General features: G+C 40.9%; 67 protein-coding genes, 1 tRNA gene and 1 pseudogene (2 of these 69 only partly in view). 25 read left to right on the top strand and 44 right to left on the bottom strand.

The window, feature by feature from the left end:
• The 13 genes and pseudogenes from E0H80_RS10765 to E0H80_RS10705 form a co-directional block, all read left to right on the top strand.
• Positions 1-80, top strand: the 3' portion of a protein-coding gene (locus E0H80_RS10765) for a glycosyltransferase family 2 protein (protein WP_131365679.1). 655 nt of this gene lie to the left of the window's left edge; the window shows 80 of its 735 coding nt (coding positions 656-735); its start codon lies beyond the left edge, outside the window; the stop codon is at positions 78-80.
• Positions 81-135: 55 nt separating this feature from the next.
• Positions 136-1,014, top strand: coding sequence for an acyltransferase (locus E0H80_RS10760; RefSeq protein WP_131365768.1), 879 nt, complete (start codon positions 136-138; stop codon positions 1,012-1,014).
• Positions 1,014-2,546 carry an HAL/PAL/TAL family ammonia-lyase gene (locus E0H80_RS10755; RefSeq protein ID WP_131365677.1) on the top strand — a complete coding sequence of 511 codons (1,533 nt, stop codon included), beginning with the start codon at positions 1,014-1,016 and terminating at the stop codon, positions 2,544-2,546. Before E0H80_RS10760 ends, E0H80_RS10755 begins: the two co-directional genes overlap by 1 nt.
• Positions 2,547-2,565: 19 nt before the next feature.
• Positions 2,566-2,985, top strand: coding sequence for an acyl-CoA thioesterase (locus E0H80_RS10750; protein WP_131365675.1), 420 nt, complete (start codon positions 2,566-2,568; stop codon positions 2,983-2,985).
• 53 nt (positions 2,986-3,038) lie between these two features.
• On the top strand, positions 3,039-3,638 hold the full coding sequence (locus E0H80_RS10745) for a LolA family protein (RefSeq protein WP_131365766.1): 600 nt from the start codon (positions 3,039-3,041) through the stop codon (positions 3,636-3,638).
• A complete protein-coding gene (locus E0H80_RS10740; protein ID WP_131365673.1) occupies positions 3,613-5,937 on the top strand; it encodes an MMPL family transporter in 2,325 nt (774 codons plus the stop codon). Before E0H80_RS10745 ends, E0H80_RS10740 begins: the two co-directional genes overlap by 26 nt.
• A 19-nt stretch (positions 5,938-5,956) precedes the next feature.
• Positions 5,957-7,255 carry an NAD(P)/FAD-dependent oxidoreductase gene (locus E0H80_RS10735; RefSeq protein ID WP_131365671.1) on the top strand — a complete coding sequence of 433 codons (1,299 nt, stop codon included), beginning with the start codon at positions 5,957-5,959 and terminating at the stop codon, positions 7,253-7,255.
• A gap of 1 nt (position 7,256) precedes the next feature.
• A complete protein-coding gene (locus E0H80_RS10730) occupies positions 7,257-7,808 on the top strand; it encodes a DUF3261 domain-containing protein (RefSeq protein WP_416224587.1) in 552 nt (183 codons plus the stop codon).
• Between the two features lie 11 nt (positions 7,809-7,819).
• Positions 7,820-9,019: a beta-ketoacyl-[acyl-carrier-protein] synthase family protein gene (locus E0H80_RS10725; RefSeq protein WP_131365669.1), complete on the top strand. Its 1,200-nt coding sequence runs from the start codon at positions 7,820-7,822 to the stop codon at positions 9,017-9,019.
• Positions 9,016-9,453 (top strand): 3-hydroxylacyl-ACP dehydratase, encoded by a 438-nt coding sequence (locus E0H80_RS10720; protein WP_131365667.1) that lies wholly within the window; start codon positions 9,016-9,018, stop codon positions 9,451-9,453. Before E0H80_RS10725 ends, E0H80_RS10720 begins: the two co-directional genes overlap by 4 nt.
• Positions 9,450-10,175, top strand: coding sequence for a 3-ketoacyl-ACP reductase FabG2 (locus tag E0H80_RS10715; protein ID WP_131365665.1), 726 nt, complete (start codon positions 9,450-9,452; stop codon positions 10,173-10,175). Before E0H80_RS10720 ends, E0H80_RS10715 begins: the two co-directional genes overlap by 4 nt.
• Positions 10,175-11,395 (top strand): beta-ketoacyl-ACP synthase, encoded by a 1,221-nt coding sequence (locus E0H80_RS10710; protein WP_131365663.1) that lies wholly within the window; start codon positions 10,175-10,177, stop codon positions 11,393-11,395. Before E0H80_RS10715 ends, E0H80_RS10710 begins: the two co-directional genes overlap by 1 nt.
• 52 nt (positions 11,396-11,447) lie before the next feature.
• A pseudogene (locus E0H80_RS10705) lies at positions 11,448-11,564 on the top strand (excinuclease); the annotation flags it as partial.
• Between the two features lie 96 nt (positions 11,565-11,660).
• Here E0H80_RS10705 and secF read toward each other — a convergent pair.
• The 7 genes from secF to queA all read right to left on the bottom strand — a co-directional run bounded on the left by secF (position 11,661) and on the right by queA (position 19,247).
• Positions 11,661-12,635 carry a protein translocase subunit SecF gene (gene secF, locus E0H80_RS10700; protein ID WP_131365661.1) on the bottom strand — a complete coding sequence of 325 codons (975 nt, stop codon included), beginning with the start codon at positions 12,633-12,635 and terminating at the stop codon, positions 11,661-11,663.
• 8 nt (positions 12,636-12,643) lie between these two features.
• Positions 12,644-14,545: a protein translocase subunit SecD gene (secD, locus tag E0H80_RS10695; RefSeq protein ID WP_131365659.1), complete on the bottom strand. Its 1,902-nt coding sequence runs from the start codon at positions 14,543-14,545 to the stop codon at positions 12,644-12,646.
• Positions 14,546-14,596: 51 nt separating this feature from the next.
• Complete coding sequence (yajC, locus tag E0H80_RS10690; protein WP_067870533.1) at positions 14,597-14,926, bottom strand: preprotein translocase subunit YajC; 330 nt, start codon at positions 14,924-14,926, stop codon at positions 14,597-14,599.
• Positions 14,927-15,034: 108 nt separating this feature from the next.
• Entirely contained in the window at positions 15,035-16,165 is a 1,131-nt protein-coding gene (gene tgt / locus E0H80_RS10685; RefSeq protein ID WP_131365656.1) for a tRNA guanosine(34) transglycosylase Tgt, read from the bottom strand.
• A gap of 395 nt (positions 16,166-16,560) precedes the next feature.
• Positions 16,561-17,127 (bottom strand): LemA family protein, encoded by a 567-nt coding sequence (locus E0H80_RS10680; protein ID WP_067870537.1) that lies wholly within the window; start codon positions 17,125-17,127, stop codon positions 16,561-16,563.
• Positions 17,128-17,155: 28 nt separating this feature from the next.
• Positions 17,156-18,184: a hypothetical protein gene (locus tag E0H80_RS10675; RefSeq protein ID WP_131365654.1), complete on the bottom strand. Its 1,029-nt coding sequence runs from the start codon at positions 18,182-18,184 to the stop codon at positions 17,156-17,158.
• Positions 18,185-18,209: 25 nt separating this feature from the next.
• On the bottom strand, positions 18,210-19,247 hold the full coding sequence (gene queA, locus E0H80_RS10670) for a tRNA preQ1(34) S-adenosylmethionine ribosyltransferase-isomerase QueA (protein WP_131365651.1): 1,038 nt from the start codon (positions 19,245-19,247) through the stop codon (positions 18,210-18,212).
• A gap of 194 nt (positions 19,248-19,441) precedes the next feature.
• On the opposite strand from queA, the gene E0H80_RS10665 reads away from it, so the two are divergent.
• Together E0H80_RS10665 and E0H80_RS10660 are read left to right on the top strand one after the other, a co-directional pair.
• Positions 19,442-19,528: transfer RNA gene (locus E0H80_RS10665), tRNA-Leu, on the top strand.
• Between the two features lie 154 nt (positions 19,529-19,682).
• Complete coding sequence (locus E0H80_RS10660; protein ID WP_131365649.1) at positions 19,683-20,747, top strand: tyrosine-type recombinase/integrase; 1,065 nt, start codon at positions 19,683-19,685, stop codon at positions 20,745-20,747.
• A 27-nt stretch (positions 20,748-20,774) separates the two neighbouring features.
• On the opposite strand, the gene E0H80_RS10655 is transcribed toward E0H80_RS10660, so the two are convergent.
• The 8 genes from E0H80_RS10655 to E0H80_RS10620 all read right to left on the bottom strand — a co-directional run bounded on the left by E0H80_RS10655 (position 20,775) and on the right by E0H80_RS10620 (position 26,382).
• Entirely contained in the window at positions 20,775-21,062 is a 288-nt protein-coding gene (locus E0H80_RS10655) for a hypothetical protein (RefSeq protein ID WP_131365646.1), read from the bottom strand.
• On the bottom strand, positions 21,059-21,253 hold the full coding sequence (locus E0H80_RS10650) for a hypothetical protein (RefSeq protein ID WP_131365643.1): 195 nt from the start codon (positions 21,251-21,253) through the stop codon (positions 21,059-21,061). The genes E0H80_RS10655 and E0H80_RS10650 overlap by 4 nt, the downstream gene beginning before the upstream one ends.
• Positions 21,243-21,575, bottom strand: coding sequence for a hypothetical protein (locus E0H80_RS10645; RefSeq protein ID WP_131365640.1), 333 nt, complete (start codon positions 21,573-21,575; stop codon positions 21,243-21,245). The genes E0H80_RS10650 and E0H80_RS10645 overlap by 11 nt, the downstream gene beginning before the upstream one ends.
• Positions 21,575-22,084, bottom strand: a complete 510-nt coding sequence (locus tag E0H80_RS10640; protein ID WP_131365638.1) for a hypothetical protein — start codon at positions 22,082-22,084, stop codon at positions 21,575-21,577. The genes E0H80_RS10645 and E0H80_RS10640 overlap by 1 nt, the downstream gene beginning before the upstream one ends.
• Before the next feature lie 3 nt (positions 22,085-22,087).
• Positions 22,088-22,531, bottom strand: coding sequence for a hypothetical protein (locus E0H80_RS10635; protein ID WP_228259989.1), 444 nt, complete (start codon positions 22,529-22,531; stop codon positions 22,088-22,090).
• A 279-nt stretch (positions 22,532-22,810) separates the two neighbouring features.
• Positions 22,811-25,531: a toprim domain-containing protein gene (locus E0H80_RS10630; RefSeq protein ID WP_131365634.1), complete on the bottom strand. Its 2,721-nt coding sequence runs from the start codon at positions 25,529-25,531 to the stop codon at positions 22,811-22,813.
• An 8-nt stretch (positions 25,532-25,539) separates the two neighbouring features.
• Positions 25,540-25,935, bottom strand: a complete 396-nt coding sequence (locus tag E0H80_RS10625) for an ogr/Delta-like zinc finger family protein (protein WP_131365632.1) — start codon at positions 25,933-25,935, stop codon at positions 25,540-25,542.
• A 252-nt stretch (positions 25,936-26,187) separates the two neighbouring features.
• Positions 26,188-26,382, bottom strand: coding sequence for a hypothetical protein (locus E0H80_RS10620; RefSeq protein WP_131365630.1), 195 nt, complete (start codon positions 26,380-26,382; stop codon positions 26,188-26,190).
• Between the two features lie 105 nt (positions 26,383-26,487).
• Between E0H80_RS10620 and E0H80_RS10615 the strand changes: the two genes are divergently transcribed.
• The gene (locus E0H80_RS10615; protein ID WP_131365628.1) at positions 26,488-26,817 is read left to right on the top strand and encodes a helix-turn-helix domain-containing protein; all 330 of its coding nucleotides are present in this window, start codon (positions 26,488-26,490) and stop codon (positions 26,815-26,817) included.
• A gap of 195 nt (positions 26,818-27,012) precedes the next feature.
• Here the strand turns inward: E0H80_RS10615 and E0H80_RS10610 are convergent, their stop codons facing one another.
• From E0H80_RS10610 to E0H80_RS10590, 4 genes are all read right to left on the bottom strand, one after another.
• The gene (locus E0H80_RS10610) at positions 27,013-27,327 is read right to left on the bottom strand and encodes a hypothetical protein (RefSeq protein ID WP_131365626.1); all 315 of its coding nucleotides are present in this window, start codon (positions 27,325-27,327) and stop codon (positions 27,013-27,015) included.
• 14 nt (positions 27,328-27,341) lie between these two features.
• The gene (locus E0H80_RS10605; protein ID WP_131365623.1) at positions 27,342-28,025 is read right to left on the bottom strand and encodes a hypothetical protein; all 684 of its coding nucleotides are present in this window, start codon (positions 28,023-28,025) and stop codon (positions 27,342-27,344) included.
• Positions 28,026-28,203: 178 nt separating this feature from the next.
• Positions 28,204-28,497 (bottom strand): hypothetical protein, encoded by a 294-nt coding sequence (locus E0H80_RS10595; RefSeq protein WP_131365620.1) that lies wholly within the window; start codon positions 28,495-28,497, stop codon positions 28,204-28,206.
• Positions 28,494-28,691 (bottom strand): hypothetical protein, encoded by a 198-nt coding sequence (locus tag E0H80_RS10590; protein WP_131365617.1) that lies wholly within the window; start codon positions 28,689-28,691, stop codon positions 28,494-28,496. Before E0H80_RS10590 ends, E0H80_RS10595 begins: the two co-directional genes overlap by 4 nt.
• Before the next feature lie 592 nt (positions 28,692-29,283).
• On the opposite strand from E0H80_RS10590, the gene E0H80_RS10585 reads away from it, so the two are divergent.
• From E0H80_RS10585 to E0H80_RS10570, 5 genes are all read left to right on the top strand, one after another.
• On the top strand, positions 29,284-30,117 hold the full coding sequence (locus tag E0H80_RS10585) for a hypothetical protein (protein ID WP_131365615.1): 834 nt from the start codon (positions 29,284-29,286) through the stop codon (positions 30,115-30,117).
• Positions 30,118-30,129: 12 nt separating this feature from the next.
• On the top strand, positions 30,130-30,306 hold the full coding sequence (locus E0H80_RS16640; RefSeq protein ID WP_165494305.1) for a hypothetical protein: 177 nt from the start codon (positions 30,130-30,132) through the stop codon (positions 30,304-30,306).
• Positions 30,307-30,415: 109 nt separating this feature from the next.
• Entirely contained in the window at positions 30,416-30,856 is a 441-nt protein-coding gene (locus E0H80_RS10580; protein ID WP_131365613.1) for a hypothetical protein, read from the top strand.
• A 188-nt stretch (positions 30,857-31,044) separates the two neighbouring features.
• Complete coding sequence (locus E0H80_RS10575) at positions 31,045-31,224, top strand: type II toxin-antitoxin system HicA family toxin (protein ID WP_131365611.1); 180 nt, start codon at positions 31,045-31,047, stop codon at positions 31,222-31,224.
• Between the two features lie 68 nt (positions 31,225-31,292).
• On the top strand, positions 31,293-31,709 hold the full coding sequence (locus E0H80_RS10570) for a type II toxin-antitoxin system HicB family antitoxin (RefSeq protein WP_131365607.1): 417 nt from the start codon (positions 31,293-31,295) through the stop codon (positions 31,707-31,709).
• 161 nt (positions 31,710-31,870) lie between these two features.
• Here the strand turns inward: E0H80_RS10570 and E0H80_RS10565 are convergent, their stop codons facing one another.
• From E0H80_RS10565 to E0H80_RS10445, 25 genes are all read right to left on the bottom strand, one after another.
• Positions 31,871-32,857 (bottom strand): contractile injection system protein, VgrG/Pvc8 family, encoded by a 987-nt coding sequence (locus E0H80_RS10565; RefSeq protein ID WP_131365605.1) that lies wholly within the window; start codon positions 32,855-32,857, stop codon positions 31,871-31,873.
• Positions 32,854-33,282 carry a phage tail protein gene (locus tag E0H80_RS10560; protein ID WP_131365604.1) on the bottom strand — a complete coding sequence of 143 codons (429 nt, stop codon included), beginning with the start codon at positions 33,280-33,282 and terminating at the stop codon, positions 32,854-32,856. Before E0H80_RS10560 ends, E0H80_RS10565 begins: the two co-directional genes overlap by 4 nt.
• An 11-nt stretch (positions 33,283-33,293) precedes the next feature.
• Positions 33,294-35,876: a phage tail tape measure protein gene (locus E0H80_RS10555; RefSeq protein WP_131365602.1), complete on the bottom strand. Its 2,583-nt coding sequence runs from the start codon at positions 35,874-35,876 to the stop codon at positions 33,294-33,296.
• Positions 35,873-35,983, bottom strand: a complete 111-nt coding sequence (locus tag E0H80_RS10550) for a GpE family phage tail protein (protein WP_265937228.1) — start codon at positions 35,981-35,983, stop codon at positions 35,873-35,875. Before E0H80_RS10550 ends, E0H80_RS10555 begins: the two co-directional genes overlap by 4 nt.
• A gap of 23 nt (positions 35,984-36,006) precedes the next feature.
• Positions 36,007-36,333, bottom strand: coding sequence for a phage tail assembly protein (locus E0H80_RS10545; RefSeq protein WP_131365600.1), 327 nt, complete (start codon positions 36,331-36,333; stop codon positions 36,007-36,009).
• Between the two features lie 43 nt (positions 36,334-36,376).
• Positions 36,377-36,883: a phage major tail tube protein gene (locus E0H80_RS10540; protein WP_131365598.1), complete on the bottom strand. Its 507-nt coding sequence runs from the start codon at positions 36,881-36,883 to the stop codon at positions 36,377-36,379.
• Between the two features lie 3 nt (positions 36,884-36,886).
• On the bottom strand, positions 36,887-37,510 hold the full coding sequence (locus tag E0H80_RS10535) for a phage tail sheath subtilisin-like domain-containing protein (protein ID WP_131365596.1): 624 nt from the start codon (positions 37,508-37,510) through the stop codon (positions 36,887-36,889).
• Between the two features lie 5 nt (positions 37,511-37,515).
• Positions 37,516-38,547, bottom strand: a complete 1,032-nt coding sequence (locus E0H80_RS10530; protein ID WP_131365594.1) for a hypothetical protein — start codon at positions 38,545-38,547, stop codon at positions 37,516-37,518.
• Positions 38,548-38,689: 142 nt separating this feature from the next.
• Entirely contained in the window at positions 38,690-39,415 is a 726-nt protein-coding gene (locus tag E0H80_RS10525; protein ID WP_131365592.1) for a phage tail protein, read from the bottom strand.
• An 11-nt stretch (positions 39,416-39,426) separates the two neighbouring features.
• Positions 39,427-39,951 (bottom strand): phage tail protein I, encoded by a 525-nt coding sequence (locus E0H80_RS10520; RefSeq protein WP_131365590.1) that lies wholly within the window; start codon positions 39,949-39,951, stop codon positions 39,427-39,429.
• Positions 39,944-40,843, bottom strand: coding sequence for a baseplate assembly protein (locus E0H80_RS10515; protein ID WP_131365589.1), 900 nt, complete (start codon positions 40,841-40,843; stop codon positions 39,944-39,946). The genes E0H80_RS10520 and E0H80_RS10515 overlap by 8 nt, the downstream gene beginning before the upstream one ends.
• Positions 40,840-41,196 carry a GPW/gp25 family protein gene (locus E0H80_RS10510; RefSeq protein ID WP_228259986.1) on the bottom strand — a complete coding sequence of 119 codons (357 nt, stop codon included), beginning with the start codon at positions 41,194-41,196 and terminating at the stop codon, positions 40,840-40,842. Before E0H80_RS10510 ends, E0H80_RS10515 begins: the two co-directional genes overlap by 4 nt.
• A gap of 4 nt (positions 41,197-41,200) precedes the next feature.
• The gene (locus E0H80_RS10505; protein ID WP_228259985.1) at positions 41,201-41,740 is read right to left on the bottom strand and encodes a phage baseplate assembly protein V; all 540 of its coding nucleotides are present in this window, start codon (positions 41,738-41,740) and stop codon (positions 41,201-41,203) included.
• An 83-nt stretch (positions 41,741-41,823) separates the two neighbouring features.
• On the bottom strand, positions 41,824-42,660 hold the full coding sequence (locus E0H80_RS10500) for a DNA adenine methylase (RefSeq protein ID WP_131365584.1): 837 nt from the start codon (positions 42,658-42,660) through the stop codon (positions 41,824-41,826).
• Positions 42,661-42,703: 43 nt separating this feature from the next.
• A complete protein-coding gene (locus E0H80_RS17145) occupies positions 42,704-42,817 on the bottom strand; it encodes a Com family DNA-binding transcriptional regulator (protein ID WP_081399729.1) in 114 nt (37 codons plus the stop codon).
• Between the two features lie 180 nt (positions 42,818-42,997).
• Positions 42,998-43,768 carry a hypothetical protein gene (locus E0H80_RS10490; protein WP_131365581.1) on the bottom strand — a complete coding sequence of 257 codons (771 nt, stop codon included), beginning with the start codon at positions 43,766-43,768 and terminating at the stop codon, positions 42,998-43,000.
• A 266-nt stretch (positions 43,769-44,034) separates the two neighbouring features.
• The gene (locus E0H80_RS10485) at positions 44,035-44,481 is read right to left on the bottom strand and encodes a phage virion morphogenesis protein (protein WP_131365579.1); all 447 of its coding nucleotides are present in this window, start codon (positions 44,479-44,481) and stop codon (positions 44,035-44,037) included.
• Positions 44,481-44,876, bottom strand: coding sequence for a phage tail protein (locus E0H80_RS10480; RefSeq protein WP_131365577.1), 396 nt, complete (start codon positions 44,874-44,876; stop codon positions 44,481-44,483). Before E0H80_RS10480 ends, E0H80_RS10485 begins: the two co-directional genes overlap by 1 nt.
• Before the next feature lie 3 nt (positions 44,877-44,879).
• Positions 44,880-45,470 (bottom strand): N-acetylmuramidase family protein, encoded by a 591-nt coding sequence (locus E0H80_RS10475; RefSeq protein WP_131365575.1) that lies wholly within the window; start codon positions 45,468-45,470, stop codon positions 44,880-44,882.
• 10 nt (positions 45,471-45,480) lie between these two features.
• Positions 45,481-45,852: a hypothetical protein gene (locus E0H80_RS10470; protein ID WP_131365572.1), complete on the bottom strand. Its 372-nt coding sequence runs from the start codon at positions 45,850-45,852 to the stop codon at positions 45,481-45,483.
• 11 nt (positions 45,853-45,863) lie between these two features.
• Positions 45,864-46,067 carry a tail protein X gene (locus E0H80_RS10465; protein WP_131218311.1) on the bottom strand — a complete coding sequence of 68 codons (204 nt, stop codon included), beginning with the start codon at positions 46,065-46,067 and terminating at the stop codon, positions 45,864-45,866.
• Complete coding sequence (locus E0H80_RS10460; RefSeq protein WP_131365570.1) at positions 46,064-46,462, bottom strand: head completion/stabilization protein; 399 nt, start codon at positions 46,460-46,462, stop codon at positions 46,064-46,066. The genes E0H80_RS10465 and E0H80_RS10460 overlap by 4 nt, the downstream gene beginning before the upstream one ends.
• 5 nt (positions 46,463-46,467) lie before the next feature.
• A complete protein-coding gene (gene gpM, locus E0H80_RS10455; protein ID WP_131365569.1) occupies positions 46,468-47,319 on the bottom strand; it encodes a phage terminase small subunit in 852 nt (283 codons plus the stop codon).
• A complete protein-coding gene (locus E0H80_RS10450) occupies positions 47,319-48,347 on the bottom strand; it encodes a phage major capsid protein, P2 family (RefSeq protein ID WP_131365567.1) in 1,029 nt (342 codons plus the stop codon). Before E0H80_RS10450 ends, gpM begins: the two co-directional genes overlap by 1 nt.
• 52 nt (positions 48,348-48,399) lie before the next feature.
• Entirely contained in the window at positions 48,400-49,281 is an 882-nt protein-coding gene (locus E0H80_RS10445; protein WP_131365565.1) for a GPO family capsid scaffolding protein, read from the bottom strand.
• 138 nt (positions 49,282-49,419) lie between these two features.
• On the opposite strand from E0H80_RS10445, the gene E0H80_RS10440 reads away from it, so the two are divergent.
• The 4 genes from E0H80_RS10440 to glnE all read left to right on the top strand — a co-directional run.
• Positions 49,420-51,201: a terminase large subunit domain-containing protein gene (locus E0H80_RS10440; protein WP_131365562.1), complete on the top strand. Its 1,782-nt coding sequence runs from the start codon at positions 49,420-49,422 to the stop codon at positions 51,199-51,201.
• 71 nt (positions 51,202-51,272) lie between these two features.
• Complete coding sequence (locus E0H80_RS10435; RefSeq protein ID WP_416224589.1) at positions 51,273-52,271, top strand: phage portal protein; 999 nt, start codon at positions 51,273-51,275, stop codon at positions 52,269-52,271.
• Between the two features lie 1,110 nt (positions 52,272-53,381).
• Complete coding sequence (locus E0H80_RS10430) at positions 53,382-54,656, top strand: sensor histidine kinase (protein WP_131365558.1); 1,275 nt, start codon at positions 53,382-53,384, stop codon at positions 54,654-54,656.
• A 73-nt stretch (positions 54,657-54,729) separates the two neighbouring features.
• Positions 54,730-55,771, top strand: partial view of a bifunctional [glutamate--ammonia ligase]-adenylyl-L-tyrosine phosphorylase/[glutamate--ammonia-ligase] adenylyltransferase gene (gene glnE / locus E0H80_RS10425; protein ID WP_131365555.1) — the 5' end (the start) only. 1,703 nt of this gene lie beyond the right edge of the window; the window shows 1,042 of its 2,745 coding nt (coding positions 1-1,042); its start codon is at positions 54,730-54,732; the stop codon falls past the right edge of the window.

Here is a 55,771-nt window from a genome sequence, read left to right as displayed (position 1 = left end):
TAAGCCAGGCACATTTGCACTTGTTTGGCGGCATGCTGCTGCGTTTGCCTAAATTGCTGTCACAGAAAATAAAAGGTTAATCCAGTGGCTGAGCTGAACACAACGCAATGGAATGACATTAAAGAACGGGGTGGAATGTTTTCACTGAATTTGGTGTTGGCTTTCTATCGTTTAGGTGGTCGCTGGCTGTGCCGTATCTTGATGTATTTTATTATTATGTGGTTCTGGATTTTTTCAGTCACTGCTCGTCAGGCCTCACAGCTCTATTTAACCAAGTTGCATCATTTTGCAGGACCGAATTCACCCTTTAAAAGCACACCTGGTTTGGGCCATAGCTATCTGCATTTAATGCAGTTTGGCGAATGTATTCTGGATAAAATTGAAGGTTGGCTCGGAAAAATATCGGAGCAACAACTGGTTTTACACGGACATGAGTATCTCCGCGCGCATTATCAAAAAGGTGCGGTGATTGTGGTGTCGCATTTTGGCAATATTGAATTGCTGCGGGCAATCAAATCGGATCATCCACAAAAAATTAATGTCTTGGTCTATCAAAAACATGCGACCAAATTTAACCGGTTTCTCAAAAAACTGAATGATCATGCCGATGTCAATCTGATTTCGGTAGATGAACTGGGTATGGAAACTGCGCTGATTTTGCAAGAAAAACTTGATCAGGGGGAGTGGATTATTGTTGCGGCGGATCGCGTTCCGGTGCAATCGGATCGGGTACAGCCAGTTTCATTTTTAGGTGAAGAGGCCAACTGGCCGCAAGGGGCATGGATTTTAGCCAGTTTGCTAAAAGTGCCTGTACTGGCTGTGTTTTGTTATCGCATTGAAAACTGCTTTGAAGTGCATATTCATTCGATTGCAGAGCAACTGGATTTTCCGCGTAAAAACCGCATGCAAGCGATGCAAAATACTACACGCCAATATGTCAGCTTACTTGAACAGCACTGTATTCGTGCGCCATATCAATGGTTTAATTTCTATAATTTCTGGAACAAAGATTAATGCAAGTGTTAATAGTTGGGGAAACACCACTTTCGATTGAAGATGTGGTGGCTGTTGCACGTCAGGAAAAATCAGTGGCTTTGCCTGCCAGTGCTGAATGGCGTGAATTGATTCAGCGCGGTGCCGATTTTCTGGATCAGCTGTTGCAGGATGAAGGCGTGATTTATGGTGTCACCACCGGCTATGGCGATTCCTGTCTGGTGGAAATTCCCGCGCATCAGGTCAATGAACTGCCTTTGCATTTATCGCGTTTTCATGGCTGTGGTCTCGGTCAGAATCTGGATTTAATCACGGCGCGAGCTGTAGTGGTGACACGTTTATGTTCGCTGGCACGTGGCTATTCCGGTGTTTCGCATGCCTTGCTGCAACGTCTGGTATGGATGCTGAATGAAAATGTGATTCCGGTGATTCCGTCAGAAGGTTCAGTTGGTGCCAGTGGCGATTTAACACCATTGTCCTATATTGCAGGGGCTTTGGTCGGTGAGCGTGATGTTTACCATCAGGGGCAGATTGTTCCGATCAGTCACGTCTATGCAGAAAAAAACATGCAGCCCTTGGTGTTACGTCCTAAAGAAGGACTGGCGCTGATGAATGGTACTGCTGTCATGACTGCAATCGCCTGTTTAAACTATAAAAAAGCTGAACAGATTAGTTTGGCCAGTACCTGCATTACCGCACTGAATGTTTTGGCTTTGGAAGGCAATCCGAGTCATTTCGATGAAGTACTGTTTGCACAAAAACCGCATCCGGGCCAGCAACATATTGCCGAACAATTGCGCAATTGGTTAAACAGTGAAGTACAAACCGAACATCAGAGTTCACGTTTGCAAGACCGATATTCCTTGCGCTGCGCACCGCATATTATTGGGGTATTTGAAGATTCTAAACCCTGGTTACGCCAGTTTATTGAAAATGAACTGAATTCCAGTAATGATAATCCATTAATTGATCCGGTAAATTTACGCGTGTTGCATGGCGGTCATTTCTATGGCGGACATATTGCCCAAGCCATGGACAGCCTGAAAATCATGATCGCCAATATTGCCGATTTAATGGACCGTCAATTTGCGCAACTGGTGGACTATAAAATGAATAATGGTTTGCCGCGTAATTTGACCGGCGCCACCGCAGTACGTTTACCGCTGAATCACGGTTTTAAAGCCGTACAGATTGGCGTGTCGGCATGGACAGCGGAAGCCTTGAAACAAACGCTTTCAGCATCCATTTTCTCTCGTTCGACCGAATGTCATAACCAGGACAAGGTCAGTATGGGCACCATTGCCGCACGCGATGCCAGCCGGGTGATAGTGTTGACCGAACAGGTGATTGCCGCGCTGTGCTGTGCCAGTGTTCAAGCCATTCACTTAAAAGGTTTGGATGGCAAGCTGGCCGAAGTCTTGGCTGCATTTAGGGCCTGGGTGTTGCAGAGCTTTGACTACGTGGTGGAAGACCGGCCATTGCAACACGAGTTGCAGCAACTGGTGGATCGTTTGGAAAATTTAGAATTATTAAGCAGTGAACTTGTTCGCTAAAGCTGATGGGATACAGACTATGCATGCCGATGTAATCATTGAAGTACCCTTTCATGATGTAGATGCCATGAACGTGGTCTGGCATGGACATTATTTAAAGTATTTTGAAATTGCGCGTTGTAAATTGCTCGATAAGTTTGATTACAACTATATCCAGATGCGTGACTCCGGTTATGCATGGCCTGTGATAGAAAGTCATGTGCGTTATGCGTATGGCATCCTGTTTCAACAGAAAATTCGGGTACGTGCAATTTTAAAAGAATGGGAAAACCGTCTGAAAATTGAATATCAGATTTTTGATGCGGAAACTGGAAAAAGACTGACCAAAGGCTATACCACCCAAGTGGCGGTGCAGATTGAAAACCGTGAAATGTGTTTCCAGTCACCGCAAATTTTATTGCAGCGCTTAAACGCCTGGTCTGAGTTTAAAGCGGAGTAAAGCAGATGACATTGATCAATCTACCACGTGCAGCATGGCGGTTATTCGCAGCCATGCTAGCTCTTATCATGTTGCTGTGGCAACCGGTGCATGCACAAAATCCGCAGCTCAAACAAATCTTTGCACAGCTTGCCGCGACGCCTACCGTGCGTGCCAATTTTGAACAGCAAAAAAAATTGACTTCAATGAATAAAACCTTTGTTTCCAAAGGCACGGTACTATTTTCCAAATCAGAAGGGGTGATCTGGAAAATTCAAACCCCAGTCAAAGCCGACCTGATTGTGACCCCGCGTAAACTGGTGCAAAAAACCCAGCGCACCTATAGTCAGATTGAAATTGATAAATCACCTTATGGCTCGGTTGCGACCATGTTCTTGCAGCTGATGTCGGGCAATGAAATGGCTTTAGCCAAGAACTTCAATATTGTTTCGGCCAGTTATACCCCGGCGCAGTGGAGTGTGACTTTAACCCCGAAAAGCAGTTTATTTAAAAAATTATTTGTCCGTGTCGATGCCCAAGGACAGCGTTATGTCGATCGTATTGTGCTGCAGGAAAAAGGCAATAACAGCAGCACCATTCGCTTTAGCCAGCAAACGACTCAACCCCAAATTTTAACGGCTGAGGAAAATGCACTTTTCCAACTGGCAAAATAAATTTACGGCGTTATGGCTGATTGTGCTCAGCGTGATCGCCATCGCGCTGGGTACGGCTTGGCTGAAAAAAGAGATTCACATTCAAACCAATATCTTTGCCTTATTGCCGGAAGCCCACCAGGATCCGCGGCTGGAACGGGCGCAGCAATATGTCAGTCAGCAGCTTAATGACAAGGTGTTTGTGGTGCTCAATGCCAAGGATGATGCAGCTCTAACAAAAGCTACCCGTACCTTTAAACAAAGCGTGGCAACAACGGATTTATGGCAACCGCTACATGCACAGCTGGACAGTGAAAAGTTTGCCCAAGTGTTATATCAACATCGTGCCGGCTTGCTGACTCCCGATGATCAAAAGCTGCTTGAAGAAAAAAATTATGCCTCTTTGACCGACCAAGGCTTATTGCAGATCATGAGTCCGGGCATGCCTGTGACTACAGAGCTGTTACAACAAGACCCGCTGTTATTGTTTCCGCGTTATGCCATGGGCTTATCCAGTTTACAGGCGAATCCAGATATAACGCTGGAAGATGGTTTTGCCACGATTCGAGATGAGCAAGGTATTTCCCGTTTATTGGTGTTAGAGCTAAAAAATAGTCCTTACAATATTGATTATCAGGAAAAAACATCCGCATGGATTGAGCAGCTCAATGCAAAGCTAAAACAGATGCAGGTTGAACCGCATTGGACCGGTACTTTGCTGTTTGCCCAATTCGGTACCACCTCGGCGGAAAAAGAAATTTCTACTATTGGGGTCGGTTCTACCCTCGGTATTTTTCTTTTGGTACTGTTTGGCTTCCGCTCGGTTCGTCCGATGCTGACTGAAATGATTGCTGTAGGAACCGGATGTCTGGTGGCATTTGCCCTTACCCATTGGGTGTTTGGTGAAATTCACCTGATGACTCTGGTCTTTGGTGCCAGTCTGGTCGGGGTATGTGTCGATTTTTCTTTTTACTTTATGGCCATGCAATCGCAGCATCGACATATCAACGGTTTTGCAGTATTAAAGCCGTTATTACCCAGCCTGTTTATGGGGTTGATGACCACTCTGGTCGCATATATTTTCCTCAGTTTTACCCCATTTCCGGGCTTTAAACAGATTGCAGTATTCTCTATGGTGGGTCTGGCTGCAGCATGGATCACCAGCGTTTTACTGTTACCAAGATTAGCGCCGTTAAATGCCGAGCCGGCCATTCGCCGTTTAGGCTTTATTGGTAAAGCACGCTCTTGGGTGCAGGCTAGAAATGGTCTGCGTTATGGCCTGATCGGCTTAATTGCTGTGGTCACGGGTAGTAGCCTAATGTTTCTGCAAAGCAATGATGATATTCGTAACTTACAAAGTATGGATCAAAAACTGAAGCAGGAAGATCAGTACGTCCGTGAACGCTTTATGCAGCAGCAAAGCAGTGAATACTTTGTGGTACATGGCAGCACAGCTCAGCAACTGGAACAAAACGAACAGAAACTGTTAGAAAAATTGCAAGTTCTACAGGTACAAAACAAGCTGGATGGTTTTCAGGCTTTAGGTCAATGGCTGCCATCCAAAGCGCAGCAGCAACACAATATTCAGTTATTACAAGCGATTCCAACTGGTACCTTGCTGGACTATGCCGCAGTATTGCAGCTGAATCCGGCAGAGGTGTTGGGCTGGCAAGAACAACTGGCCCAGCAGCCTTTACTCAGTCCTGCTGAAATGAGTCAGCATCCTTTGGCTTTTCTACACATGAGTCCAACCGAGCGACTGGTGCTGTTGCAAAATGTGCATGATGTTGCCGCTTTAGAACAGCTCAATACTCCGCAGGTACAGCTATTACGTCCAGTCAATCAACTGTCTGAGTTGTTCCAGCAGCACCGTATTCAGGCACAGTGGTTGCTGGTTTCGGCTTTAATCTGTTTAATGATTGGACTAGGCCTCATTTATGGCTTGAAGTCGATTTTAGCTTTGGTCTTGCCGGTGACGCTGGCCTTGATGAGCACTTTTGCGATTCAGGCCTGGCTGGGTGTAGAAATTAATTTATTCAGCATTATGGGGACTTTCCTGATTATCGGGATTGGGGTGGACTATGCCATTTTCTACCGCCACGGACATGATCATCCGCAAGTCGTGGGCATGGCTCTATTCCTTTGTATGATGTCTACTTTATTAGGTTTCGGTTTATTATCCTTTAGCCAGACTTATGCCATTCATTGCTTTGGTTTGACGGTGTTGCTTGGGGTTATTTTTTCATTTATTTATGCAACCTTGTTTACATCTTCCGATGTCAAACATGGGGTGCTTCATCAATATCAGTCAAAGAACTGAGAGACTAAGGTACAGTGCAATGAGCCCCATGCAACACACAGATGTATTGATTATCGGCGCAGGACCATCGGGGAGTTCGGCAGCCGCATTACTGCGCCAGAAAGGCTATCAGGTCACGATTATTGAAAAACAGCATTTCCCCCGATTTTCCATTGGTGAATCATTGTTGCCGCAATGCATGGTTTTTCTCGAAGAAGCCGGGCTGCTAGATACAGTACGTGAGCATGTTGGCGAGTTTGCCTTTCAGTTTAAAAATGGTGCGGCATTCTTAAGGGGCAAGCAGCGCAGTTTTTATGACTTTACCCAAAAGTTTAGCCAAGGCCCGGGAACCACCTGGCAAGTTCGCCGTGCCCACTTTGACCATTTGCTGGCACAGCAAGCTGAAAAATACGGTACAGAAATCCGTTTTGGACATGAAGTGATTGATGTTGATGTTGCCTCAGATCAGCCAATTTTGACGGTAAAAGATGAGCAGCAAAATGTTTATCAAATACAAGGTCGATTTTTACTGGATGCCAGCGGTTTTGGCCGGATCCTGCCGAAGTTCTTAGACTTGGAAAGCCCATCCAACTTTCCGGTACGTCGTGCCGTGTTTACCCATATTGAAGATGGCATTTTAGATGATCCCAACTTTGATCGGGAAAAAATCCTGATTACGGTACATGCCAAAGATCATCGCGCCTGGTACTGGCTAATTCCGTTTGCCGATGGACGTTCATCTTTTGGTGTGGTGGCAGAGCAGGACTTCTTTGAGCAATATGGCTTTGATGGCAGTGCTGATTATGATGTTAAGGCCTTGTTGAAACGCATTCTGGCCGATGATGAAAGCCTGTCGCAGGTATTACGCAATGCCAAGTTTGATACATCGGTGCGAACACTGGTGGGCTATTCTGCCAATGTAAAACATCTGGCGGATCGTAATTATGCTCTACTGGGCAATGCAGGTGAATTTCTCGATCCAGTATTTTCATCCGGCGTCACCATTGCCTTGAAATCCTCAAGCCTGGCAATTCCGTTGGTGGATCAAGTTCTGCAAGGTCAGACGGTCAACTGGATGGAACAGTATGAGAAACCGCTGCGTGAAGGCATTCAGGTGTTCCGTGCCTATGTGGAATCTTGGTATAGCGGTGAATTTCAGGATGTGGTGTTCTCGACCCAGCAAGATGAAAATATTCGTCGCATGGTATCTTCGTTGCTTGCCGGTTATGCCTGGGATACCAGCAATCCGATTCATAAAAATGCCAAAAAACGGTTAAGTACGTTGGCGGAGTATTGCCGTGATCCGCAGCAAACTGAAACCCTCAGTAATGGTGTCTAATATGCAGCTAAAATGGTCAGCAATATTTATTAGTGCAGTGCTGCTGTGTAGTGGCTGTCAATCCCTGCTACCCAAAGCACAGGGTTTAAGCACTACCACTTGGATTGCACAAAACTACCAGCGTCAGGATCAGTTAGAAATCCAATGGAAAGAGCAGAGTTTTAGCTTTTTGCTGTATCAGCAACAGCAAGGTCAAAAGCTGGAAATGCTGGCGTTGACCCTGACTGGACAGCAATTGTTCAAGCTCAGTTTTGATGGTCAGAAAGTCCATGTTGAACAGCGTATTGAGCAAATGAAGCTGTTGCCATTTGAGTTCGTGGTACGTGATATTTTATACGCCACTTATCCGCATTTTGCCCAGTTACAGCAACAGAATGTCCGGATTGAGAATTCTGCTCAGACACAGTCGGTTTTTATCAACCAGCAGCATGTATTAAACCTCCAGCATGAAAATGATGTAATCGAATTGGATAATCTGCAAGTGCCTTATCAAATGGTCATCAGTAGTATCAACGAAAGCTTGGAAAATACAGATCTGGACAGCACTGAATAAAAGGCATGATCATGGGCGATAAAATTACGACACAACATTCTGCAGTCGGGATTCAGTTCAGTGTGGGTTTATCTGCACTCGGCAATAGCGCTGAACAGATCAAACAGGCGCTGACCACTGCACAAAATACTTTGAGTCTAGTTTCAGGATTTATCCCAGAAAAACAGGTCTGGGTCGGTGCATATCAACACGCCTTAATCGACAATATTCCAGACTTTTTACAGGATGTAGATTCGCGTAATTTACGTTTTGCTTTAACGGCTTTAAAGTCAATTGAAGCTGCTGTGAAAGCATATACTGCGCAGTTTGATCGCAAACGTCTGGCGATTATTTTGGGCACATCGACCTCGGGTATTGCAGACAATGAACAAGTTCTGAAACAATATTTTGTCAATCAGGCTGAGGTTGAAGTTCAGCATTACACACAGGAAATGGGCAGTCTGGCCAAAGCCTTGCAAATGTATCTGGGCTGGGAAGGGCCAGCTTATAGCATTTCCACCGCCTGTTCTTCCAGTGCCAAAGCCATGGCGGCAGGACAGCGTTTGATTAATGCTGACCTCGCCGATGCTGTTTTGGTCGGTGGTGTAGATACCTTGTGTCAGCTGACTCTTAATGGATTTAATAGTCTGGAAAGCCTGTCCAGCGGTCTATGTCAGCCCTGTGGTGCAAAGCGTGACGGGATTAATATTGGTGAAGCGGCCGGGCTATTTTTATTGTCCAAAGAGACCGCACCGGTGATGTTAATGGCAGCGGGTGAATCGATGGATGCCTGGCATATTTCTGCACCACATCCGGAAGGCAAAGGCGCTGCCGAGGCCATGCAAAAAGCGCTGGATATGGCCGGTGTTACAGCACAGGAGATTGGTTACTTGAATATGCACGGTACGGCAACACAGCAAAATGATGCCATGGAAATTAAAGCCGTTCAGACCGTATTTCAATCCTATGATGTTCCAGTCAGCAGTACCAAACATAAAACAGGGCATTGTCTGGGTGCAGCAGGCGCTATTGAAGCAGTAATTTGTCAGCAAGTTTTAGCAGATCAGTCATGGTTGCCCTTGCATCACTGCGGTAGCATCGATGCCGAACTGGATGAGCAAAATTATGTGCTGAATGCACAGTTAGAACAGCCGATCCAGTATGTGATGAGTAATTCATTCGCTTTTGGTGGTAGTAATATCAGTCTAATTTTTGGAACAAAACTGAAATGATGGATGCAATACAATTTATCCCGCATCAAAAGCCGATGGTGTTTGTTGATCATCTCATTGAAGCCAATGAACATTTCGCCATCGCGCAACTGGTGATTCGACCTGAACTGATATTTTGTGAAGCTGAAGGTTTGCCAACCTGGACCAGTATTGAACTGATGGCGCAGACCATCAGTACCTATGCAGGACATAAAGGTCAGATGCTTGGCTTGACACCAAAAATTGGGTTTTTATTGGGTACCCGTAAAATGCAGTTGCCTGTGCCTTATTTTGCTTTGGGGGAAACCGTGCGGATTAAAGCGGAACAAAGCTATTTGCATGAGGGGTTGGGGCAGTTTAACTGTGAAATCGAATACCGAGAGCATCGTTTTAGTGCCATGTTGAGTGTGTTTGAGCCGCCGGAAATTGAAGAAAATATTGGGAAGTCACAGTGAGTAAAAGAATTTTAGTAACCGGTTCAAGCCGTGGCATTGGTAAAGCCATTGCCTTGCAATTGGCGCAATCCGGCTTTGATGTCACCGTACATGCACGATCCAGACAGCAAGAAGCCGAACAGGTGGTACAGGAAATTCAGGCCTTGGGACAATCCAGCCATGCGCTTTTATTTGATGTGAATGACCGTGAAAATGTCATGCAATTGCTTGAGCAAGATGTGGCGGAACACGGTGCATTTTATGGGGTGGTATTAAATGCCGGTTTAACCCGTGATGCAGCCTTTCCGGCTTTAACCGACCAGGATTGGGATGAAGTCATCTCTACATCTCTGGATGGTTTTTATAATGTATTGAAACCACTGGTAATGCCGATGATTCGCTTGAAACAGGGTGGACGTATTGTGACCATGTCTTCTGTTTCAGGGTTGATGGGCAACCGCGGTCAGGTCAATTACAGCGCGGCAAAAGCTGGTTTAATTGGCGCGACCAAAGCTCTGGCGCTGGAACTGGCAAAACGAAAAATTACCGTGAACTGTGTAGCACCGGGCTTGATTGAAACCGAAATGGTGACTGAAGAAGTAAAAGAGCATGCATTGAAGATGATTCCCTTGCAACGCATGGGACAGGTCGATGAAGTGGCCAAAGTGGTGAAATTTTTATGCAGCGATGATGCCAGTTATATCACTCGGCAGGTGATTTCAGTCAATGGGGGATTGATTTGATGAAGCGTGTTGTGGTCACGGGCATGTCAGGCATTACTTCTTTAGGTGAAACGGCAGATCAGATTTTCACTCAGTTTGAACAGGGCAAAAGTGGCATTCGCTATATGCCGGAATGGGAAATCCACACTGACCTGCGCAGCAAACTGGGCGGCCCAGTCAAATCCTTTACCATCCCCAAACATTTTAACCGTAAAGTGACACGTGGCATGGGTCGAGTTGCCTTAATGTCGACGGTGTGTGCTGAAAAAGCCCTTGAAGATGCAGGCCTATTAAATGATCCAATCTTAAGCAGTGGTCAAGCCGGTGTAGCATTCGGCTCATCGGCCGGTAGCATCGATGCAATTGGCGAGTTTGGCAGCATGTTGCTTGATAACAACATGAACAGAATGAATGCCACCACCTATATCCGGATGATGTCGCATACCAGTGCGGTGAACATGACCGTGTATTTTGGCTTGAAAGGCTTGACGCTACCGACGTCGAGTGCCTGTACTTCGGGTTCTATGGCCATTGGTCAGGCCTATGAAGCAATTAAATACGGTAAGCAAACCGTGATGCTGGCAGGGGGAGCAGAAGAACTCAGTGCTGCAGGTTCTGCGGTGTTTGATGTATTGCTGGCCACCAGCGGTCAAAATGAACATCCGGAAAAAACCCCACGTCCATTTGATGCCAAACGTGATGGCCTGGTGGTGGGTGAGGGTGCAGGCTGTTTAATTTTAGAAGAATATCAACATGCCAAAGCTCGTGGTGCGCATATCTATGCAGAAATTATCGGTTATGGCAGCAATACCGATGGTCAGCATGTCACACGTCCAGATTCAGACATGATGGGACGCTGCATGCAACTGGCATTATCTGATGCGCAAATTCCGGCAGACCAAATTGACTATGTCAATGCGCACGGTACATCGACCGATCAGGGGGATATAGCAGAAAGTCAGGCTACTGCCAGAATTTTGGGCAAGAAACCGATTAGCTCTTTAAAAAGTTATTTTGGGCATACTCTAGGAGCGTGTGGCGCGATAGAAGCGTGGCTGAGTATTGAAATGATGCAACGTAGCCAGTTTATTGCGACCTTGAATTTAGAAGACCTAGATGCAGCATGTGGCGATCTGGATTACATCGTAAATCAATCTAGAAACATGCATACCGAGATCATCATGAGCAATAATTTTGCTTTTGGAGGAATTAATACCTCTCTTATTTTTAAACGGGTTTAATCACATGAGCGTAAAAATCATGCTAATGAAAAAATGAACACTTACCACTGCGTTGTGTGTGAGTGGGATCGTTTCAGCTCAGGCTGCAGATACTGCGCATAATCTGGATTTTAAAAGTGCAGTTGAGCGTGCTGTTGCAGATGGTATCTTGGATGGTAAAGATGAATTTATTTTCGATACCATTTTTACTTCAATAATAAAAAAAACCCATCCGAAGATGGGCTTTTTTATGGCAAGTTAAAGCTGATCAGCTGTCATAGCAGGACTATTTAGGAATATCTTCTTCTTCATCAAATTCAGGTTTAATCTGAACAATGAAGTCTTGACGGTTCAGACCACGCCAAAGGGCGTAGGCGGTACCGATATAAATTGAAGAATAGGTTCCGACAAATACCCCAATAAACATCGCGACAGAGAACCAATGTAAACCATCACCACCGAGGAACATCATTGCCACAACAACCAGCAATAAGGTCATTGAGGTATGAATGGTACGACGTAGCGTTTCTGTCAAAGAAATATCGATAACTTCCCGCGGGCTTGCGCCACGGATCTTGCGGAAATTTTCACGAATACGATCCGATACCACAATATTATCGTTTAACGAGAAGCCTAAAAGTGCCAGAATTGCCGCCAAGACGGTTAAGTCAAACGGCCATTGCATCATGGCAAAAACACCCACTGTTACCAGCACGTCATGGAATAACGAAAGCACCGCACCTACAGCCAGCTTGAATTCAAAACGAATCGTGACGTATACCAGCATTAAAAGTAATGCCAGTGCCACAGCACCTGCAGAGCGCACATACAGCTCATTTCCGACTTGACCACCGACTGAATCTACTTTATGTACTTCAGCAGTATTGTTCGGTAATTGCGCGGCTTTGGTAATTGCGTTACTCAAGTCTTCCACTTCAAGATCTTGCGGAGGCATACGCACCAAAAGATCTTTGTTGCTGCCGAGGGTTTGTACCACGGCATCTTTAAAACCGGCTTGCTCTAAAGCTTTAACCACTTCAGACTGGTTGGCAGGCTGTGCATAGTTTAATTCTGCAGAGACACCACCGGTAAAGTCTAAACCCAAGTTCAGACCTTTGGTCACAATAAAAAACAGGCTTGCAATCGTCAGGATGATGGAGAAAATTGCCGCTGGTTTGGCAATTTTCATAAACGGAATTATGCGTTCATCATCAGGACGACCGTATTTTTTTGAATCCAGTTGAGTCATATCAGTCATCATAGATCTCCTTAAATGCTCAACTTCTTCAAGTTACGTTTTTTGCCATAAATGAGCTGTACGATTGCACGGGTTACTGTAATTGCAGTAAACATCGAGCAAATAATACCGATCATTAAGGTTACGGCAAAGCCTTTGATTGGACCTGTACCGATGGCAAAAAGAATAAACGCAACCAGGAACGTGGTTAAGTTGGAGTCAAAAATGGTGTTATAGGCTCGATCATAACCCGCGACAATTGCCTGTTTGGGCGAGGCTCCCCATTTCATCTCTTCCCTTATTCGCTCACAGATCAGTACGTTGGCATCGACCGCCATACCAATGGTGATCACGATACCGGCAATACCTGGAAGGGTCAGCGAAGCACCAATCCACGACATGACAGTCAGGATCATCGCTAAGTTGGCAATCAGGGCAAAGTTGGCGATTACACCGAACAGGCGGAAGAACACCACCATCCAGATTGCAACCAGAAGGAAACCGATTTGAGTCGATAACACACCCTTGTCAATATTTTCTTGACCCAGGCTCGGACCGACTACACGTTCTTCAACAAAGTACATCGGTGCAGCCAAAGCGCCTGCACGAAGCATCAGCGCAAGTTCAGCCGCTTCTTGTGGCGAATCCAGACCGGTAATACGGAATTGTGAACCCAGTACGGCTTGAATGGTTGCCGCATTAATCACGACAGATTCTGCATAAGGCGTCCGTACTTCAGTTTGTGCACCGGTTACAGGATCGGGTACATAGCTGATTTTCTGCTTGTTCTCGATAAACAATACTGCCATGCGTTTACCAACCGCAGTGCGTGTTGCATCTGACATTAGCTTGCCGCCAGCGCTGTCTAAAGTAATATTTACTTCAGCACCACCGCCATCTTGGCTAAAGCCACTTGATGCATTTTGTACACGTTCACCGGTCAGTATACGGTTGCGGTTAAGCAGTAATTCGCGACCACTATCCAGTGATTCATAAGCAAAAAGTTCTGTACCCGGAGGTAATGCCTGACCTGTCGATTTACCGGTATACGGATCGATATATTGGTCATTCAAATCAGAAACCAGACGGAATTCCAAGTTCGCTGTACGACCCAGGACACGTTTTGCTTCAGCAGTATCCTGAACACCCGGAAGTTCAACCACAATGCGGTTGCTACCTTGGGTTTGAACCAATGCTTCCGCTACACCTAACTCGTTAATACGGTTACGTAAGGTGGTTAAGTTTTGATTCACCGCATACGACTGAATTTCTTGCTTGCGTACATCGGTATAGTTCAGGCGTAAAGTTGAACCCGAGCTTGATGCAATCGCCTGCTGAGTATACTCATTGCCATTGCGACGCAAGAAGTCCATGACCGCATCACGATCACTGTTATTGGCAAACTGCACAGTAATGGTGTTGTTATTCAAAGCCAGGCTATTGAATTTCAGTTTGTTGTCACGCAGTTGACGACGCAAATCAGTCGCAGATGTTTCCATACGTTGACTTATGGCTTTGTCCATATCCACTTCTAATAAGAAGTGCACACCACCACGTAAATCCAGACCCAACTTCATTGGTTTAGCACCAATTTTTTGCAGCCATTCAGGAGTGGTTGGAGCCAGGTTTAATGCAACAACATAATTGTCACCCAGTCCACGACGCAATACTTCTTTGGCTTTTAATTGGGCTTCTGAAGAATCGAGACGCAAAAGGGCAGCATTATTGCTAAAGCTGTTGTCATGGCTTGGAATTTTTTCACTTTCTAATAATTGCTCTGCTTTTTGTACGATGCTTTGGTCAATTTGGGTACCGGCTTTGGCACCCGAAATTTGAACAGCAGGTTCATCGGGATACAAACTAGGCAGGGCATATAATGTACTGATCATCAAAACCACGACGATCAGCAGATATTTCCATGCTGGGTAACGCATTTATTTTCTTCTTAAAATGAAAAAGTCGTGCGAGAGCACGACTATTTTTGATTAGAGATTATTTAATGTGCCTTCAGGAAGAACTGAAATCACACTTGCACGCTGAATTTTTACTTCTACACCACGACTTAATTCAACCACTGCAAAATCACCTTCAAGTTTAGTGATTTTGCCCATTAAACCACCGGCAAAAACCACTTCACTGCCTACACCTAGGCTTTCAACCAGCGTACGGTGTTCTTTAGCACGTTTTGCTTGAGGGCGCCAAATAAGGAAATAGAAAATTGCGACAAATACTGCAATCATCAAAAGGTTGGTGACCAAACTTGGCTGGGTTGCAGCTTCACCCGCTGCGTGAGCAGTAGAAATAAAAAGGCTCATTTCATTTTCCTAAAATAAAAAAACTGTATATCAACAAATATGATGATAAATAAAATAACTTGTTCAGCAATTTACCCTGTCTTTTTCTTCAGCGCAAATACTGAAAGATTAATCTTCAGGGCAAGGAGGAACTTCTAAACCGCGACAGGCATAAAATTCTTGGACATATTGATCAAAAGTACCATTATCCAACGCATCGCGAATGTCTTGTGTAAATCTTTGGTAATAACGCAGGTTATGAATGGTACCCAGCATAGAACCGAGCATTTCACCGCATTTTTCCAAATGGAATAAATACGAGCGAGTGAAATTCTGGCAGGTATAACAGTCGCATTGTGGATCAAGCGGACTTTGGTCATGACGATATTTGGCATTACGAATACGCACCAAACCATCTGTCACAAAATAATGACCGTTACGTGCATTACGGGTGGGCATCACGCAGTCAAACATGTCGACACCGCGACGGATCGCTTCTACGATATCTTCCGGTTTACCCACGCCCATTAAGTAACGTGGCTTGTCTTCCGGCATTTTCACCGGAAGATAATCCAGTACCTTGATCATTTCTTCTTTCGGTTCGCCGACCGAAAGGCCGCCAATGGCAAAACCGTCAAAATCAATTTCTTTTAAACCATTCAGGGATTCATCACGAAGGTCTTCATACATGCCACCCTGAATAATACCGAACAGGGCATTTTTATTTTTAAGCACATCATGATGTTGCGTTTTACAACGTTTTGCCCAACGTAAGGATAGCTGCAATGATTTTTGCGCTTCTTCATGGGTTGCAGGATAAGGCGTGCATTCGTCAAAAATCATCACGATATCAGAATTCAAGGTATGTTGAATATCCATTGAAATTTCAGGTGATAAAAAGACTTTAGAGCCATCAATCGGCGAGCGGAAAGTTACACCATCTTCTTTGATCTTGCGCATTGCACCCAGACTAAACACCTGGAAGCCACCTGAATCGGTTAAAATCGGTTTATTCCATTTCATGAACTCGTGTAAACCACCATGTTCACGAATCACATCTAAACCTGGACGTAAATACAGGTGGAAGGTATTACCCAAAATAATTTGCGCTTTAATCTCTTCAATATCGCGTGGCAGCATGCCTTTTACGGTACCGTAAGTACCGACAGGCATAAACACAGGCGTTTCAATCACGCCGTGTTCAAGTGTTAACCGACCACGACGGGCACGACCCGACTGACCTAGTTTTTCAAACTTCATAAAATATCCTGAACAAGAGCAAAGCACTGCGTGCAGTGCAAGAGCGAATAAACAGTTCGCCGCTAAAAGTTGGCTATTTTCCTAGATTACGCACATAAACGCCAGTGTTGTCGAATTTTAACTTGATACTTTACTTATAAAGCAATATTGGAAGAGTGAGGCTGCTCCAGCAAAGTCTAGGTGGGGCTGGCATGATAAAAATTTTCAATCCGTTCTAATCTTTCATTTTTTAAGGTAAAGCGCTTCAAGCAATGCATATTTGAGAAGAACCTATGTTCTAACATGATGATTATTTTTTATGTGAAGCTCGTATTTTTTAATGAATGTTTTTTTAGTTATAGATTTGGACTTCTTGCCGTTATTGCTAGATGGTGAATGCAAGAAGTCCTGATGGATTAAAAATTAGGACGATAGTCAAAATTTTGGGTAACCGCTTGATCCCGAAAGGGACGAATGGCTTTTTTACCCAGGGTCATGGTATTGACGATGTTATTGGGGAAAATCTGAATATGGTTATTAAACAGCTCTACATTACGGTTGAAAATGCTAATCGCTGCACCGACATTTTCATTTTGTTCCTCAATTTCATTCATCATTTTTAGATAAATTTCATTGGCTTTCAGTTCGGGATAGTTCTCAACTACTACATTTAGACTACGCATCAATTCTTTATTCAAGCTTTCGATGCGTTGTAATTGCGAGACATCGGTATTATTGACATTCAAATTTAAAATATTCTGACGCAATTCAGTCACTTTTTCTAAAGTGCCTTGTTCAAAACTTGAATATTGCTCAACCAAGGGTTGCAGACCATCCAGAATTTTAATTTTCTGACGTTCATAGCTGGCCACATCTGACCAGGCGCGGATAGACGCATTGTGATGACGAACGATATTATTGCGGATCATGATACATGCGACGACTACGGCAATAATCAATAGCAAAAAAATTAACAACCCCATGTATATGTCCCCAAAACATTCATTATTGCTATTTTAAAAAGTGCGTTAAATCACGCTGTAAGTTCTCTAAATAAGGTAATTTAAAAGTACGTAAGTGTCCACGTAATACAGAAATATCTTGAATATTTTTGGCTTGTGTTGATATTTTAAATAAATCGGCAGGGCCTAAAAAGCATAAGGTATGACTAGTCGGATGGAACATTAAATCACCGTGACGCTGGGCAAAAAAATCAGCCAGTTTCAGTACAAATGCCGGTGAAAGTAATTTTGCAGTTTGCATTTCATTGCTGCCAAAAATATTTAATTTTTGATTGGTCTGAATATCACTGGTGTGCCAGGGAAAGCTATAAGGATAATAAAAGTTCTTGCCTGCCGTGGTAATTGCAAGTCCCTGGATTTCTACATCAAAAACAAAGACGCCCCATAAATCCTTGTGTACTTCTTTAACTTTGACATCACTGCCATCTTTATCACGGACGCGAACTTCATTAACATAATGGTATTGAAAGACCATGACCTGATGTTGTTTGCCTTCCTCATCTGTCCAGACTGTGCTGGCATAATAGGGAATCTCGTTAGCGAGGGTGCCCTGATTAAACACCGGAAATAGCTGTTTTAAATGTGCAATGAATAATAGCGGTTGCAGCGGAACAGAAATATGTTGCGGTTGCTGCCGGAAGGCGAGCTGGTATTTTTTAGCAATGGTCTGTTGTTCTAAATATTCAATCACATCATCAATCGGTTTTTTATCTTCATAACTGATATAAGCCCAGAACATCATCAATAGTCCGCTCACCAGACAAAGCTGGAGCCAGATATTGGTCGGGCCAATAAAAATCAGCAGCATAAAAAAAAGTCCTAGCGCAGCTAACAACAGCGGCAGGACATTTTCAAATTTAAGCACAATCGGTGCATTCCACGGATGCAAACGATCTAAAATATCTTGCTGGGTTTGGGCCTGACGACCAATTTCCCAAAGCCGCGCAATATTCTGAAAAACCCGTTCATTTTTTTTACGTCGAATATGAATCGAATGTTGAACAGTATCGAACGGCATGGTGTGCTTCTTTTATCGGTAAATATTAAGGCGTAATTTTATCAATCAGCATGGCATCGCCATAACTAAAGAAGCGGTATTTTTCTTCCACAGCATGATGATAGGCATTCAAAATATTATCACGATTGGATAATGCCGAAACCAGCATCAATAAGGTGGATTCAGGTAAATGGAAGTTGGTAATTAAACGGTCCACCACTTTAAAGTCATAACCTGGATAGATGAAAATTTGGGTATCACCTGTCCACGCATTTAATGTGCCACCATGCGCTTGAGCTGCACTTTCAATGGCACGGGTTGCTGTGGTTCCGACCGAAATGACTTTATTGCCACGGGCCTTGGTTTGACGAATCAGTTCAACCGTATGTTGTGGAACATCACACCATTCGCTATGCATGATGTGATTTTGAATATCATCCGTACGTACGGGTAAGAAGGTGCCTGCCCCGACATGAAGGGTGACAAAGGCTTTTTGAATACCTTTAGCTTCAAGTTTTTCTAACAAGTCTTGGTCGAAGTGCAGGCTAGCCGTGGGTGCTGCGACACTTGCCAGTTTGGTCGGATCATTAAATACCGTTTGATAGCGCTCGGTATCAATGGCTTCTGCTTCACGGTTGAAATAAGGCGGAATCGGCAAAGCACCGTACTGATCCAGAACTTCTAGAATTGGTTGTGAAAACTCGACAATAAACAAGTTTTCGTGACGACCTTGCACTGTTACTTTTACCGCATCTTCACCCATAAAAAGTTCAGCACCTGCTTTAGGTGAGTTGCTGGCTTTAATGTGGCAATGGGCAATAAATTTGTCCTGCATCCGTTCCACTAAAACTTCAACAGCACCACCAGAGGCACGTTTACCTTTTAAGCGTGCTTTCATTACTTTGGTGTCATTTAAAATTAGTAAGTCACCGGCATCGAGTAAATCAAGAATGTCAGTAAAATGACAATCGTGGTATTGCCCTTGATGATCCAGGTGCAAAAGGCGTGAAGCACTACGGGTATTTAAAGGGTAGCGCGCAATGAGTTGGTCAGGGAGATCAAATTTAAAGTCGGAAAGTTGCATCTTCAATGTATAAAAATAAGAAAAACGTCCGCATTATAGTCCTGAAAAGGGCAAACGAGATGATATCTGATGCTTTTTAAGACAAAGTTTTTGTTTTTGCTATAAAAGTGATCAATTGAATGAATTAGATAATTGACAATTCAGAGTTTGATAGTAATATAGCCACCACAAGCTAATGCGCTTGTAGCCCCTTTCCCGAGGTGGTGAAATTGGTAGACGCGGCGGACTCAAAATCCGCTGTCAGAGATGACGTGTCGGTTCGAGTCCGACCCTCGGGACCAGATATAGAATAGTAATATTCTCCAAAGCCCCGAAGCCTTTATATACAAGGCTTCGGGGCTTTGTCGTTTCTGGCATTTGTGTTTTTTTTAAGTATTTTTAGCTATTTTTAGTTATAAGTACCCACACATAACCCACACGGATTTGGACGAAGAAATGTATAGATCTATTTATCAAACTAGGAATGGTAAATGGCGAGTAGAGGTCAAAGTTGATGATGTTAGAAAAACAAAAGTTTGTGAAAATGAAACGGCTGCAAAAAATTGGGCAAAAGAAACAGAAAGAAATCTTATTTTAAATAACCAGACTTTAGCAGCGTTAAGATCCGATATTATTATCACTTTATCTGAAGCACTTAATCGTTATGCAATTGAAGTTTCAAATTTTAAGAAGACTGGTAAAAAAGAAAAACAGCGAATTGAATATTTTAAAAATACTTTACCTAATGTAGATTGGCCACTTCAAAAATATAAGTCTGAATTTTTGGCTGAATATCGTGATTCTGTTATGAATAGATCTATTCGACCATTAAAGGCGAGTACAGTTTTGCGTGATTTTTCTACACTGTCTGCAATTTTTGAATGGTGTATTGAAAAAAAATGGATAACAAATAATCCTACCCATAGTGTAAAAAAACCTTCAAAACCTGCACATAGAGAAAGACGTATAGAATTAATTGAAGTAGAAAAAATATTGGCTGCTTTAAAATATGTTCCTGGTTCTGTACCACAAACAAAAATGCAAGAAGTAGCTCTCATTTGGTTAATTGCTTTGGCCACGGGTATGCGATCGGGGGAGATAGTAAATCGTTTACCGAAACAAATATTGCTTTCAAAACGTCAAGTTATTTTACCTGATACTAAAAATGGAACGAGTAGAAAAGTTCCATTGGATGCTTTTGCTGCACATTTATGGTCACTGGCTATGAAAATTGACCGTAAAAATTCGCCTAAAGTTTTTACTGTGAGTGATTCTTCTAGAGATGCACTTTTTAGGAAAGCGAGAAAATCTGCTGGGCTTGAAGATAGTGATTTAACATTTCATGATTCGAGGCATGAAGCTGCTAGTTTGATGGCTAAACGTTTAAAAAATGCTTTAACTTTATGTAAGGTTTTCGGGTGGAAAGACCCTAAATTTGCTTTGGTTTATTACAATCCAACCAATGAAGAAATTGTCGATGAACTTGATCAGTCCAATGGTTTAAGTAAATTGATGGTATGAAAAAAGCCACCTGAAGGTGGCTTTAATTTAATGGTAATTTATAGTGGATTTATCAAAGGCCATTGCGAACTTGATGACATCAGTTGCTTTCCATCGTGGTACTGTTCTGTTGCTATCTGCAGAAGTGGGTAAATCTCGACTCGGTGGGAAATTTCCATTGGATATGATGTGGCGTTTTGCATATTCCAATGAGTACTTAAAATATCCTGCTATATCATGTTCATCCCAAAGCTGATGTTCAATTGGAATAATTGGTTTCGCATCTAAAATTTTGGTCATCTTTAATAAATATTTTTCTAAAATAGCCTCATTCATGCGGCTTGCTCCATCCTTTTTGTTTCTTGGCGTTGCATCACTGCAATTTTTGCATATACAGCTCTACAGTCTCGACCTAGTACTTCTGCAATAAAGTTCAATGGATATTTGTCTTGAAGTAGAGATATTAAGACACGTTCTTCACATGGCCACCAACCGCCACGTACTATCTTAAAAATATTACGTTTCATCTTTTTTTTGCTCTATATTTTCAACTGAAAACTCATCGACATATATATCTTGAATGTCATAAAAACACTCCCTTTCAGCATTCTTTAAATCGCTTTTTCTCCAGGGATGATGAAAGACACCAAATACATCATTGTTGCAATTGGTATAACCCCAAAGAATTAAACGACCTGCTTCTTTGTAGACATCATTAGAACTCTTGACATCAAAACCACAATAATTAATGCCTTCAATATCTTCAGGTGTAGGATTGGCTAAATTTTCTGGAAGTTCGATTTCAATCTCAACCTCAACAGTTAGTTTTACTAATTTTTTGACTCCCATTATATATTCTCCAATCCTTGTTTTTTTCTTGCTTTTTCCTCGACTTTCTCTTGAATACATTCCTCAAGATGCTGAATACATTTGGCTTTGGAATTGAAAGGGCCTTGCCAACATTCATTGAAATAGATATCCCACTCAACTAGGCCATGTTCTTCAATACGGTCTATTTGAACTCTTCCAAAAAACGGAACATCATGAGCAAACCAATGTTCATTATCATCAGTACCGAATTTAATTTTAGAATTCTGGGCTGCTACTTCAGTTTGATAAATACCTTCAGCATGTTTTATAAGGTTTGCTACAGGTGTACCTTTCATAAACCAAGTTTGATCAATCATGCAGTCATTTTCTAAAACCTGAGGCTGGGAATCACGAGTTACCCAAGTCAACCAACAAAGTTGAGTTTTTTCGTCTTCATAAAGTTCTAGTTCATCATCCCAAGTGAAATCATTTAGATCTAGGCGCATTGCTTCTTCAAACTGTAAATTTATATCTACCTTAGTATTCATCGACTACGCTCCTAAAACAGCAGTGCTTGGGTTTACTGGTTCAAATTCAAACGCATCATCGTTAACATGATTACAAAAATTGAGGTTTGTAATTTCGAAACAATTAGAATTCCATCCTTCATTGGTAAAAATAGAATTAACGCCATATTTTGGATGAAGCAAAGTACTGTTATGTTCATAGCACCACCAAAAAACCTTACGCCCTATCATTTTCAATATGACAGCAACAATATTTCCATTGTTATCTTCAAGTCGATTTTGATTATTCGACCAAAAGTTATTGTGCTCATGCAGTTCTACATCAGTACATTTGATAACAACGGTAAATTCCAAATCACATGTATCTTCATGCCAGTTATCTAACTTCACTTTAAAAGTACGTGGTTCACACAGTAAATATTCAGGGATACCAAAATTAACGCCATGAGTAGTCTCATATTCCTCAATTGCGGTTTTTAATTTTGATAAGTCGTAAAGACGCTGAAATTTGTACTGTGAAAAATCAGGTATATCATTATGATACCCACTTGTCTTAACCCAATATTTAGCACCATCTGGAGAGTTTCTGATAACATCCTTTGCCTTTTTTAAGTCAAATTCTTTTATAAAATTGCTCTCAGGTAAAATATAATTTACGTTAGAATCTTGTTGCATTGTTTAGTCTCCTGACTTGGTGGTGTAGCACATACAGAAGTGGCAGCTTTTGTATGTGCATTTATTTAATTGTTAGTTTTTGAATTGATAAGGATTACTAAAAATCCAACATTTGACATTACGTTCCACAGCTACATCCGTTTTCACCTGTTTGAATTCGTCCACAGGGAAACTGTTAGTACGAACTTGTTTGTTCATTTCTATAAAGCGGTATTTCTTGCTTGATCTAAGCAATGTCCGCATCTCATTGATGTCGTGAAGTGATTGATAATTACGAGCTGCAGCTTTGTAGACTTCATTTAAATTTATGGCCACGGTAGCATCGTTATGACGATGGTGATTTAAAGAGAAGTTACTGTTAGCAGTTGAATTATTGATGTACTCAAATACCTCCCAAAATTGTTTTACGAGAATGTGATCGTCAGATAGATCTTCCATTCGTTTTAATGCCATTTTTTCCATAAAGGCTTTTGCATCGCATATTTCTTCAAGATCTATAACGCCTTTGAGGACGTGCTCCGCAATTGCATCAATCATGGCTGAAACTTGTGCATGGCAAAGGGCAATACGAGTATGTGTAACACCGCTCAGGTGATATTCCTTTTCTATTTCTTCGAATTTTTGAAAGAAAGTATCAAGTATTTTTTCTTCTTGTTGGAGGCAGACTGTCATATATTTTGAAGCCTCATCTAAAGTGATCCCATATAAACGGTTAGCAATTAATTTCTTTTCATAAGTATGGCCTTGCATATCAACATAGATGTGAAGGGTACGGCTTAAAACTGCTTCAGAAGCATTAATGGGATCATTCTGACTAATCATAATGGCTCCGCGAAATGGAGGCTCATAGGTGTCATTGCCGGTAGTTTTTAAGCCACGAGAACGAATATTCTGTCCGTTATAAGCATCCTTTAATTCATCCCAATCAAACTTCTGTTTTACTTGTTTCTGGTCTGATTTTCTGTCTCCTTCAATGAATACCACAGGTAGATTTGATACCTGGGCCATAGAACGGTGAACGGCTGGAACTGAAGAGCTATTTGGATTGATACCTTCTTTTGCACCGACCCTTCCAGATAATTTCCACATGAAGTCAATTAAAGAGGATTTACCAGACCCTGCTTGTCCGACAAATTCCATAAAAGGATAAGAAGAATGTTTTTCGCGAATCTGCTCTGCGAAAAATGAACCAGTCCACCATGCTAATAAAATTAAGCCTTTTTCATGGTTGATTTTATAAAAGTCTTGCCACCAAACTGGTGTAAAAGGTTTGTCATTAAGTTGAATTACTGGACTACTTGAAAGACTTTTCAAATCTAATCTGCCTGCTTTAAAAAAATCATGGGAATTAATGTGGATAACTTTGCCTTTATGCACAGCATGTTTATTAAAAATGTATGTTCGATGCTCTTTGCTGTAACCAATAAAATCGATAGTTTTAACTTCTTTTAAATGGGCAGGATCTGTTTCTCTCTGAGCAATAGATTGAAGTTGCTTTTCAGATCCTGTCCACCAAACACCAGGTAATATCCCGAGTAATCGATTAGTAAAATTCGGCTTAGATGTAATTTGTTCAGGTGAAAAAGTAGACTTAACTTGATTCCTTTCATCATTTTGAATTTTAAAGTAGTACCAGGACTCATCCGTAATGATATTTCTTTGAAAATACAATCCTTTGAGGACTGCATTACAGATCATTTCAACTTTAGCTGCACGTTTAAGTGCCTCTTGTTCGGCCTTATTGGAATCACCAATATTTTCATATTGAACTTTGTACTCTTCTTCGTATTTATCACGATTGAGGCTGAACCAATAGGTTTTGAAATGATGAGTAAAAGAAAAGTTATTTAATTTTTGATCATAAAAATTATAGATTAACTGTGCTGCCTCTTGGGCAGTCTGGGTGATATGCAATTGACCATAATGACGAAAACGTTTTAATTGATCGGCATGATCTAAAATTCTTCGTTCATAAAGATCATTCCAGTCTAAGTCTGATTCATTCTTTGAAACTGGCAAAGCAGCAGTAGAATTCCATCCTTCCTCTACAGCTTGCTGGTGATACTTTAGAGTAGCTTTACGTCCAGCTGTGTCATTGTCGAATGCCCAGACAAGAGTGGGTAACTTTTTAAGTTTAAGCTGTTCACAACGTTCTTTTATTTTCTCCAATAATTTGCTTGGATAATTATTTGAAGATAATGTCGCTGCACTGGTGATATTGCTAAAGCTGAGGGCAATGCTATTAAAAATACCTTCAGTTAGCCATATTTCTTTAGAAATACAAAGATCATCAAATTTTTGATGATACGTCCAATATAAGCCAGTAACCTTTCCAGAAATATTTGCTTTACGTTTACCAAAGCGTTCAGGCCGATCTATGAGCCGTTCCCAAAATACATTTTCTTCAATTTGAAATCTTACAGTTGCACTATAAATCCCAGGAAATAGATATTCATTAACATAAGTTTCTTGAGTATAGCGACCTGAAAGTTTCGAAATATCGAACCCACGATTCTGAATTAAGTATGCATCAGCACTCGCATTGGGATTTGTAGATGTCTTAGGAAAGTCCTTTGACCAATCTTTAAATAGATCTTCGCATATCTCTTTTACATGTTCTTCATAACCGCATTTATTCATGCGACCACATTTCACAATACGCGGTGTCTCTGCATGCGTGTATAACTCTTTTTCATTACACTCTGGGCAGCGACCTTCGCGATACCATTCCCCGACTTTTTTAAAGTTAAAAAGTTGATTCAGTTTGTCATCAATACGACGTTGAAGATCCATTTAAAAACCTATAAAAGTTTAATTTGTTGTAAACGATGGCGATATGTTGATGCTCTAGTCAGGTCAATAGTCGACGAATGAAATAGGGCAGAAATGAAACCTTCAACATAGTTTTTTTGATGCTCGTCAATTTCGGTTTGTACTTCCAAACTTGCTAATTGATGTTCCAGTTCTGTTTCCCACTGACGTTTATGCTGTGGTAATCCTGTTTGAACTTCTGGGTTTGGGTTAATACTGTTTTGTACGGGTCTCACCATCTCCAAACTTGCCGCAAAACTGGCAAGACATTGATCATTGCGACAAGACACAATTAACTCATGTAACAGAGGAGATGGCTTTTTACGACTTGATACATGCATACGCGTACTACAATGCGGACAATAAAAACCAATAGATTTACTCATCGTTCAATACCCCTTTTTCATTTTGAAACGACTTGGAGCAATCACATTTGAAATTTGAATGTGAAAATGAACCAATGTCATGCATGTCAGCTCCCGACACTCACCTACATAACCTCGTGGCTCTTCTTTAAAAACAACGGTCCCCAAAATATTTAATGGCTGTTTGCATACTGGACAGCAAAAAAAATCATTTTTTATTTGAACTTGTAGTTGTTTAACCCCGTTTGGCATGAAAACTCGCAATCCTGTGACTTATGATTCTTGTGGATTCAGATTTTGTTCAATTGATTTGCTATTAACCTTTTCCAGTAAATATTTTTTTGCGTACTGGTTTGGTGTTAGAGAGCCTTCAATAGCAGCTTCAATTCTAATTTTTTGATGTTCTTCTTCAGAGACACGGAAAGTTATTTGTTTATCTGATTTGTGGGTGTTTTGGGATGTATTCATTGCATTGATCTCTTAAAAAACTAAAATGTTGGAAATCGTGCATTGCTATATTTCCAACAATGCTAATTTACTACTATGTATAGTAGTTTTCAATAGGTAGGTACTATGGAAGATAGTTTTATTGACTTGAGTCGGGGCAACCGATTGAAAGCAGAAAGAAAAAAGTTTCCTGATTTAACGCAGAAAGGAGCAGCTGAAATAGCAGGAATAAAAGAACAAAGCTGGTTGCGTTTTGAGAAGCATGGGCATCCTTTTGATCTGAAATTTACTCAGTTATTGGAAGACCATGGGTTCGATATGATGTATGTCATTTTTGGTATACCGAAAAAAATACAGCCCGACCAGACAGAGCTGATCGAGCTATATAACCGTGCTGATAAAAATCAAAAAGAAAGAATTATTCAGATGATTAAATTAATGATCCCATCAGATTAATTCTATTTTTGACCGTATATTTATCAGCTGGTCTTCGAGTTCTATAAATATAGTGGCTATTTGTTCAGAAGTTAGATAAGTAGATTGGTCGCCACCAAGCTCTGATATCTTCCGAATAAATGTCACTTTATTTATGACTTGTTCAATATTGTAGACTTCATCTTCATCGATTTTAAACATTGGAATTATCCTTTATTAATTAATAATGGCGGTAAAGCCACCACTAATGAGATCGGATAATTCATTGAATATTTGCCAACTGATCTCGCTATTCTCAAGAATTAGAATCGCTTGTACAGAAGATATACTCAAATTGTAGGTGTCAAAGCGTTCATTGTAATGATAGTCAATATTTTCTCTAAGCCGAGACCAGGTGATATTAGTTTCAACAAATGTTTTATAAGAAACTCCAGGACTTAATAAACGGTAAAGTTTTTTACTGCTCACAAAATACTGACGTTTATGATTAGCAGGATTTTGGACTTTCATAATAAGTCTAGCAATTTTCATTTTTCAGTTCCTTCTTATTCTTGGTATATAAAAAAATGCTTAGGCAGGATTTGTTCAGGCGTATGCCATTGCCATTTCATTAAATCGAGCCGATTTGAAGCTGAAGCAGCATATCTAAGTATTTCTCTAGGCTTATTCGCACAGTGGAAGATCAAAGGGTCGTCATGTGTTATGTCGACTTTATAAGCTCTTAATTGTCTATACAGTGCTCGATGTTGGCTTTGCAGTATGGCAAGGTCGTCAGTTGATGCTTCAGGCTGCGTCGGTAGGTCTGTACCAACAACTTTCTGAGTTCTATCTGGTTCTTTTGGAGTCGGTGCTTGGGCTTTCGCTTCAGTCCTAATCCCGAATAGATCCTTCAACTTTTTATAGTTAATGGTGTAGTAATTCACACGCATTGATTTATTTTTATCTAACTTATTGACTTCAATTAGGCCAAGTTCTTTTAACTTGGCTACTGCACGTTTGATGGATGAAATACTAAATAAACCGATTGTGGCTTGCCATTCTTCGTAGGTATGGAACCACCATTTACGGTTACTGTGTTGGGTCAGATTTTTCTTATTTTTGTATTTCCGAGTATCGTTGAGCAAGAAATACAGTTTCTGCAAGAATGTTGCTGCAGGCATGCCCAGCTCTTTGGCGAGCTGAGGTGATGCAATAATTGGATATTCATTACTTTGGAGAAGAACTTTCATAGGTCATATCCTCCGCGGTAGCATTCAACAAAACAGGCTTTACAACGAGCTGTCCATTGCTGAACACCATTTTTTAGTCCATTTTTGTAGAAAAAATCTTCATCGAAAGGGAAGTACTCGTTGCAACCCGTACAGCGTTTTTCCCTACCGAGTTCAGTATGAATATAAATTCTCATGACTAGGCATCTCCAAGGATTTTCTGTCCATTGGTAATAATTTCCACGCGATCAATTTCGCGAAATGCCCATTGTGCAGATAGGTCATCAATATGATTGTCAATGGCTGTAGCCAACCGTTGCTCTGGAGTCATATTTTTTAAACAGTTGTGAATAATTGCGTGAGATATTTCTAACTCATCCAAAACGTTTTTTGAGAAGTTTAGGGCAATTTCAATTTCACTTAATGCGATTAAATGTTTTGGTGAAAGCTCCATTTGGATGGTTTCAAAGTGTTCTTTAAGTTTTTTGTTCATGCTGCACCACCTAAATTTAATAAAATGATGGCAAACAGAATGATGGCTAAAAATATCAGCGTATCTTGAAATTTTTGGCGTTTTTGGATTTGCTTCTGGCGAAGCTCATAATTGATGAGGTCGTAAATTGGAGTGTGTTCGATGATTTGTTTTTTATATGTGCGTGTATATGCACGATTAGAACGTGTGTTCATAGTCGTTTCCTTAGTGATAAGTTTTAATACCTACCACCATCCTTTCCACGGAATGGTGGCAGACTACACAGGGGTGGAAATACCGCTCACTAAGTTACGGCCAACCCGAAGGTTGCCCTGCATAGCCTGCCATAACGACTGCTAAACAGTAGACAAAAAAAATGTCGCATTAGCGACTTTGTTTTTCGCTTAGTGATGATAAATCAGGTTTCCACGCCCGATCACAGATTTTGCTGTGCCTAATTAGTATTAATTCAAATTAATTTATTGTCAATCATTAGATTAATAAAAAGCTAATTGATTCGGTTAATGATTAATTATCAAACTGTAATTGATTAAGCGATATTTAATTATAAAAAGTAGGAGGGAAGAGGCTAATTGTTAATTAAACGATTCACTAATTTTGCTATAAAGATTTATATCATTCTTTTATAATTCTATTACTTATTCTATTTATATATAGAAGAAAGTGTCAAAATGAGCTAATGCATTGTGTCATGATGACCTTATCCATTAGTTCATATTGAGCTAATGCATAGTGTCATAAGATGAATCTTTAATTAAATATTTATATTAAAAATGTGGGATAGATATGGAAGTAGTTTTCGGGTTGGCTTTTCTCACTTTGATAGCTGTGTGGGTGCTTACTTTTATAGGTCTAATTAGTCCTAAAAGATTGCAAAGTTTGCGTAAAAGTAAAGTCATGACTCGAAAAGACGTTCTAATTGGTAGTGTGATTTGCAGTGTGATTTTATTTATTGTGATTGGTGTGAGTGCTCCAGATCCTGTCAATGATGACCAAAGCAATATTATTTCAGCAAATGAGACTGATAATGAAAAAACAGAAGAAAAAAATATAGAATCTGAAAATTTGAAAATTGATTATGAAATTATTTCTGATGATAAAAGGGGGAATATTACCCGTAAAGTTAGTGTTGAATTGCCTGAACGTATTTCTGAGAAGCAGCTTCGAGAAATTGCGAATGAAATAAGGAATAGTGATAGCAATACCTATGAACGTACTTTTATTATGTATCGAATTAAAGGTGAGGAAAGCGTCGCGGCATGGGCAACCACTCATTTTGATCCAAATTTAGATGTTAAATTTATTAGACTCAATTCTGATAATTTCAAAAAACTATTAAATATAAAACATGATGTCGATGGTGACGTAATTGGACAATGGATTTCGCCAAATGGTTTCACTGATCATATAGTAGTATTTTATAAGAAAGATAAACAATATTTTAAGCAAGATTTCTATCTTGATGCGACTTTAAAGCCTGATGAATTACTTAAGGATGGGATGACTTATCATTATAAAGATCCTGATGAAACTCAATATTTTATAATTGATTCAGAAGGTGATTTAGAGTACCACGGTGAAAGCGGAAATATTTATATTGCTAACAAAATTAAGAGTTGATTAAAGGCGATTATGAAAAAATTAGTTTTAACTTCATGGGTTATTTTAATGGGAATAAGCGCAGCCGAAGCAGGTAAGGGCCGTCAGCCATGTTCTGGTTCAAAAGGTGGGCTTAAGCATTGCACTACAGATGGTAAGTTTATGTGTAGAGATGGAATAATTAGTGCATCAAAAAAAGTATATAATTGATAATTTTATAATCCATTGAATTTTATAATTTTTAAAAATTAGGAATATCTTGGAAGTGACATATTCTACTTAGATTAAAATTAAGTTTTAACCTAAGTGGAATTTTTTTATGAATAATTTAATCAAACAGGCCAAACAATTTGTGATGAGTTCATTTCCTCGTAACTCTCAAGCTGGTGATGGCATTGATTATAGTTATATCTCATTTTCAAATAAAGCCTTGCAATATCGTGAAGTTCTACCACAGACTTTATCTGAGTTACAAAATGAAGGTTTCTTGACTCTTGAGAATCGCTTGACAGAGAAAGGATTCACTTATTTATTTCCAACTAATATTGAAAATTTAAAAGAGAATTTTTTTAATTTTTTAAATATTTGTCACATTAGTAGGGGACATATCGTTAATGCAAGGTTATTTAATATCAACTTTCTTTTAAAATTAAATACTCAAGATAGAGAAGATTTTTTTAATATAGTTTTACCAGATTTGGTATCTAGTGGCTATCTTGAGGAAATAAATGGGCAATTGTATGTTGCTAAAATAGGATAAAAATTTTAGTGAACATAAATGTTGAATAAAGAAAAAGCCCTCTTAGAAGAGGGCTTTTTCTTTATTGGGAATAATTCATAAAGGCAAATTCTATGTAAAGATATATATAACATATTTGTTGTATTTTTCCTTGTAAATATAACAAATATGTTATATATTTAGTTCATTGTTTAGACAAGGAGTTAGCGATGAGCTACAGCGAGTTTAAACGGTGGCTTACTGAGCAGGGTGTCAAATTTGTTCGCAAGGGTAAGGGATCACACTGGATTATTCAGTTAAATGATAAACGAAGTGTTTTCCCAGACCATGGTAGTAAAGAGATCCCTAACGGAACCCGTTTAAAAATTAAAAAGGACTTGGGGCTTTAAGCCTCCAGTCCTTTAAGTAGCAGCTAATCCTTAATTTAGTTAGTAAATTTTTATCAGAGGTCTTAGATATGGAGTACGCAGTACAAATAGTTCGCGAAGGCGATGCTTTTGTAGTGTCTAGCCGTGATCTACCTGAATTAAATAGTGTGGGTTATTCACTAGACGAGGCGCTTACAGAAGCCTTAGATGGAATCGAAACAGCTTTGATGATCTATTATATGGATGGTCGTAAGCCGATTCCTTTACCAACAGATGCTTTAGAGAATGAGCATCTTATCCGTTTACCAGCTCAAGTGGCTGTTAAAGTTTCTTTATACAATGAAATGATTCAGCAAAAAGTTACACGCGCTGAATTAGGCCGCAGATTAAACTGGAAACAAGCCCAAGTTAATCGATTGTGGTCCTTAGATCACTCGACAAAGTTAGAGGCGATTGAAGCTGCATTTAAAGCAATGGGCAAAAATATTGATTTATTAATTGCTTGATTGTCTGGAAAAACGCCCTCTTTAAAGAGGGCTTTTTTTTATTTTATATCGCTCATATTAGGCACATTAAAGGCAGATAATTACACGCACATTGGTATTAATATTTTGAGCATTACAACTTGTGTTGATGGATATGATGATGCAAAGTAATAACTTTAATATTATATGCCTGCTTCTAATTCTAATTGGGTGGTTAATCCTCCACTTTTAGCATAGCTATGGGTGGCTTTTTCCACGATCCATTTCAGCTTATCCACTTGCGCTTTAAAGCCCTGTAGCTTCACCGGTGACTCGGTACTCATTTCAGGTATGCCATAAGCCGTGGTGATACTGAACTTTGCCATTTGCCGTTTAATTTCAGCCATTTTCGCTCTGCTTGCACGTTCAGCTTCTTCTTTATTGGCAAAAGTTCCCTTCAGATGTTTCACTTTGCCTTTTTCGCCTGTAATCGCTTTTTCACGTTTTGCTTTACCTGTGTCCTGGTAACTGGCCGATACACCTGTATGGTCAGATTCACGGTCCTGTTCACTGTAACGAAATTGATCACCATCGTTCCTGGTCAAAATCAGGGCAGGTAAATCTTTGCCTGAAGCGGTCTTTGCAGAACCTGCTTTAAAGATAAGTAAGCGATCTTTTTTCACCGCCATTTCAGCACCGTTCTGTTTGGCCAGTCGTTGTAACAGGTTCAGATCCGATTCATTGGTCTGGTCCACATGGGATAAATTTATGCTTTTAAAATCGTTGGCCATAACCAAAGTTAATTCATGATTCTTAGCAATTTCAGTGGCAATTTCACCAAACTTTTTGCGGTGATAAGATTTTGACTTTGCTTCCTTAATCTTGCTTTTAAAATTGGCACTGGAGGCTTTCACGGTGATGAGATCGGGTGTACCTGACCATTCCGTTTCATCGACAACAAAGTCGCCTTTATCATGAATATTTTCGCCTAAAAACCCCATCTTGCAATTCAGTTTTACTCCACGTTTAGGTAACTCCAGGGCACCATCAGAATCATCTAAAACAATACTCAGTTCATCTGCTTCATTGGCCCGGTTATCTGTCACGGTGACACTAATAATTCGACTGGAAATCAGCGCGTTTAATGGCTTGTTATTGGCAGTAATAATGCAAACTGGGGTTTTAATCATAGCGAATCGTCCATGCGTTCAGGCGCAGCTTGATTTTCAATACGATCATCATCGGCCCGGGAAAGTTTAAGGGTGTAATCGACTTTGCGAGGTACACCGTTATCGACCAGAAATGATTTGGTCTCGTCGATATTGTCAATCACATAGACCCCATACAAATAACCGGAGCCATCCATCAGTACAAAGCCTTGTCCTGTATCGGCCATGCTGGCCAGTTCATCCAGGGCAAAACGGCTACCAAAACCATATTCTTCATAGATGAGACCAGGAAGAGAAACACTATCCTGACCTGAACCCATAAACTGTTTTTTGGCCCGGCCAAATGCCACGGCATTGTCTGCATAATTCCACGAACGTTGTCGCTGGATTTCTTTAAATGCCAGAGAACTGGTGTTAAAAATAAATTGTCCTAAACTCATCAACATAGCTTGACCTCCTAATCTAAATCGCTATAGCTGCGAACATTTCCAGATGCCTGCGGACGTTGTGCTTTGGCAACTTCAATCGCGACCATTTGTGCCAGGGCTTTTTCATCCATACCGGGTGCTGCATAAATGTTAAAAACTTGCTGTACAGGCATGGAAGCGGTCATTGAATTGTTATTGTTTGAAGCAATCGGTGGACGAGAATCAAATTGAATTGCACCAGGATCAAAATAACCCAACATATCCTTACTGGCTGTAGTTACAGCAGTGTTGGCCAGATGACTGTTGTTTGAGATCCCGTTGGCTAGACCCTGCATGTTGTATGCACCGAGTTGAGCAAAAACCCGGCTAGGTGAATGGATGCCAAAAGCGCCTTTAACGGTATTGGTTACCTGTGCTGCTGCTGCCTTAGCTTTTCCAATCACACCAGCAATACCATTACTAATACCGTTGGCTAAACCTTGCATCAGCATCTGGCCAAAGCCTGTAAATGTGCTCGGGAGTTGAATACCAAAATAATTCATCACTGCAGCAAAGGCGCGATAAAACAATCCGATGGGTGACCAGTTCAGGATGGTGGCGCTGATATTGGCAATGCCACTACTAAAAAATGACTTCATGCTTTGCCAGAGCTGTGATGCACCTGTTGCGATACTATTGAATAGAGGGGCAAAAAACTCTTTAATGGCTCCCCAATTTTGATATACCGTAAATGCTAGGATCGCCAATGCTGTGATTAAGGCGATAATTGGATGTGCTCTTGCAAGAACAAATAAGAACTTTAACCCTGAACCCACCCATTTTAAAGCGCCATATACACCACTCAGCATTTTAATGAGTCCTAATCCCTTTACGCCAAGTATCCCAAAACTTAGACGTAGTAAAGCCATTGGGCCGAGTAGGGTGACCAGTGCCAGTGCGATTGCACTGAATGCACCCAATAAAATGACAATTACAGCAATGGTTTTCATGATGGCATTGGAGAGTTCAGGATTGGCTTTAGACCAGTTGCCAATGCTTTCTGAAACATCGGTCAGATCGGTAACGACCTGTTTGAGTTCTGGTGCAATTGCAGCACCAAAGTTGGTCATTGCACTGGTAAATGTTCCTGAAGCAGCATCCCAAAGATTTTTTAAGGTACCGAGCTGCTCATTGACACGTTTTTGCAGATCTGCCTGGGCATTCATTTTTGCCAAGGTTTCGTTATAACCGGCTTGACCTTTATCAATCAAAAGATTCAAGGCTTGAATGGTTTCAGCATCATTACCAAACATATCGGACAATATCGGCAAACGGGCCTCTGTCGATAAGCCTTTAAGTTTACTCAGCTGTTTAAACATCTTGTCCAGACCACCGAACTCACCTTTGCCGTCGGTAAAGTTCATCGACAGTTTTGAGCCTTTTAAGGCGGATTGAATCCCTTTGGTGTCCATCATCGATGAGAAGATTTTGCTGTAGGCATTACCTGCAGATTCACCTGCCATTGCAGCCTGGTCTGCCATGACCAAAAGCGGAGCCATAGCCTGGGCACCTTTTAAACCTTCGGCTTTAATGGTTTTCATCCCGGCAGATAATTTAGAAAAACCTTGCAGCATATTGGTAGAGTCGACCCCCAAATAGTACGACCGTTGAATCGTATCCATCAGGCTCAACATATCTTTTTCAGAGGTCTTGGTCGCATCCTGCATTTTGGCCGCAAATTCGGCTGCCTCTTCAAAAGGCATTTTTAACTGTACGGCAAGATAACCGGATGCTTGACCAACACCGCCTAGAATGGCTTTATAGCTGATGCCTTGCTGAACCAGTTTAGCCATCATCAGTTGGAAGTCGGCCGTCGTACCCGGGAGTTTGGTGCCGAGTTGATTGGCCAGTTGATTGATGTCATTAAATTCTTTCGCCACTTGGCCATTCGATTGCATCATGGAGACTTTGAGGGTGGTGGCCGCGTCTTCAGCATCAGCATAAGCTTTAATGGGTACTGCCAAAGCTCCTGCACCCACCGCAGCACCTGCACCGGCTCTGACTCCGGTATCTGAAACTTTGCCCATCATTTCTTGGGTGCTTTTATGCTGTTTGACCAGATCATTCATACGTTTCTGGCTTGCGACCTGTTTATCCAGTTGCTGCTTTTTTCGTTGTAGGGCTTGGCTTGATGCATCAATACGCGACTTTAATTCACGCTCATCTCTACCTAGGGATTTGGTACTGATTCCGGCCTGACTTAATCCGTTACGCAGCATTTGTAATTGACGCAGTTGATCCTGTTCAGCTTGTTTTAACGATTTAACGCTCAGTTTGGCTTTCTCAAATTCCTTGATCATCGAACGGGTAGGCTTTTGTACACTGGCATGCTCTTGGGCCAGTCTGGCCACCGTCTGCTGCGCTGATTCAAGATCCTTTCGGGTTCCCTTCAATGCAGTGGATAAACGTCGAAATGACGTAATATCCGACTGCGATTTACTCAGTTTTTTTAACTCTTCACGCTGGGCACGTAAAGCATCACTGGTCTTTTCACTTGAACCCATAATGTCCTTGAGTGGCGCAGTGGCTTTGTCCACCAGTTCCAACATGGCTTTTAAGCTAATTTGACTCATCTGCTATCTGTTTCCCATCGTGCTCGAGCACGTTCATGCCAATCCATTAATTCATCAATTTCATAATCATCACAGTCTGCCGGTGTCCAACCAAACACCACCGCCAGATCTGCGATGACATCATCGGTACTTACTGGAAGTCTTCTTCCTCGGTTTTCACGAAAAAACCAATCACTTCCTTGCTGAGTTTGGTCAGGTCAGAAGGGCTAAGGTCGTAAACATCATTTTCCGACATCGTCGGTGTGGTAATACGTGGGGCAAGTTTTGCCAACGTATCCACATCAAGCTGTAATACGTTGACCAGGGTTAAACCACGAAGGGCACGGGTTTTTGGTTTACGGATTACAATTTCAGTAATGGTTTGTTCACCACGCTTAAAACCTTCGTCAAAATTGACTGTGATCATGTTCGGATCTTGAATCGCTTCTTGGTTTTGCTGTTGTACTTCAGGGGTCATATGGATTTCTCAAATAAATTGAATAGGGGGAATAACCTGGTCTTTACAGACCAAGTAATTTTTTGATTTCTTCAGCGACGTTGCTTGAGCCAAAACGCTCGGTACCATTGACGAAATCCAGTTCAACTTCGACCACCCCATCCACTTCCATGCGGTAGTAGGTAAAGTTGTAAGACATTTTGATTTCTGTCTTTTCGCCATTTTTGGAATCACCCGGATCAAGTTCAATGGCTTGGCCACGGGTATAGATTTCTACGGTTTGGGAGGTGCAATTGTCCTGACGTTCATAGACACCGACAAAACGAACAGGCAAATCTGAAGTGCCGCAAACACCGAGCTGACGGTACTGTTTGACATCAAAGCCGGCATAGACAACTTCGCCTTCAAGCTTTTCATAGCCCATTGACAAGGCAATATCACCAATCATGCCTGCGCCACGATAGTCTTCAGTCTTCTTGGTGATTTTGGGAATGGTGACGCTTTCAGCGACACCTGCCCATGAGTGGGTATTCACAAATACATTAAAGTTTTTGAGCGTACGTGGAAGCATGGCTTAGATTCCTTCAGTGGTATTTGCGCCATTAATCATTTGAGCAAAGTCAACTAGATAACGGTCGGTAATACGTTGGTTTAATCCCAGGTTTTCAAGCGTAGGGACAGGGGTAAAGTCGTAGTCAATCCACATCACACCTTGTGATAACTGCTCGACTGAATTTTCAGCCTGGTCGTACCAGACCGATGCACCAATCAAATGCTTGGCATCGACATGTTCACGCAACTTGGCATTAATCGAGTCAATAATATCTTTGGCCAGAAAGGGGGTCAGCGGTTGGTCCACGAAAGGAAAACAGCCGTTAATAATGGTGTCCAATAAAAACTGGGCTGTACGTGTTGCCACTTCAAAGGAAAAGCGAATGTCATCTGAACAGTTGCGATTGCCCCAGAAACGGAAACCCATATGCTGGATCATGGTGGTGATGTCCTGGCTATTTAAATAACCGGTATCGGTGTCAGGATCTTCCAGATCCCAGGTAATCGGTTGACTGATTCCAGTTGGACCCGTCACAGGAATATTGGAGAGAGATTTATGCCACCCGACTTTTTGATCCGTTTCAGCACGTAATGCTGCAGCAGCGACGGCAGCAGTAAAAATGCCTGTTCCATATTTTAAAGTCATGAGAATTAGAATCCTTCATACATGGTTTTGCCCAAAGTAATCAGTTCAATCGGACTATTAAAAGGTTGTCCGCTATAACGATCTGTAAGCATTGGAAAGAGGTCATCTTCTTGAGATGGATTTTGTTTGAATACCAGACGGATAGAATCTTTTTCTAAATCGCCTTTATTGCCTGAAATGCGGTATCCATTGCGAGTGCCAAAATGTGCAATGCCACCACCGCCATGATCTATTGAAATATCAGGGTAGGCTGCCAGAATAGTTTCCACACATTTGATGAATGAACCGGAAGTACTGTCAGGTTCGAAATCACCGACAGTTTGATTGAACTCTATTTTTTCACCATTACGATACAGGTCATAAGTCAGTGAAACGGAAGAGCGATCTGCTGGAGTTGTTTGAAGTACAATTTCATTAAATTCAAGATCGGAATCACCGCTGCCCAAGAACACATTACCGCTGGTGAATTCTGGCCAGATGATTTCAATTTCACGGAATGCCAGCATTTGACGAAAATTCGCCACAGCTTCAGCAGATTTCATAATCATGCCTTCAGCATCGCGTGGTGTGATGTATGAATAGGCACGTAGCTTTTTGCAAATCGCACCGATGGCATTGGCAACATCAACCGTTTCAACATCCGGTACACAAATAATCTTAGGAGTAATTCCCAAAACTGATTTAACCGTCAGTAAGGCTTGAAGACCTGTACGCTGACCGAATTCATCTGTGGTACCAATAACCGTCGACTGATCGAATGAGGGGCTAAATGGATTCTCAATTCGAATAACCACCAGGGTTGGTGAGGTGATTTGCGAAATGATTTCCAGATTTTTACGTAAATTGCCTGTCACACCGGCTTTAGGTAAAACGCGATTGATTGAGGTGACCAGGATAGGGGTATTCAGCGGAAAAGCTTCTTCGTCCGCATCATTTGCATAGGCAAGCATGGCAATCACAGCAGTCGCTGCATCGCGAATCGGGATTTTTCCAGAAGCTGTTTCTCGGCCTGTAATACCGTGATGACGTTCAGCCATTGTTTAGACTCCAAAAGGGGTTGTACTTTTAGAGTCATAATGAATGGAGGACTTTTTTTATTCTATGAGCAAAATCCTGTTTAACGCTTAATCAGGATTTAAAAAATATACGTTTTTCGACACCTACCCATTTATCAGGAGACTAAACTGTCCGTCTATAGACATATGGGTTTACGTCATAGGTATTTCCTAAGCCACCCCAGACTATACCGTTTACACCGTTCAGCGGTGTTGAAAGACTGATGCTACCGACCGGAAAGATCTGATTGATGAGATCTTTAGTAGAAGTCTGATTATTTTTTAAATTTTGAATCTCTTGATTCAGTGAATTGATAGTTTGTTGCATGCCGGAAATAGTCTGACTATTCTGATCACGCTCAATTTGTATTGCTTCTAACAGTGCATTAAATTTTTCCAATACCCATGTTTTAGGTGCAGAAAGAATGAGTGGATCAATCTCAATCAAAGCCTGTGCACCTGCCGTGGCTTTAATATCGATCACCAGTTCAAGTTCACCACCGCCACCTTCAGCAATCACCGGCTTATAAGCCCCATGATAATTACCGATATACACCAGTTTTCCTGAAGTGTCTTTAAGGCCGATTTCATGAATATTAAAGCCCCCCACATGGGCAGGAATAATCGCTGAAACCGTGGCATTTTTATTTGCCACTTTAACTTCACTGATTTCGACAGCTGCCGTTTGATGAACGAGCTGGGTTAAGTCTGTATGGTCAATCGGTTGGTATGGGATACCATTTGCATCACCGATCACCATTTCAGTCAATGTGATGGATTGCAGGTCGTGAGCTGCAGCAACAAGTTCTGCACCATAATTGGTAAGTGTGACGTAATATTTTGCAGGCATATTTTCTCTCTTTACATACTTTCTAAATGAATTTTGGTGCCAGATGTGACCGAACCAGTGAGGTAAAAATCACAAAGAGTTTGTACTTTGGCGGAAATGGAATAGTTATCTCGGACGGATTTGGTCGCATCAATCGCGGTATGAACTTGCAATAACTGTTCAATTGAAAGCAGGTACTGAGAATTAATGATGACCACAAAAGTAAAGGGCTTTTGTGGTGGATTAAATTCATACCATGCCTTTAGTTGATAATTGTCGACGACGGTACTGAGGAGGCTAGAGATGGATGATCGTGTGCCACGCCCAGCATTAAAAGACTCACTTTCACGGATGGCATTTCGCTTGTCTTGTTCATTCCAGTCGGGCTGCCAATATTCGACACGGTGCTCCCATGCAAGCCAAGGCAAATGAGGGACAGGACAATGATCGATACTGTGTAAATCCACAAAAGGGACTGGAATGAGGGAAATTTTTTCACCAAGCTGCTCTACATTTTTTTCTAGTTTTGTGGCATTTCGTGGGAGAAGACTAGACATCTGTAAACTCCACAATATTGATATTAATCGCAGTGCATTTTGAATAACGGCTCTTTGGTAGGACAATATCGGATGCTGGGCTGTTTAAAATGACATTTTGAACCCCACCCTGATGCAAGGATCGGAATAGTCCGCTACGCGTTACGTCATAACCCAATGATGATATTTTTTCGATGTATAAATTTACGTCCGCTTCAGCAGCTGCTTTAACCACGGCAGAGTCGGGGCCAGGAAAAAGAACTAGGGTTGCATTGAGTTGCCACTCTTCCACCGTCGCAGCTTTGACATGAACCTGATCGGTGAACGGTCGTCGGGTATCTGGATCTAAAGTCTCATCGACTAAATCAAGTAAAGTTTGTGGGGCAACCGCATCAATATGGCTTTGTACCCAAATATTAACATGACCTTCTTCTGGCGTTTCAACGGAAATATCTTTGACATGGCCATGAGCACTTAGACCCCAAAACTGATAGGCACCGACTGAACCTGCAGACATGCTTTCAGGCTGTAAATGCACCCGTCGACGTAAATCCTCATCCGACTCCATCAACGCTTCAACCGGGGGAATGGCACTAGGTTGTGCAGGAATAATTGTTTTTCGGTACACGTTGCGGTTGGCAGCCAGATGGTCTAAATCAGATTTGGTGGCATAGGCCAACATCAGTGCTTTGGCGGTTGCATTTATTTGTCCGGTCTTTAATAGAAAACGATAGGCAAAAGTTTCCAGTAGCTTAACCAGAGGTTCACTTTCAAAATTAAGAACCTCGTTCAGTTCTGGATCTCTTGAAATTAGCTCCTGCTTACAGGCTAAAAGTTCAGCTTCAAAATCTAACTGCTGAAGAACATCGGGAAAAGGTAATGAGGATAAATCGACACGGTTTATGGTGCTCATGCAGCTGCTCCAAATGTATAGCTCTGTTTGAAAGTTTGATCTTGGTTATATTGCGAATATGTGCCAATGAGCGTGACATCCCATCCATTTTGACTGTCTGTACTACTGACCTGAACCTGTTTGATTTTAAGCCGGGATTCAAAGCGAATAATGGCTGTAGCCGAGGCATTCATAATTTTTAATTTGGTGATGTCATTGCAGGGCTGATCAATTAAATGCGGTAAAAGAGAACCGTAATTTCGTCGGCATATTCGGGTACCGAGTAAAGTGCTTAAAATGTCATGCAGAGATTGTTCAAGATGGGCAGGCAATCGCCCATCATCCCGAATGGTTTTTCCTGTATACCGTGACATGCCTTTAATCATTTGTCGCACCTCCAGTAGGAAGGGGCTGCGTTGTCTGTCCTGGCCCATTCATGACATTGCCATGAGGATGATCCACAAGGCTGACTTCTTTTGCTGTGACATCTTCAGCCGATGAAATGGCTTTTTCCGCATGTACGCTGCCAGTAAAGATGGTTTCCGGCACATCAAAAGTGCATTTGTTTAATTTGAACAGGGCTTCTCCGGATTCAATATTGACACTTAAGAAATGCTCACCGATCTGTACAAAAACTTCATTCGGATCAGTACTTGGAGGAGGGAAGGCATCAGAAAAAAGACTGATCTGGGGAACCGAACTGGTGAGTTCACCGCCTTGTGCTGAAACAGAAAATTGTTCTCCTAACGATGGGCATCGCCAAACTTTGACGACACCTGCAGCCATCGTTGGAATGGGAATCCAGTCCGTTTCATTTTCATCAATTTTGAGGCGAATTTTCCATGCTGAAGCATCGATAGCGATTACGGTACCGATGCTAGAAAGGTTTTGAAATTGTCTTAAAAGTTGATTCGTCATGCTCATACAAACGTAAATTGCCCATGACCGAAATCATGGGCAATTTGTTTTTAAAGTGCGAGGACTTGAATCCTGTTTAACGCTTAATCAGGAATTTGAAAATTGGTGATGATCAGCTCTTTGCCATTATTTTCATCCTGGGCTTTGCTGTTTAATGACCAGCGGATTTTTTTGCTATGAAAATAGAAGCCATCAAATAACTCGCGCACCTCAGGTACATCATTCAGGCTTAAAATAAATTTACCTTTAATGTTTTTCAGTAATTCACGCAATTTAATGAAATCATCACGGCCAAAAATATCTTTGCCATAGTACTTTTCACAGTTGTAGTACGGTGGATCAAGATAGAACAAAGTGTCCTCCCGATCCATTTTTTGAATCAAAACATCATAATTCCGATTCTCAATATTTACTTTCTGCAAACGTTGATGAATTGCTGAAAGAACAGTTTTTAAGTCATCACCCAATTTTAATATTGGTGGACGTTCTACATGAGAAAAGAAATTCGGCTCGGCAACTTTTGCCCCAAAGCAGGTGCGTAGCAAGTAATAAAAACGCGCTGCGCGTTGAACGTCGGTCAGGGATGAATTTTTCTCGGCCTTTAAACGTTCAAACTCGTCACGACTGATCAGCTGCGTTTCAAATTCCTTTTCTAAGGCTTCAGGATGGTATTTAAATACTCGGTACAGATTAATTAAATCCCCATTTACATCATTAATGGTCTCAAGTGTAGACGTTGATTTTTTAAATAAGACCCAACCTGCACCGCCAAACACTTCGCAATAATGCTTATGTTCGGGCATCATCTCAATGATGGTACGGGCCAGTTGTGACTTACCGCCCAACCAACCTGAGAAAGACCGGCCAGAAGCGTTATAAATAGTTTTAGTTGAAATGTTAGGGTTAGTTTTCGGGGACATGTGTCGACTCCGTTGGTAGCTCTGGGCTATCTAACCTGACGCTCTAGGCGTTCCAATGATTTAGCACTCTGCAACGAGGGCATTTGATTTCAAGTTTTACTGTGAGTTTTTCTATGCGGCACAGTAATTTTCCGCATTTACACCTGAGTTCAATCATTCTTATGTAGAATTAAAAGATAGAGTGATAAATCATGAACAAATTTTTGCGAATAGGCGACCTATAAGATCCTGTTTAAGGCTTAAGCAGGAATTTAGAAAGTAATGTTAAAGTAGGAATTAGCTATATTTTAAGAATAAGACTAATAAGTTGATTCTAATCTCTATTAGTCTTTTATTTTTAAGTTTTATTTTTAAAAATATCTTTAATGACTTCAAGAGTATTATTTGAGGTGTTTGAGTGAAGTCTTTCTTTCTCTAATTCTATTGTAGATTGATCTTTTTCTAAAATGAAATTTCTCTCTGTTTTAACTAGTTCATTTAAAATCTCAGAAATTAATTTATGATTTTTTGTCGATTGTGCGATATTTAATGATAAATACTTTGCTTCTAAATTAGTTATTTCATTCTGATAGTATTTTATTTCATCTAAACTTTTCTTATAAAGATTTAAGAAGAAATAGGAAAAAAGTTCAATTAATAAAACAAAAATAGTTCTAGGAAAGATGTTTATAAATAGATCTGTTAAATCTTTTGATACAGGAGAGCTATGAATTGCAACACCTAGAACCATTAGCCCGATTATACTTAAAACTAATCCTATAAATAAATTAACATTCCCTTGTTTATTAAGTCTATCATTTTCTGAACTTAATCTATTTATTGAGCTCTTTATACTATATTGTAAATATTCATCACTGTTATTTTTAATAATATCATTTTTAATTTGATTAAAATATTCTTTTGTAAATCCTGTTTCAATATCATGTTGTATTTTTCTTAGTATAAATTGTTTTTCATCACCAGTAATTATGTTGTTTATTTTTTCATTACTATTGTATTCATTAGATTTCACAAGTTGGTGCAATTGTCTTCTGAGACTATCTAATTCTATTTGTAAAAGAGATGATGATGATGAATTACTTAAATAAGAAAAAAAAGCAAAACTCAAACTTAATCCTAGAATAACAAATATCCCAGTGCGAAATAGAGATTTATATTCAAAAAAAACTACAGGATTATAATATTTAAATATAATTAAGGATGATGCGATTGACATACTAATTATTAAAAATATTAATAAAATACGTAAATTTAGGGGAATAGCAGACATAGACATAAAATTATAAAGTAATTTTCATATGCTTAAAATTCTATTTGTAAAAATAGATAAAAGCAAATTCATAAAAATATATTCTTAATTTTACTATTAAATATTTACTTATTGGAGGTATTTAGAAATGAAAATATTTCATTCTGAATCCATTTTTCATCGTCTTTGCTAAATCCCACCAATGCTCGAATAGGGTATTTTGTGGCTTTGGCATAACGACTAGGCTTAATGGTTTTACCTTCTTGATGAACTTCCGCAATTTGTGCAATACGTCCACCAAAACCGACTGCAGCATGATCTGCAGAATATTCAGTTTTTATTTCTTTACCGATGTTTTGGAATAAAGCGCCTTGGCGCTTTTTATTTCCGATTTGATTGCGTTTACGCGGAATAAAACGATGGCCATCTGGATCTCGTTGCTGTTTGATTCGATCCCGAGTACGTACCCTTAAACCTTGAGCCAAACGTCGCATCAGTTCTCGTCGTTGGGTCGGTTCAAGACGCAGCGCAATCTGATCAAGCCAATGATCTAATCCAGCATAGGCATCCATTATTCAGTTCCTGCAGGTACAAATTTTCCAGACTTATCACTCCAGATCATTTCCGGACAAACATGGTACCCATTATCATCCATCACGATTTTATCGCGCTGCGGAAAATCAATCTCAAGATCAAAGGTATTGGCATCAATAATTTCACTGCTAAATGAAATTTGCACATCATTACCTGTTGCATCCAAATGCAGCTTTTTGGACTTGAGCCATTCACGAATCTGCATGATCACTTCAATCGGATCACCACGATAATCAAGGAAGAGCAACCGAGCCGTATATTCCATATAGCCCTTTGCCTGAGTGCCATTCACAATAAACAGATGACATTTATCTGCCGTCATCAATGGCAATTTTTCTTGCAGATAGGGCTTTAATGGAATTAAGGCTTGCATGACTTATGATCCTTCAGCAAATTTTTTATATGCATTTGCTAACTTGATATCGTAATTATTTTTTGCATAAGACTTGCCATTGTAGCCTAGTGCAAACGCTTTCCAGTCTTTGCTTTTAAGGGCATTTACAAGATTATTTACAGTAATATACCGGCACATGGCATCAAGTTGAGAGGCTTCATCTTTATACATTGCATTTATAAATGCTTGTAGTGATGTATAGCCCAAGAACTGCCAGTGATAGCCCATCACTTGACCAATGCCCCATGAACAGGACTCAAGGGCGGATTCACGATGATATTCAGCAGCAGCTGCTAATCGGCCATGCTGAGCAGAATATAAGCCATATGCACCAGATGATTTATTACAGAGGTCTGGTCGTTCTATTAGCATTATTCGCAAATCGAAATCACGCTTATTGGCAATTAAACGCTGACGCATGACATGACGTTCAAATAAAATCACCGGTGTGTTATCTGGATTAAATCCTGAGCCTCGACATTCCACTTCATGAATGGCTTGAAGGGCAGCAGTTTCAATCCCCAGTTTTTCGGCTTGTTGCTGAATTTGTTCAATAGTAAGTTTTTTTGACATTTCTCTTTTCCTATTTAAACATGGCAGCAAAGGCAGCTTTAATTTCAGCAATAATTTCACTGAATGCTTTACCTTTCCATAACTGCATGGATTGATACCCGATACCAATCAGCAACATGCCAAAGACGGCAAAAATCAGCATCACAAAACCTTGTGACTGCATGGAGTAATGGGCGAGTTGGTAATATTCAATAAAAGCCGATCCGCCATATAAGCTAATGGCCACACTAATCGCGAATTTTAAAATCACACCGATGGTAATTTTGATTCGACCTTGTGGATCTATATCACCGCTTAAAATCAGCGCTAAAATTGCGCCCATAATCGCGGCAATAATTTTTAAAAGCCACGGTAATCCCTTAATTGAAATAGGATCATTCATTCGGTTCCCCTTTAATCCCACAGTTTCAGTGAGGGTGTACTTTGTATTTGAGTTGTTTCAGGCAAAATAACGGTTTGATGCTCGTCTAAAAATGTTCCATGCAACTCAGGATTTAATTCAATCAGTACAGCCAAAACCTGTACTGAATTATCTTTAAAATAACGGTATGCAATAGCATCTAAAGTATCGCCCTGTATGGCATTGACTGTACTCATACCAGTTTGACCCGGTTACGTTTTCGGTTCGTCAGGTCAGCAATGGTGTGATTTACAATTCGACGTAGCGATTGAGCTTTTGCCTGTTGATTTTCCCCACGTGATTGACCATTTGTTGTGGTATCAAAATCCAGGTTCTCTTCACCAATCAATGCTGCTGCTTCATAACAGACCGCGCGTTTGTATTTTCGAATTTGGGTTTTTGTTTCTATTTTCAGTAAAAGGACCTGGTCATTGATGATGTCCATCGCTAACAGGATTTTTTCTGTAAGCAGAGATTCGCCCTTGGACTGATCTAAACGCACCGTACCCAACAAATCGGTAATACTGACGTTAGGACGCTCTGGATCAGGATTCGGAACTTCACTATTGGTCACCGGTGCGTTTAGCAGCATTTTCTTTACTCCGCTGACGAACTTGTGTCGCTAGACACATTAGAGTCGGTGGACGCAGGAACTGACGCATCTGCTGCCGAAGCATCAAGTGAATCAGCCTGCGAGCCGACAGTGGCGTCGGGAGACGACCCGGTTGTTTGCAGATTCAATAGCTTTTCAAGGGCGGCAATATCTTTTTTACAGCCGACTTTGCTATTGAGTCGCAAGGCATTTTTATAAGCATTGAGTGCTTCATGGGGTTGAGCTTCTTTTAAAGCATCCCCGGAAGCACGGTAAATTTTGGCACGGGCTTGATCGACCATTTGTTCGCCCACACCCAGCTCAATAATTCGTTTAATCAGTTCAGCATGGGCAAGAGCGAGGTCTGAATCATTCAGAAAATCTTCAGCACATTGTTCAGTGACAAACTCTGCAATATTGCGGCTATATCCTTCAGGCATGACCATATCATTTAAAAGGGCATATTCAGCAATACGAACAGCTAGGGCGTATTCACCTGCATCGACTGCCCAGATCATTAAGGTCACTAGCGTGGTGTTTTGGGCAGATGGAGAAACCGCCAAGCAGCCCTCGATATAGCCTAAATACTCAGGTAGCCATGCTATTTTTTTGGCAATTTTTTCCTGCGTTGACTTGGTGTCCTGCAGCTCGTTCATATGATTGAACAAACGCAATTCAATATTTGCTGCAGGAGAGGTTGGAACAGGTATTCTGCCTGTTCGATCACCTTCAGGCGCACCAGGATCAATGCCCATAATCACTTTTTTCTTGCGTAAACGTGGATCGAGGCTTTGAGCATTTTTTATTGCTTTTTGAGCCAGTTTTTTTTCACGGTTTTGGCGCATTGAATTCGACATTAGGCTTCTACCTCAATGTTTTCCAGTAGCACACATTTCGAATAGTCTTCCACCACGAAGTCTTCATTCACAGACTGGAAATCTACGGCACGATCCCATTCAGGCTGTTCGACAATGGAACGGTTTAAGGTACCTGACTGCATATAAATCGAAAGGTTATCCGGAGTCGTGATCAAAATCGTTTTTGCCGGGAATTTAGGGACATGCAAAGCTTGCAAGGTACCCAGCTGCTTATTGGCATAAATTGTTCGTGCAGCAAGCTGTTCGGTTGGATCTTGGATGGTATTCAGCAACGGCAAGTATTTGTCGCTCAAAATCCCACGGCCACAAATTGCAATCAATCCGCTTTCTCGATGTTGTTCAGCGATATATTCTTCAACCGCAAACTCAACCAGTCCATCGACCGTTTTAAACTCGTTGTCTGCACCGACTTTAATCACCAGATTACCGGTACCATCATCAACACCTTCATAATGCTGCTCCGGTGCAGTATCACGAATTTTTTGCAACCAGCCTTTTTTTACATCCTGTAAAAGAGGATTGGCGATCCGGTCAGAAGTAGGTGCACGATATAAACCATTAAAACCGATACACAGTTTGTCTAGCGCAATCGCTTTAATCACCATCGCCTGCAATTTGGCTTTAAAATCTGGATGGTGTTTCCAGGCATTTAGCAATGACCAGTAATACGCCACGTCATAGTTGGTCTGGGTACAGTCATATTCATCCAGTAAATCCAGTGTGCCGACGGCAACCGGTGTACGAGCTTTGACTCGGGTATCTGTGGTACCTGCAACAGAAGAACCAATTTGTAGCCCAATTTTTTCCCCCTTGGCATTATCAACCGGGAAAACATTAATTTGCTTTAAAAAGTCCGCAGACTCCTGGTAAGCGGCAATAATTTTTTGTTCAGGTACAGGCTGAACGGCAAAGGTGTATTTTGCATCTTCTACATTATTTGCACGTGCAATATCAGCGATATATGACGAAAGTTTAGTACGTGCAATAGGATTCAGAACGACTGACATAATTGAAAAATTCCTTGTTTATTTAATCAGAATGAAATCTGGTCAGTTTTAATTAGTATGCAACTTGGTCAGTATCACCACCGCTTGAAGCAGGTGGGTTATTGACAGGCGTTTTTGAAAGCTGGGTGAATTGCTGCTGTAAAGATTGGATAGACTGCACAATTGGAGCAAGCGCCTGACTTAATTGATCCTGTTCCGGGGTTGCAGGTACTTGCGTATTTTGGGTGACTGGAGCTGCAGGAATGGAAACTACAGCTGGGACTGCTAAGGTGTTAAATTTTTCATTCAGATCCTTAATCCCGTTTAAAGCAGTCACTAAACCTTGTGTCACCACGGCCTGGAAATCGTCAGGCTGAACTGCCGGTTTTGGTTGGCTCGGTGTAAGCATGCTTTTGAGCTGCTCTAAAAAACCTTTTTGATCATTGGGAACTGAACTGTTCTGTTCAGCCGGTGCTGTCGGAATAGACATAAAAATCTCCGCATTGGGTTGAGTGCGTACTGCAAATTGATTAGCTGAAAATTTGATAGGTTCAGTACCGAGCGAAGCAGGGGTGTCGGTCAAACCAAGACCCACCTGATAGGCAATTCCTGTTCCGGCAAAGTTGCGGTAAAACTCGATTGATGGATAAATTTTCTGACCGTCTTTATTCATGGACACAAAGTTCGGCAAAGCAGAAATGGTGTTATAAAGTGACCACTTGCCATCTTCCTGCACAGCTTCAACTTTGATGATGTCGCCATAGGCATTGAATGGCGGTTCGGGTGACCATCCTGAAAAATGCTCGAGATTGATTCGTGCCCCATATTTTTCCAGACTGTAACTTGAACCCATCTGCTGAATTTCCTGTCCAGTCAGTTCACGTCCATCAACTGTTTGACCTTCACGCGCAACTCGAAAACGTTTTTCAACACGCCCTTCACCTGCAAGTCCCATACAAATTTCCATCTATGTTTCTGATGTATGCAGTCTGCTTGTAAGGGGATATATGTCGCAACGACCAGAATCCTGTTTAACGCTTAATCAGGATTTTTCCATTTCGGGAAAATCTGTGCATAGGGCAACATTGAGGGCATGAATACACCTCAACCTATACAGTTCGACCTTATGAATCCCCGGCAACATGGACGAATCCTGTTTGCGATGGGCATGTCTGTCTCTGAAATTGCCAAACAAATCGAAGAAAATCGCGCCACAGTAGAAAGTTGGAAACAGCGCGATGCCTGGGAAAAAGCGGATTTATTTGATGACGTGACTTTGGGGTTAAAAGTCCGCTATATGGCTTTGACTTTTATGGATGGGAAGAGCAATGCAAATTACAAAGAAATGGATTTTATCGGGGTTCAATTTGAACGTTGGGCACGAATAGAACGCTATCGTGAAGGGGGAACACAAGCGGATCTCAATCCTAAACTTGAAAATCGTAATGATAAACCACGTAAGCAAAAACTGAAAAATCAGCTGACTGAAGAAGATTTACAGAAACTCGAACAAGCCTTTGAAGAATATCTATATCTGTATCAACAGGAATGGATGAATGCCATATCCTGGTCACGGATTTTCATTTTGCTGAAATCCCGGCAGATTGGTGCGACCTATATTTTTGCATTATGGGCGTTGATTGATTTGCTCAAAACAGGCAAGAACAAAATCTTCATGTCTGCTTCCAAGGCGCAGGCCTATCAGTTTATTGAATACATTAAAGCGTTTGTACTTGAAGTTTGTGGGATTGAACTGACCGGAGATCCCATTGTCATTAATGGACCGAATGGACAAGCGACCGTTTATTACCTAGGAACAAATGCCCTGACAGCCCAAGGTCGACATGGTGATGTCATCATGGATGAATTTTTTTGGATTCGTAATTTTCTGAAATTCAAAAAAGTGGCCAGTGCGATGGCTTCGCAAAAAATGTACAAACAAATTTACATGTCTACGCCTTCCAGTATTTTGCATGAAGCCTATGCATTTTGGACAGGCACAGACAGTAAACGTAAATTGCCGATTGAAATTGATATCAGTAAAACCGCTTTAAAATTACCTGTGAAATGTGCCGACCGCAAGACTCGGCAGATTGTCACTTTAGATGATGCTGAGGCTAAAGGTTGTGACCTATTTGATCGTGATGACTTGCTTGCAGAATATGGTGATGATGAGTTTGCCAATCTGTTTGATTGTGATTTTATTGATGACTCAGGCTCATATTTCCCACTCAAAGATATCATTCCCAATATGGTGGATTCATGGGAAGTCTGGAATGATTTTCATCCCAATGAAACGCCCCACTATCAAGGTGATGTCTGGTTGGGATATGACCCCTCATTTACCGGTGACAATGCTGCCTTGGCCGTGATTGCACCGCCACGTACACCATTAGAACCCTATCGGATTTTAGAAGTTAAACAGTTCAAAGGACTGACCGCACAGGAACAGGCGCTTTATATTAAAAAGGTGTGTGGACGTTATCACGTCATGTTTATAGGCATAGACAATACCGGTAATGGTATTGCTGTTGCAGAGCATGTGGCTAAGTTTTTTCCGGCTTTAACGCGTTTGAACTATAACCCTGAATTGAAAATACGTATGGGGCTACGTGCTAAAGAACTTTTTCAGAAAAGACGCTTACATTTTGATGCTGGTCTTACCACGGTAGCCAAAGCATTTCTTTCAGTTAAAAAAGCACTCACCAGTGGGGGTGGCAATAAAACGCTCATTACCACTCGATCTGCTGAAAATGGTCATGGTGACATGGCATGGGCAATCATGAACGGATTAGAGAATGCTCCGATTATTGATACCACTGATGCATCACAACAAGGCGCACAACGTAGCCGAATTCGAGTATTCAAATCATGAACTTAAATAATTTTATTCCTAAACCCCTACAACGGTTTAGTCCATTTTCTTCAGCACCGGCTGAGGCACCGATGGAAGTATCAGCCAAGACTTCAATTATCTGTCGTAACTTTGGACAACCTGAACCGGTACTGGATGGGCATGCTTTGTTTGAATATGGCTATTGTCCGAAATGGCTAGATTGGTATGACTTGCCCTATGACATGTTGGCTACTGCCAAACTGTTCCGGGCAACCAGTCATCACACCAGTGCACTAATTGTGAAACGCAATATTCTAACCAGCGATTTTATTCCTCATCCTTGGTTGAGCCGACATGAATTTAATGCTTTGGCATTAAACCTTCTGACTTTTGCAAATTGCTATGTGCATATCAAAAGAAATCATTTTGGGGGGATCATTGGACTCGGATCTCGACCTGCATTAAATATGCGTCGTGGTCTGGATTTGGAAAGTTATTTTCAGTTGGATTATGACCAGACCAAAAACCATAAATTTACACCTCAAGACATGATCCATTTATTTGAATCAGACATTGGGCAAGAGGTGTATGGCGTCCCCAATTATTTAAGCAGTGTGAATGCGATTCTACTGAATGAATCTGCCACCTTATTCCGTCGACGCTATTATAAAAATGGTGCTCATGCAGGTTTTATTCTTCACATGACTGATGCATTACAAACTCAAGATGATGTAGATGCCTTAGAAGATGCTTTGGAAAATTCCAAAGGGGCAGGCAACTTTAAAAATTTATTACTTTATACACCAGGAGGAAAAGAAAAAGGGGTGAATGTTATTCCTCTGGCTGAGGTGGCTGCTAAAGATGAGTTTTATAATATTAAGATTGCCAGTCGTGATGACCAGTTGGCTGGCCATCGTATTCCACCACAACTGATCGGCGTGGTACCGCAAAATGCAGGGGGCTTTGGTGATGTTGAGAAAGCCGCGAAAGTTTTTTATTACAATGAAATTGTTTACTATCAAAATCTAATGAAACAGATCAATGAACGGCTTGGGGTAGAGGTCATTCAATTTAAAGATTATGAGCTTCTTTCTACAAATATAAAGTAAATGGTCAGCAATATTTTATAACAAATAGATTTAAAATTATGTAGTTATAGTGTTTTAATTTCCTGTATTAAATCAAGCTGATGCTATCACATCAGCTTTTTTTTCGTCTCAAGATTCATCTCTATAAAAGGATTACTCCCACACACTTTAAAAAAAATAAAAACCAATAATAGAAAAATATCTTTCAAATAGATTTCAGATCGCAGCCACATCAAACGCAGTTCCCTCCCGCCTGCGCGCTTTCACTAAAAGTCATTATTTTGATGCAGTGGCAAGAATAGCTCAAACCAATGCTATCAAAGACTTTGAAGGGGATTTAATGTTTAGAGTTGATGCAAACTGATGCGCTCTGATGCAACTTATAAATTATAAAGCAGTAAGTACCTTTCCAAAGTTCAATTTAAAAAGAGATATTTAGGTTACAAATTTTAAAAAAGGATATTAATCACTGTAAGTATTTAATAAATAATAATATAAATTGTAACCTAAAAAAGGTTACTTGAGGTTACAAGCGTAACCTTTTAATAATAAATACTATATAAAACATAAGCTTATATATAGATCCCTTGTAACCTTATTTTGAGGTTACATGTAGCTTAAAAATAACCTAATTGTAACTTTTGAAAATTCTAATTTAAGTAATAAAATTCAATAATATATATACATAAAAAGGAATAAGTAACTTTTGTAACCTACTTTATAGCAATACTTCTACTTTGGAAAAAATATCAAAAATAACTGTTTATTTGATTAGTTTTCGGCCCGTACTTATATATTTAAAATTATGTATGTAATACGATGTACACAATTACCCACACCTTGATAATTACTTAATTGTTTACAAAGGAATTGGCGGTACTGACCCTCGGGACCAGATTCAAAAAACCCCAAGCCCATATTAAAAGCTTGGGGTTTTTTATTGGCTTAAGAAATTTTTACTTACATTTAAATATGGCATTCGTAGGATAAATCAAACAAATGGGGCTTAAATAGTCATATTTGTTTGATTTATGCACTTTTCCATTGTGCAAATTGTGAAAATTTGTTAATAAAGTTAGGCGTGATAATTAATTTTTACAACAACAACAATAGTGATTGGATGACTCTGATATGAAAATGCAATTGCTTGAAATAGGCGCGGAAACTGAGCAGCTTAGTGCATGTAAGCTTTCACTATTGTTAGGTGTTTTTACAGCAACCAATCAGGTTGAGCGTTTTTTAAGATTTTCACGTAAGATACTTGATGCACAGCAGGCTGTGCTGGCTTTCCATAATGAGCCTTATATTTGGTATTCCTCAAACCATGGTTTCAAGGCGTTCAGTTCGCCGGGTGAAACCTGTCTAAGTCCTTATTTTGAAGGACGGGCTTTTATTGATCATCAGCATGCTCAATATCCGAATCTGGTACAGCATGTGAGTCATTTTGGGGTCGAGGCTAAGCGTTATGTGGCTTTTGATCTGCGTCTCAGTGATGGTGTTTCAATTGGTCAGGTACTTTTTTTTGATTTACATCAAGAATGTTTTAATCTGGAAGATATTATCGCTGTTCAGGATTTCACCAATAGCCTGACCCATCTCGTTGAGCTGAAAGCAGATTATACCGAACTCAAAGAAATGTATGAGCAGCAAGTTGCACTCAATTTCAGTAAAACCAAATTTTTCCAGATTATTGCACATGACTTGAGAGCACCCTTTCACGGTTTACTCGGCTTTTCAGAAGTGTTGGCGCAAGAACGTGAAACACTTGATGAATCCAGTGTACAGAGTATTTCTGAATATTTGTACGAAACCGCACAATCGACCTATAACCTGCTAGAAAGTCTGCTGAACTGGGCAATGGCCGAAGGTGGGCGTTTTATTTATCATCCAATTAACTTTGAATTAAAACAGTCGACCAAAATTGTCTGTGATGTTTTGAATAGTCTGGCTATAAAGAAAAATATTCAGTTAATTGACCAGATTGAAGAAGATCTCAAAGTCTATGCTGACATCAACATGATCACTTCAGTGATTCAGAATTTGGTGTCGAATGCGCTTAAATTTACTCCAATTGATGGCACTGGAAAAGTGATCATTAGCGCAAATAAATCTGATACCGGCGTACATATTGCTGTTCGCGATACAGGTCTGGGAATGAGCCAGATGCAAATTGATCAACTTTTCCAGGAGTCTGTCACTGCCAGTATCAAGGGTACAGCGGGGGAAAAGGGTACAGGGCTCGGTCTGGTATTGTGTAAGCGATTCATTGATCTAAACCATGGCGAAATTTGTGTGGAGTCTATAGAAGGGCAGGGAACAGTTTTTAATGTCACCTTGCCGATAGCCACCAGTACCCATCAGGCTTTGGTTCAAGAACCAGTGCATATTGAAAAAGTAAAAGTATAGAAAGATAAATTTTCTTTTCCCCTATTTATCTTCAGCTGATATAACTAGAAAAAACTCGGCTGAAGGTTTGAAAATGAATGCGGAACAATTGCAAAAAACATTACGTGCTAGTCAATATGCAGAACAGGTATTGGCAAATCATGCAGGATTACTTGAACAAGATTATGCAATTGACCAATTTCTCGTTCCTTTAAGCACCACGCAAATCCAGAACTTTATTGATGCTGCCTTAGATCGTATCAGCGATGAAACCACGTGGATGCGTGCGCTTCGTGTACTGCGCGCACGTTTGATGTTTCGCTGGATTTGGCAAGATGCCAATCAACTCACCGATGTGGTGACCTTAACGCGTGAGCTTTCAGACTTTGCGGATACCTCTATTTGTGCAGCCAAAGATTTCGCACGCGTCCCTCTGGTTGCAAAGCATGGTGAACCGATAAGTTATAACGGTACAGTGCAAGATTTAATTGTAGTCGCCATGGGGAAACTGGGTGCTCAAGAGCTTAATCTTTCAAGTGATATAGACCTTATCTTTGCCTTTGATGAGCAAGGTGAAACCAACGGTCGTAAATGTATTGATGTGCAGCAGTTCTGTATTCTGTGGGGGCAGAAACTGATTCATCTGCTGGATCATATGACTGCGGATGGTTTTGTATTCCGTGTCGATATGCGTTTGCGTCCATGGGGGGATGGTTCGGCTCTTGCCATTAGCCACGTGGCGTTGGAAAAATACTTAAGTCAGCACGGGCGTGAATGGGAACGATATGCTTGGATTAAAGCGCGTATTGTGACTGGTGGAAAAGAGGGCAATGAGCTGCTGGACATGACCCGGCCTTTCGTGTTTCGTAAGTATGTCGATTACACCGCCTTTGAAGCCATGCGTGAAATGAAAGCCATGATTGAACGCGAAGTGCTGCGCCGTAATATTGAAGATGATATTAAACTTGGTGCAGGCGGTATTCGTGAAGTCGAATTTATTGTGCAGGTTTTTCAACTGATTTACGGGGGATCCAAGCTTGAATTGCAAGATCGCCAATGTTTAGTCAGCCTGCATCATTTGGGTGAGGTGGGGTTGCTTGAAATGCAGGCCGTGGCTGAACTGGAAGATGCTTATT

The organism is Acinetobacter sp. ANC 4779, assembly GCF_004331055.1.
Lineage (GTDB): Bacteria > Pseudomonadota > Gammaproteobacteria > Pseudomonadales > Moraxellaceae > Acinetobacter.
This window is presented reverse-complemented; position numbering and strand designations above follow the sequence as displayed.

Bases quoted from the DNA above. Each gene is read 5' to 3' on its own strand.
- E0H80_RS10675 (WP_131365654.1), bottom strand. From the start codon at position 18,184: ATGCCGTTCGATACTGTTCAACATTCGATTCATATTCGACGTAAAAAA.
- E0H80_RS10750 (WP_131365675.1), top strand. From the start codon at position 2,566: ATGCATGCCGATGTAATCATTGAAGTACCCTTTCATGATGTAGATGCC.
- E0H80_RS10515 (WP_131365589.1), bottom strand. From the start codon at position 40,843: ATGAGCACCATAAACCGTGTCGATTTATCCTCATTACCTTTTCCCGAT.
- E0H80_RS10740 (WP_131365673.1), top strand. From the start codon at position 3,613: ATGCACTTTTCCAACTGGCAAAATAAATTTACGGCGTTATGGCTGATT.
- E0H80_RS10585 (WP_131365615.1), top strand. From the start codon at position 29,284: ATGGAAGTAGTTTTCGGGTTGGCTTTTCTCACTTTGATAGCTGTGTGG.
- E0H80_RS10530 (WP_131365594.1), bottom strand. From the start codon at position 38,547: ATGGCTGAACGTCATCACGGTATTACAGGCCGAGAAACAGCTTCTGGA.
- E0H80_RS10570 (WP_131365607.1), top strand. From the start codon at position 31,293: ATGGAGTACGCAGTACAAATAGTTCGCGAAGGCGATGCTTTTGTAGTG.
- E0H80_RS10460 (WP_131365570.1), bottom strand. From the start codon at position 46,462: ATGCTGCTAAACGCACCGGTGACCAATAGTGAAGTTCCGAATCCTGAT.
- E0H80_RS10730 (WP_416224587.1), top strand. From the start codon at position 7,257: ATGCAGCTAAAATGGTCAGCAATATTTATTAGTGCAGTGCTGCTGTGT.
- E0H80_RS10630 (WP_131365634.1), bottom strand. From the start codon at position 25,531: ATGGATCTTCAACGTCGTATTGATGACAAACTGAATCAACTTTTTAAC.
- E0H80_RS10525 (WP_131365592.1), bottom strand. From the start codon at position 39,415: ATGCCTGCAAAATATTACGTCACACTTACCAATTATGGTGCAGAACTT.
- E0H80_RS10580 (WP_131365613.1), top strand. From the start codon at position 30,416: ATGAATAATTTAATCAAACAGGCCAAACAATTTGTGATGAGTTCATTT.
- E0H80_RS10465 (WP_131218311.1), bottom strand. From the start codon at position 46,067: ATGAGTACAGTCAATGCCATACAGGGCGATACTTTAGATGCTATTGCA.
- E0H80_RS10505 (WP_228259985.1), bottom strand. From the start codon at position 41,740: ATGACGAATCAACTTTTAAGACAATTTCAAAACCTTTCTAGCATCGGT.
- E0H80_RS10510 (WP_228259986.1), bottom strand. From the start codon at position 41,196: ATGTCACGGTATACAGGAAAAACCATTCGGGATGATGGGCGATTGCCT.
- E0H80_RS10535 (WP_131365596.1), bottom strand. From the start codon at position 37,510: ATGACTTTAAAATATGGAACAGGCATTTTTACTGCTGCCGTCGCTGCT.
- E0H80_RS10480 (WP_131365577.1), bottom strand. From the start codon at position 44,876: ATGCAAGCCTTAATTCCATTAAAGCCCTATCTGCAAGAAAAATTGCCA.
- E0H80_RS10450 (WP_131365567.1), bottom strand. From the start codon at position 48,347: ATGTCAGTCGTTCTGAATCCTATTGCACGTACTAAACTTTCGTCATAT.
- E0H80_RS10435 (WP_416224589.1), top strand. From the start codon at position 51,273: ATGGAAGTATCAGCCAAGACTTCAATTATCTGTCGTAACTTTGGACAA.
- E0H80_RS10735 (WP_131365671.1), top strand. From the start codon at position 5,957: ATGAGCCCCATGCAACACACAGATGTATTGATTATCGGCGCAGGACCA.
- E0H80_RS10485 (WP_131365579.1), bottom strand. From the start codon at position 44,481: ATGGATGCCTATGCTGGATTAGATCATTGGCTTGATCAGATTGCGCTG.
- E0H80_RS10710 (WP_131365663.1), top strand. From the start codon at position 10,175: ATGAAGCGTGTTGTGGTCACGGGCATGTCAGGCATTACTTCTTTAGGT.
- secD (WP_131365659.1), bottom strand. From the start codon at position 14,545: ATGCGTTACCCAGCATGGAAATATCTGCTGATCGTCGTGGTTTTGATG.
- E0H80_RS10475 (WP_131365575.1), bottom strand. From the start codon at position 45,470: ATGTCAAAAAAACTTACTATTGAACAAATTCAGCAACAAGCCGAAAAA.
- E0H80_RS10725 (WP_131365669.1), top strand. From the start codon at position 7,820: ATGGGCGATAAAATTACGACACAACATTCTGCAGTCGGGATTCAGTTC.
- E0H80_RS10500 (WP_131365584.1), bottom strand. From the start codon at position 42,660: ATGTCCCCGAAAACTAACCCTAACATTTCAACTAAAACTATTTATAAC.
- E0H80_RS10575 (WP_131365611.1), top strand. From the start codon at position 31,045: ATGAGCTACAGCGAGTTTAAACGGTGGCTTACTGAGCAGGGTGTCAAA.
- E0H80_RS10620 (WP_131365630.1), bottom strand. From the start codon at position 26,382: ATGAATACATCCCAAAACACCCACAAATCAGATAAACAAATAACTTTC.
- E0H80_RS10615 (WP_131365628.1), top strand. From the start codon at position 26,488: ATGGAAGATAGTTTTATTGACTTGAGTCGGGGCAACCGATTGAAAGCA.
- E0H80_RS10625 (WP_131365632.1), bottom strand. From the start codon at position 25,935: ATGAGTAAATCTATTGGTTTTTATTGTCCGCATTGTAGTACGCGTATG.
- E0H80_RS10445 (WP_131365565.1), bottom strand. From the start codon at position 49,281: ATGGGACTTGCAGGTGAAGGGCGTGTTGAAAAACGTTTTCGAGTTGCG.
- E0H80_RS10565 (WP_131365605.1), bottom strand. From the start codon at position 32,857: ATGATTAAAACCCCAGTTTGCATTATTACTGCCAATAACAAGCCATTA.
- E0H80_RS10555 (WP_131365602.1), bottom strand. From the start codon at position 35,876: ATGAGTCAAATTAGCTTAAAAGCCATGTTGGAACTGGTGGACAAAGCC.
- E0H80_RS16640 (WP_165494305.1), top strand. From the start codon at position 30,130: ATGAAAAAATTAGTTTTAACTTCATGGGTTATTTTAATGGGAATAAGC.
- gpM (WP_131365569.1), bottom strand. From the start codon at position 47,319: ATGTCGAATTCAATGCGCCAAAACCGTGAAAAAAAACTGGCTCAAAAA.
- E0H80_RS10755 (WP_131365677.1), top strand. From the start codon at position 1,014: ATGCAAGTGTTAATAGTTGGGGAAACACCACTTTCGATTGAAGATGTG.
- E0H80_RS10680 (WP_067870537.1), bottom strand. From the start codon at position 17,127: ATGGGGTTGTTAATTTTTTTGCTATTGATTATTGCCGTAGTCGTCGCA.
- E0H80_RS10745 (WP_131365766.1), top strand. From the start codon at position 3,039: ATGCTAGCTCTTATCATGTTGCTGTGGCAACCGGTGCATGCACAAAAT.
- E0H80_RS10655 (WP_131365646.1), bottom strand. From the start codon at position 21,062: ATGAATGAGGCTATTTTAGAAAAATATTTATTAAAGATGACCAAAATT.
- tgt (WP_131365656.1), bottom strand. From the start codon at position 16,165: ATGAAGTTTGAAAAACTAGGTCAGTCGGGTCGTGCCCGTCGTGGTCGG.
- E0H80_RS10660 (WP_131365649.1), top strand. From the start codon at position 19,683: ATGTATAGATCTATTTATCAAACTAGGAATGGTAAATGGCGAGTAGAG.
- E0H80_RS10470 (WP_131365572.1), bottom strand. From the start codon at position 45,852: ATGAATGATCCTATTTCAATTAAGGGATTACCGTGGCTTTTAAAAATT.
- queA (WP_131365651.1), bottom strand. From the start codon at position 19,247: ATGCAACTTTCCGACTTTAAATTTGATCTCCCTGACCAACTCATTGCG.
- E0H80_RS10560 (WP_131365604.1), bottom strand. From the start codon at position 33,282: ATGTTGATGAGTTTAGGACAATTTATTTTTAACACCAGTTCTCTGGCA.
- E0H80_RS10590 (WP_131365617.1), bottom strand. From the start codon at position 28,691: ATGAACACACGTTCTAATCGTGCATATACACGCACATATAAAAAACAA.
- E0H80_RS10520 (WP_131365590.1), bottom strand. From the start codon at position 39,951: ATGTCTAGTCTTCTCCCACGAAATGCCACAAAACTAGAAAAAAATGTA.
- E0H80_RS10595 (WP_131365620.1), bottom strand. From the start codon at position 28,497: ATGAACAAAAAACTTAAAGAACACTTTGAAACCATCCAAATGGAGCTT.
- E0H80_RS10720 (WP_131365667.1), top strand. From the start codon at position 9,016: ATGATGGATGCAATACAATTTATCCCGCATCAAAAGCCGATGGTGTTT.
- E0H80_RS10640 (WP_131365638.1), bottom strand. From the start codon at position 22,084: ATGAATACTAAGGTAGATATAAATTTACAGTTTGAAGAAGCAATGCGC.
- E0H80_RS10440 (WP_131365562.1), top strand. From the start codon at position 49,420: ATGAATACACCTCAACCTATACAGTTCGACCTTATGAATCCCCGGCAA.
- E0H80_RS10650 (WP_131365643.1), bottom strand. From the start codon at position 21,253: ATGAAACGTAATATTTTTAAGATAGTACGTGGCGGTTGGTGGCCATGT.
- E0H80_RS10760 (WP_131365768.1), top strand. From the start codon at position 136: ATGTTTTCACTGAATTTGGTGTTGGCTTTCTATCGTTTAGGTGGTCGC.
- E0H80_RS10430 (WP_131365558.1), top strand. From the start codon at position 53,382: ATGAAAATGCAATTGCTTGAAATAGGCGCGGAAACTGAGCAGCTTAGT.
- E0H80_RS10605 (WP_131365623.1), bottom strand. From the start codon at position 28,025: ATGAAAGTTCTTCTCCAAAGTAATGAATATCCAATTATTGCATCACCT.
- E0H80_RS17145 (WP_081399729.1), bottom strand. From the start codon at position 42,817: ATGATTGAACTCAGGTGTAAATGCGGAAAATTACTGTGCCGCATAGAA.
- E0H80_RS10610 (WP_131365626.1), bottom strand. From the start codon at position 27,327: ATGAAAATTGCTAGACTTATTATGAAAGTCCAAAATCCTGCTAATCAT.
- E0H80_RS10645 (WP_131365640.1), bottom strand. From the start codon at position 21,575: ATGGGAGTCAAAAAATTAGTAAAACTAACTGTTGAGGTTGAGATTGAA.
- E0H80_RS10540 (WP_131365598.1), bottom strand. From the start codon at position 36,883: ATGCTTCCACGTACGCTCAAAAACTTTAATGTATTTGTGAATACCCAC.
- secF (WP_131365661.1), bottom strand. From the start codon at position 12,635: ATGATGACTGATATGACTCAACTGGATTCAAAAAAATACGGTCGTCCT.
- yajC (WP_067870533.1), bottom strand. From the start codon at position 14,926: ATGAGCCTTTTTATTTCTACTGCTCACGCAGCGGGTGAAGCTGCAACC.
- E0H80_RS10545 (WP_131365600.1), bottom strand. From the start codon at position 36,333: ATGACCCCTGAAGTACAACAGCAAAACCAAGAAGCGATTCAAGATCCG.